This window comes from Pseudomonas prosekii, from assembly GCF_900105155.1.
Taxonomy (GTDB): Bacteria; Pseudomonadota; Gammaproteobacteria; order Pseudomonadales; family Pseudomonadaceae; genus Aquipseudomonas; species Aquipseudomonas prosekii.
This window is the reverse complement of sequence record NZ_LT629762.1, coordinates 1,428,502-1,484,396: the sequence shown is the minus strand read 5'-3', so window position 1 is coordinate 1,484,396 and position 55,895 is coordinate 1,428,502. Positions and strand designations below refer to the sequence as shown.

Here is a 55,895-nt window from a genome sequence, read left to right as displayed (position 1 = left end):
TCAAGCGCAACAGCAAGCCTGTTCGTGATTGGGCTGCTCAGCCTCTGCCTGACGGCCTGCGCGGGAAAGCCGGCAGTGGTAACAAAGACCCAGGCCGTAAGAATTGAAGCGCCCGAGCTGATCCCCTGTGAGCGGGTAGACCCCGACGAGACTGACCTTCGCCTGAATGGCGATGTGTGGGAGCTCAAGGATCAGGCCATCAAGCTGCTCGACACGTGTGCTGACCAGGTGGATGCACAGATCAAGCGCAGTCAGAGCAAGTAGAGGGCTGGCCATGGCATGCGGTGGATGCGCCGCCCGGCGCGAATGGATCAACAAGTGGAGCAAGGTGGCATATGAACGATCCATTGATCTTATTGCTGGAAAGAATGGTGAGCGCTCAAGAGAGCACGGCCCAGTCGATGAGCCAGGTAGCCGAGAGGCTGGATCTACTGATCCAAGCGATGGGCGAGGATGAGCCAGAAGATCCTGATGCCCAGCCTCGCAGGTACATGGACGGCTCGCCATGCCGCTGAGGCCGCAGAAGCCATGCAACGCACAGGGCTGCAACACGCTCACGCGTAACCCACGCTACTGTGATGAGCACGCTCACCTACTGAAGAGCATGGCGCGGGCCAAGCCTCGGGAGAGCAGCACGAAGCGTAACTACAACTACAAGTGGCAGCAGGCCCGCGCTGGCTTCCTCGCCAAGTACCCGCTTTGCCGGCATTGCTCAGCGCGTGGGCTGGTGGTTGTGGCAACCGACGTCGACCACATCATCCCGCACAAGAACGATATGGCCCTGTTCTGGGACAAGACCAACTGGCAAAGCCTTTGCGGTCCGTGCCACTCGGCCAAGACGGCCGCCGAAGACGGTGGATTCGGCAATGCGCGGCGCTGAAAGCAGAAAAGTCTCGAAAAAACAGCGAAAACCGGTCAAATGAGAGCGATTCGCGATCAGGGGGTAGGGGAGGGTCGAAAGTTCAGGCCCTTTGGCTTCTAGACCGCGCCCTCAAGGCTTCTTACACACCCGCGAAATTAAAAATTCAGGAGTTGCGCGATGGGAGGCACCGCCACGGTCGCCGGCCGTGGTCGCAAACCCAAGCCAACGGCCAAGAAAGCATTGGCTGGAAACCCTGGCAAGCGTGCGCTGAACACTGCCGAGCCCCAGTTTTCCAAGATCACCCAGATAGACCCGCCGGAGTGGTTCAGCCCTCGGGCCGCCACCATGTGGAAAATGATTGTTCCCGAGCTGCTGCGCGAAAACGTAGTCGCGATCACCGATCTGCATAACGTCGAAGCATTCTGCTCCGCCTATGACAACTGGCGAATGGCTCAGGAGTCGATCAAGGAGCACGGCATCGTCGTGTCCGGTGCCACTGGCGGCCCGATGAAAAATCCTGCGTTGACCGCTGCCAACGAGACGATGCGCCAGATGGTGACATTCGGCTCGATGCTGGGTTTGGACCCGGCCAGCCGCACGCGCCTGATTGGTGGCAATAAGGAGAAAGAAACCAACGAATTCGCCAAACTACTGAGTAGCTGATGACCAAATCTGCCCACCCCAACGTCGACAAAGCGACGGCCTGGGGTCGGTCATTGCTTCGCGGGAAGGTTCCGGCGTGCCGCTACATCCACCAGGCAGTACAGCGTCACTTCGACGACCTGGCCGCCAGCCGCAAACGCGGCTTCCGTTTCAAGTTTGACCCGATCAAGGCGGAGAAGAAGCTGAAGCTGATGCAGCTCCTGCCGCATACAAAGGGCGAGTGGGCATTCAAGCGTCAGCTGATCAGCCTTGAGCCTTGGCAATTGTTCGGCCTGGCCGTCACGTTTGGCTGGGTCAAAAAGAAAGGCGGCCACCGCCGGTTCCGTGAAAGCTATTGGGAAGTGCCTCGGAAGAACGGCAAATCCGTTGTCGCGGGCGGCGTGGGCATCAGCATGTTCGTTGCCGACGGCGAGTTCGGCGCCGAAGTGTATGCCGGGGCGACCACGGAGAAACAGGCGTGGGAAGTTTTCCGCCCGGCCAAGCTGATGGTGAGCAAGTCGCCCATGCTGATCCAGGCCGCGGGCATCGAGGTCAACGCTTCGAACATGAACATCCCGTCCGACTTCAGTCGCTTCGAACCACTGATTGGCAACCCTGGCGACGGCGCATCACCCAGCTGCGCGATCGTCGACGAATACCACGAACACCCAACGTCGGCCCAGTACGACACCATGCTCACCGGTATGGGTGCCCGCCGGCAGCCGCTGATGTTCATCATCACCACCGCCGGCGCCGATATCGAAGGGCCTTGCTACGACAAACGGCGCCAGGTCGTGGAGATGCTGGCCGGCACCGTGCCTGACGAAGAGTTGTTCGGCTGGATCTGGACCCTCGATGAGGGTGATGACTGGACCGATCCAAAGATGCTGGCGAAGGCCAACCCGAATCATGGTGTTTCAGTATTCCAAGAGTACCTAGAGAGCCAGCAGGCCAGGGCAATACGCTCGGCTCGCTTCGCGAATACGTTCAAAACGAAGCACCTGAACCTCTGGGTTAGCGCTAAATCCGGCTTCTTCAACATGGAGGACTGGAGATCGTGCGAAGACACCACGCTCACACTCGAGCAGTTCGAGGGGCAGGAGTGGATCGCAGGCTTCGACTTGGCTCGCAAGCTGGACATGAACTCACGGGCGCGTCTGTTCTGGCGTGTCGTAGATGGTAAGACCCACTACTACAGCGTGGCTCCGAAGTTCTGGGTTCCATATGACACCGCGTACGACAGCGACAACAAACGCATGTCCGAACGGTTCCAAGCCTGGATCAATTCAAAGCACCTAGACATAACCGACGGCGCCGAGATTGATTACCGCGAAATCTTCGAAGACACCAAAGAAGCAAATCATCAAGCCCCCGTCCGGGAGTGCCCAATTGACCCACACGGCGCAACCGGTCTCAGTCACGATCTTGACGACGAAGGTTTCAGCCCGATAACGATCACGCAGAACTACACCAACATGTCCGACCCCATGAAGGAGCTCGAGGCGGCTATCACAGCCGGCAGGTTCCATCACGATGGGCATCCAATCATGACGTGGTGTATCGCCAACGTGATCGGCAAGAACATGCCTGGAAACGACGATGTCGTGCGGCCCATAAAGCAGGGTGACGACAACAAGATCGACGGTGCCGTCGCGCTGATCATGGCTATCGGAAGGGCGCTAATTCTGGCCAACGACAACAGCGGCAACATCAGCGACTTCTTTTCAAAACCAATCATTGTTGGATAACTCACCCATGGATACAGGCCTGATCATCTTCATCGTGGCGGCCGTGGCCGCTCTGTGCCTGTTTGTCGCCGGCGTATTTCTCCTAGCCGGTCTCGGTTGGGCCTTAATTGGCGCCGCCGTATCGTTCCTGGCCGCCGCTGGATTCATTCGCAAGGGGCTGATCGGTGAATAAACCTCTCAAGTCAGTATTGCGGCAGGCGCTGTTCAAATCGGCAGAGCCTGGGTTGGTCAAATCTTCTTTGGCGGGTTGGGTTGGACGGCGTATTGGTCTCGGTGATGCAGCCTTTTGGAACGGCTACTACGGCACCGATTCGGCATCCGGCAAAACGGTGAGCCAGCAGACAGCGCTTCAGCTGTCGACGGTGTGGGCCTGCGTTCGGCTCATTGCCGAAACGTTGGCCACTCTCCCGATCGCGCTTTACGAAGATAAAAACGGCGTGCCCGAGGTCGCCACTTCTCACCCGGTACACCGTGTCATCAGCCAGCAGCCGAACGCCGACCAAACCCCTGTGGAGTTCTGGGAATGCGTGGTGGCCAGCTTGCTGCTCAGCGGCAACAGTTTCAATGAGCCCCATTTGGTCGGACGCGATCTTTCTTCGCTGGAGTTCATTCTCCCGCAGTCGGTTTCTCCGCCTCGGCGCACGAGCAGCGGCGCTATCGAATATCGGTTCATCGACAGCGAGGGCAAGCCTCACACGCTGTTTGATGAGCAAATGATGCACACGCGGGGGTTCGGTACGGACCCCATGTTCGGGTTGAGCCCGGTTGCTATGGGTCGCAATGTATTCGGCGCTGCGATGGCTGCCGATGAGTCGGCCAGCAAGATGTTCGCCAATGGGATGAAGCTCGGCGGCGTTCTATCGACCGATCAGATTCTCAACAAAGCACAGCGAGAAGACATCCGTGAGGACATGGCGGCCAAGTTCGCCGGTGCCGTGAACACCGGAAAGACGATGGTTCTGGAAGCGGGGATGAAATATCAGCAGGTGTCGATGAGCCCTGAAGATGCCCAAATGCTGCAAACCCGGGCCTTCAACGTCGAAGAAATCTGCCGGTGGTTTCGTGTTCCGCCTTGGATGGTCGGCCACACATCGAACAGCACCAGCTGGGGCACGGGCATGGAGCAGCAAATGCTCGGGTTCCTGAGCTTCACGCTGTTGCCTTGGATGAAGCGCATCGAGCAGAGCATTAATCGGCGTCTGCTGCGCCCCGAAGAGCGCCGCCGGTTCTACGCCAAGTTCAACCCAGAAGGCTTACTTCGTGCCGATAGCGCTGCTCGCGCCGCCTTCTACAGCTCGATGACCCAGAACGGCATCTACACCCGCGACGAGTGCCGGATTAAAGAGAACCTCGCGCCCAAAGGCGGCAACGCCGAACAGCTCACAGTTCAATCAAACATGCTGCCGATCGACAAGCTCGGCGGCGATGCCGGCGATGCCCAGCAGGCGCGTTCAGCGTTGATTGATTGGCTCAACGACAAGCCAAAAGGTAATTCTGAATGAACCGAAAAGACCAATCGGTGGCGGTGAAGTACCGCTCATTCGACTACGACGTAAAGGCTGTCAGCGATGACGGCCTTTTTTCTGGGTACGGTTCCGTGTTTGGCGTGATCGACAGCTACAACGAAGTCGTTGCCCCGGGTGCGTTTCTGGAATCCATCGCCGATTTGAAGGCGAAGTCTCGATCGCTACCGGTTCTGTGGCAGCACCGTACTGCCGAGCCCATCGGTTCGTGGTCGATGGACACCTTGAAGGAGGACACCAAAGGCCTGTTTGGCGATGGCGAACTCTGGCTGGCTGACGCGCCGTATGCGCGCATCGCCATGCGAGGCATGAAGTCTCGATCTATCACCGGTCTCTCCATCGGCTACTACGTCCGTGAATCCAGCTTCGACGAGAAGACCCGGATCCGGACCCTGACCAAACTCGACTTGGTCGAGATTTCTATCGTGACTGTGCCGGCCAACGACGAGGCCCGAACCGACACCATCAAGTCGAAGCTGGCCCACGGCGGCCTGCCTTCACTTCCTGAATTTGAGCTGCTCCTGCGCGAGGCAGGCTTCTCGAAAACTCAGTCCGCGGTGATTGCCAATCGCGGACTGCAGCATCTGCTCCGGAGCGAGTCCGCGGGCGACCTGGCAGCAATTGAAGTGGTCGAGGCGCTCAAGTCGCGCCCAGCACTGTCCCTCCCTTCGTTTTGAGGATTCACCATGCATAACGCCATGAGCAACCAGGCTCGCGCCGAAGACCGTCAGATGCACCGCAAGGAGCATGCGGACGACAAGATCCAGCTGAAAGCAGTGAATGATCTGCTTGATCAGCGCGACCAGGAAATCAAGGCTTTCGCCGAGAAAGCCAACAAGGAAATCAAAGAGCACGGCACCATCCTGACTGAGACCAAAACCATTCTGGATGGCCTGGTGAAGGACGGCCTCGACCTGCAGGATCGCTTCCAAGACATCGAGCAAAAGCTGGCTCGCCGCTTCGCCGCGAACGATCCGAGTGAACAAAAGTCCGTCGGTGAACAGTTGTCGGATTCGGACGACTATCAGGCACTGACCACGAAAGGCCGCGGTATTGCGCGCCTGAACCTGAAGGCTGTCACCAACATTACCAGCGCTACCACTGGCACTGGGGGCGTCGGTGTGGGCATTCAGCCAACCCGCGTGGCCGGGATCATCACCGACCCTGAGCGTCAGTTCACGATCCGTGATCTGATCATGCCTGGCCGAACCGCTTCCAACGCGGTTGAGTTCGTGCAAGAGACCGGCTTCCAGAACATGGCAGCACCTCAGGCAGGCGAGGGCGCGCTGAAGGCCCAGTCCGATCTGTCGTTTGGCATGGTCACTACCACTGTTAAAACCATCGCTCACTGGTTCAAAGCATCGAAGCAGGTCCTGTCGGACATCCCGTTGCTGCAAAGCTACATCAACGGCCGCGCAATCTACGGCCTGAAGTACAAAGAAGAAGAGCAGATCCTCGCTGGTGACGGCACCGGTCAGAACCTGTTGGGCCTGATCCCGCAAGCCACCACTTTCAACGAAGCACTGCGCAAGGCCGGTGACACCAAGATCGACACCCTGCGCCGCGCGATCCTGCAAGTGCGGGTCGCTGAATACCGCGCTTCGGCCATCGCGCTGAACCCGGTCGACTGGGCAGATATCGAGCTGACCAAGGACAGCACCGGCTCCTACATCTGGGTCAACGTCCAAGAAGGCGGCGTCCAGCGTCTCTGGAAGTTGCCAGTTGTGGACAGCAACGCGGTACCCGAAGGCGAGTTCCTGGTGGGCGCAATGAACATCGCTGCCCAGGTGTTCGACCGCGAAGACGCTGCTGTCGAGGTTTCGACCGAAGACGGCGACAACTTCCGCACCAACATGGTCACCATCCGTGCCGAAGAGCGCCTGGCGCTGGCGGTGTACCGTCCTGAATCGTTCGTGCACGGCGAGTTCGAAGACCCAACGCCTTAATTCCTCAATCATCCAAGGAGCGCGCCCGGGTGACCGGGCGTGTGTGCTGATGCCAGATATCGAAGTGACAACCAAAAAGGGCTTTCTTAACGGTCATGAGTACGTGAAGAAAGGCCGAGCCATTGCCGTCGATGAATTCCGCGCCAAGGAGCTTCACCGGAACGGTTTGATTGAGGATTACGACGTGAAGCAGGCGGCCGAACCCGAAAACAAACAGGCCAAGGAAGCGGACAACAAAGCCGCGCCAGAGGCCAACCAAAAGCCGAAAACCGAGCTGAAAAACAAGGCTAAATAATCATGAGCGTGATCAGCATCGAATTGGCGATGAAGCACCTTTTGGCCGAACCGGAGGATCAGGATCTCGTCCAGTCGCAACTGGATGGGGCCGAAGATGCAGCGATGGCCTATCTCCAGCGCTCGTTTTTTGTTGATCAGGCTTCCCTTGATGCTGCTCGCTTGCAAGTGCCCGCAGCACGGAACGCTGCTCGAATCAAATATGACGCTGCCTTGGCCGCTGCCGCTGTGACCGAGGATCAGCTCCTGCGGTGCGAAGCGCTAGCCGACGCTAAGTTTTCTTTTTCGGAGGCCCTGGACGCCGCAACGCGAGCCGCCCGGGGAATCGTGATCAACCCCAGCATTCAGTCCGCCTGCCTCTTGAAGCTCGGCCATCTATTCGCCAACCGTGAAGAGGTAGTCACCGGCACAATTGCCACCGAACTGCCCCAGGCTTCCAAAGCTCTGTTGACGCCGTATCGCGTCGGGATGGGTGTCTGATGCAAGCCGGCCGATTGCGACAACGCATCACCTTCCAATCGCCTGGCCTGACCCAAGATCCAGTCACCGGCGAAGAGATCGAGGGATGGACGACGGTGTGGGATAAGGTTCCTGCTTCGGTCGAACCACTCAGCGCTCGCGATCTGATCGCGGCACAGGCCGGCCAATCCGAGGCTTCAGGCAGGATGGTTATTCGCTACCGAATCGGCGTGCTGCCGACGATGCGCATCCTGCACCGAGGCGACGTCTACAACATCCAAGGCCCGCCGATGCCCGATCCTGTGTCAGGCCTGGAATACCTCACCATTCTGGTGTCGAAGGGGTTGAATGATGGCTGACAATGTTTCCTTCAAGATGGACGGACTTAACTCGCTGCTCGGAAAATTGAAGGCGGTGAACTACGACGTGAAGCAGAAAGGGGGTCGGTCTGCTTTGAGGAAGGCGGCCGCGGTCATCAGAGATAAAGTTAAAGAAGGCGCCGTGAGAGTTAACGACGCAGCGACTTCAGAGGAAATTGAAAAAAACGTCACCATTCGCTGGAGCAGCAAGCGCTTTAAGACAACCGGTGACCTTGGTTTTCGTGTCGGCATCATGGGCGGAGCGAAAGAATACAACAACATGCACACCCGCAAGGGTGGTCGCCGGGGTACTTATGCCGTTGGCGGCAGCTCTGAAAATCCAGGCGGCGACACATTCTATTGGCGGTTCGTGGAATTTGGAACGTCGCGCGTTGCAGCGAGACCCTTTATGCGCCCAGCGTTGGCGGAAAGTATTGAGCAGGCCACAGCAGTGTTCGTCACCGAATACGAAAAAGCCGTTATGCGCGCGATCAATGCAGCAGGGAGCAGGTGATGCAGACAGCACCGATTTTCGCTGTTTGCGTTGCGGACTCTGGAGTGACCGCTCTCCTTGGAACCAGCCCGACGCGCTTGTATCCCTTTGCCGATGCTCCAGAAGGGGTCGCCAAGCCATACGCGGTATGGCAAGTGATCATGGGGTCTCCCGAAAACTACCTATCGGGCCGGCCCGATCTGGACGGCTACACGCTGCAAGTCGACGTTTACGCGAGCACGGGCTCAGCCGCCCGCGCCGTGGCGTCGGCGATAAGTCATGCGATTGAGCTTTCCGCCAACGTAACGCGTTGGGGCGGTGAGACCCGTGACGCAGAAACAAAACTCTACCGGTCCAGCTTCGACATCGACTGGCTTGTACCCAGATAACTGAAATCCAGCCCACCCCCAAGCCCGCCATGTGCGGGTTTTTTTATGTCCGACATTTGGAGAATGCCATGTCGATCCTTTCCCAAGGAACCCAGGTATACGCGCTGGTCCCGCCACTTTCCGGCACCGGGCCAATGACCATCATGGAAGTCGAGTGCGCCACCAGCTTTGATCCGGGCGGTTCGCCGGCTGAGCAGATTGAGGACACTTGCCTGAGTGCTCAGGAGCGCACCTACAAGAAGGGCTTGCGCACGCCTGGACAAGCTTCTCTCGGCTTGAACGCCGACCCCAACAACGCCAGCCACATTCGCTTGCATCAGTTATCCGAACAAAACGGCGACACCACGGTGAAGTGGGTGGTTGGCTGGTCTGACGGTACCGATATCGCTCCAACCATCGCTGCGTCCGGGGCACTGAGCACCGCCACTGTAACGGCGGGTGGCACCGGCTACACCAGCGCTCCGTCAGTGGCAATTACCGGCGGTGGCGGTACCGGCGCAACAGCGACAGCAGTATTGACCGGCGGATCGGTCACAGGCATCACCATCACCAATAAGGGGTCGGGCTATACCTCGGTGCCAACGCTCGCGCTTACTGGTGGTGCTGGCTCTGGCGCGACGGCCACCGCCAACCTTGCGTCGGGTGAAGATTTCGATCTTCCACCAACCCGCACCTGGTTCGCCTTTCAGGGGTATGTTGCCGACTTCCCATTCACCTTCGCGCAGAATGCCGTAGTTGCTTCGACAGTGTCGATTCAGCGCTCGGGCGGTTCTGCCTGGATTCGTAAGGTTTCCGCGTAATGGAACTGAATATTGCAAACCTGAAAAAGTCCAAGGCCTTCACGGCCAGGCCGGTGGAGAAACAAATCGAATGGAACGGTGCGAAATTCACCTGTTTCGTGCGGCCACTTTCCTACCAGACTGCAGTGGGTGACATTGCTGCTCACCGTGGAGCCGACCCACTCGCGTCTCGCATTGCTTCGAGCATTTGCGATGCAGAGGGGCGGGCGGTTTTCACTGTTGCGGATATCACTGGCGAAGCCGCGTCCGCCGAAGAAGGTGCCGCCGCCAAAGGTGCACTTGATCCGGATCTGACCAACCTTCTATTGATCGCGATCGGCGAGGTTCAAAACCCGGGAAAGAAAACGCGCTAGAGCCAATAGACGAAATATGGTGTGAGCTCGTCATGAATGGAATAGGCGGGCGCACCATCGCCGAAGCGCAAGAAAACTTAACTTACCCTGAGTTTTTAGTCTGGATGAAATTTCGCCAGAAGCGTGGGTCGCTTCATCCCGGCATGCGCGTCGAAACAGCTCTCGCTCGATTCCAGGCCTTCTACGCGAATGTGAAGTTGCCCAAGGACGCACTAAGGCTTCATCAGGAAGATTTTGCGCCGCACATGGATCCGCGGGTTGAGTCATTGGACGAAGCAGTAGCTCGCTGGGCATAGACCTCTGGAATTTTTTTCGACAGCTAATGATAAAGTCATGAAACTCAAAAGGAGCGGGATTTCATGACCACGACAAAATGTAGAAAATGCAGTGCTTTTTATCCAGAGAAAGACCCCGTTTGCCCTAGCTGTTCATCGCCAAACCGGAAAGATGCCGAAGGAACTTTTGCCGGCTTTAAAAGTGCCGCACCTGTAATTCAACTTGCCTTGTTTTTCTTTGTGGTCGCCGCGATTGGGTTTTGGTTTTTTGGTGGGCATGATAAGGGTTCGCGTTCAAATAATAGTGAACTGACTGAAGCTGCGCTTGAGTCTAGTGCGTTTAATTTGGTTTCCGAAAAACTAAAGGATCCGGATAGCGCAAAGTTTGGTCCGACAGTTCGTCATGTTGTGACAGGAAATGAGCACGCAGTTTGCGGAACAGTTAATTCGAAGAATGGTTTTGGCGGTTATGTTGGCATGAAGCGGTTTGCATACATACATGAAAGGGCAACGGTTTTCTTTGATGATGGAACCGATGATTTTGTTCGAGTATGGGACAGCTTCTGTACTTAGCATTTATGTAAAACCCGCCCGGAGCGGGTTTTTTTACGACTGGAGATAAGCATGGCGGGTTCACTTGGCACTCTGACGCTTGACCTGATTGCCAAGATAGGCGGATTCACAGGCCCGCTTGAAAAAGCGGAACGCGCTGCTTCAAAGGCCGCAGGAGGAATAGGGGCCGCTGCAGATGCCGCCGCCGGCGGATTGGGATCGTTAAGCGGAGCCGCGTCAGCCGTAGCTGCCGCCATCTCAGGAATTTCAATCGGCGCAATCTTCACGACCTTTATCAACAATACAATTGACGCCGAGAATGAGCAGGTTCAATTGGCCGCAGTGCTCAAGTCTACTGGGATGGCTGCGGGTTACACGCGCGATCAACTCAACAGCATGGCGGATTCTTTTGCTGATGCTACGAGCTTTTCCGGCGGTGACATTTCTCAGGCGCAAACTGCATTGCTTGCCTTCACGGGTATCGTTGGCCAGGAGTTTCCTCGTGCATTGCAGGCTGCCGCAGATATGGCGTCACGCACGGGAACCACAGTTAAACAGGCGGCTGAACTTATTGGACGTTCGCTTGATGTTCCGAGCGCCGGACTTGCGTCCTTGAGTAAGCAAGGGTTTAGATTTTCTGACGAACAGAAAAAGCTGGTCGATTCTTTAGAGTCCGTGGGAGACGTTGCCGCGGCACAGGGCATCGTTCTTCAAGCTTTGGAAAGTACATATGGAGGGGCGGCCACTGCAGCTCGGGACACTCTGGGCGGTGCGCTTCAAAGCTTAGGGAATACGATAAATGATTTACTTACCGATAGCGGCGGATTGAACGCGGCCAAGTTGGCCGTTCAAGCTCTAACAGAAACTCTAGATTCACCTAGAGCAAAAGATGCTCTGATTTTGACGGCGAAAGCTGCAGCTGCTCTCGCCGGTGTTTTGGTAGCTAGGCTTGCAAGTGCTGCCCTCGGAGTGGCCGCAGCCTTTGTTGCAACGCAGATTGGCGCTTTCAAAGTCCAGCTGGCTCTTGCCGCGATGTCTGGGATCTCCACTACTGCTGCTACTGGCCTGCTGGCAGTCTCGGCAGCCTCTCGCGTAGCCGCTGCATCTATGGCCTTTCTCGGCGGGCCTGTAGGGATTTTAATCACCGCCGCTGCAGCTCTGACCTACTTCATCACAAGCAGCGATAGCGCAAAGGAAAGCGCGGGAGCACTCGCGGAACAAGTCGACTGGCTGAACAAGTCGTTTGAGGGGTTTACAAAAAACCAGTCCAAGGCAGCTCTGACCGATTTAACCAAAGAGTACCGACTCCAGGCGTACGCGATAGATGCCGCAAAAAACCAGGTCAAACAGTATCAAATGAACCTGGAGGCCTTTCCTAAAAATGACAAGGTAAAGGAATGGAGTGCTGGCCTCATCGAACAATCCGCTGTACTCGACACGGCGCGGCAAAAATTCGAGGCCCTCGGCACTCAGATATCTCTGCTCAATAGCCGACTGGCTGCACCTGATGCAGCTCTGGGTTCTAAAGTTTATGAGGAGATGTCGAAGAAGATTCAGGAGCGCCTTCTTTTAGCTGGCAAGACAACGGATGCTGAAAAACTTGAAGCACGAGTCAAGGCCGGTCTGGTCGAGGGGCTTAAGGCTGGCGAAGGTGAATTGCTCGTTGCTGCCCAGAAGCGTGCCGATGTGGCAGAAGCTGCTGCGGATGCCACAAAAAAAGCGGATGAGGCGGCAAAATCAGCAGCGAAATCTGCTGCCGAGGCTTTGGAGAGGCGAGGCGCTGACGCGGAGGAAAGCTATCAGCGCCAGATCGCGCTCATCGATCAAACTACCGGCAAGCAGAACAAGGCCAGCGAGGTTGCAAAACTGTCGTTTGAGCTTGAATCCGGAAAGTTGAAGGGCATTAGCGCCGAGCGTCGTAAGGGGTTGATGGATCAGGCAGCGGAGCTCGACGGGAGAATCAAACTCAAGAAGCAAAACGAGGAAGACCTGAAGCTGGCCGTGCTAGCGTCCAACCTGAAGGACAGCAACACCACTGTTCGACAAGGCTTTGAGATGGAACTGGCTGGCGCTGGATCCGGCGAGAAACTCAGGGCTCGCCTTAAGGAAGACCTGGCAATACAACAGGATTACGAAAAGCAGCGAGCTGAGATGTACAAGGAGTACAAGCAGGCCGAGTTGTTGGGCGACCCAAGCGCGAAGGCCAACTACGATGCGGAAACTGCGCTGCTCGAGGAGGCATTGGCCGAACGCATCATCATCCAACAGGACCACTATAGGCAGCAGGACGAAGCCCAATCTAACTGGATGACGGGTGTTAGTGATGCGTGGCAGAACTATGTAGATGCGGCCCAGAATTACACCGCCCAAGCGGCTGAGGCGACCACTTCAGTGCTGGATAGCGCCCAGAGCGGGCTCAGTAATTTTATCTCTGATGTTGCGAGTGGGGCCGCGACTGCCGGCGACGCTCTGGGCGATCTAGTCGCAAACTTCGCCAAGTCAACATTGCAGGCGCTTTCGGACATGGCCGCGCAATGGCTGATCTACCAAGCAGTGCAGTTGCTGGTAGGTAAGACAACACAGGCGAGCGCAGTTCCTACGTTGGTGGCTAACGCGCAGGCAACTGCCTTTCAGGCGAGTCTTGCTGCGTTCGCCTCGACTGCTGCGATTCCTATCGTGGGGCCAGCGGCGGCACCTGCCGCCGCTGCGGCAGCGGCCGCGGCGACTGCTCCTATGGTGGCTGGCGTTGCGAGTGCAGCGCTGGCCGGCATGGCGCACGACGGTATCGACGCCGTCCCTGAGACCGGCACCTGGTTATTGCAAAAAGGCGAGCGCGTTACCACGGCAGGCACCAGCGCAAAACTCGACGCGACCCTTGATCAACTCCGCGCATCGAGCGCTAATTCTGGCGGCGCAGGAGGAATTACTGTCAACGCACCTGTCACTGTGCAGGCTCAACCCGGCACAAGTGATGCAGACGCGCGCCGGCAGGGCGAAATGGCCGGTGAGGGTTTGACGGCCACTATCCGCCGCGTTCTTCAGGGCGAGATGGGGCAGGGCGGTTTGCTTTGGAGGCGAGTTTGATGGTGGAAACATTCAGCTACTGCGCCCAGCTCGGCACTGACGGCGACGTTACTCAAAACGTTTGGGAAAACGATTTCGGGGATGGATACACCCAAGCCGGCGGCATCGGGATCAACACCAAGCGGCAGACATGGAACATGACTCACACCGGCGCGCTGGCGCCGGGTTCTGAGTTGAAAGGTGTCTGGGATTTTCTCGATCGGCACGAGGGGTACAAGTCGTTCCTCTGGACGCCGCCCGGTGGGCAGCAAGGCCGGTACCGGTGTACCGGATATAAGCCGCGGCCCCTCGGCGGTGACATGTACACGCTGACCTTCATTTTCAAACAGGTCTACAACCCCTGATCCATCAATCAATCGAGCCCCGCCAAGTGCGGGGTTTTCTGTTTCTGGAGGCCCATGAATTACACAGCTGACATTCAGAAGCTCGAGCCGGGCAACCAGATCCGGCTGTTCGAGCTCGACGCTACGCGCTTGGGCGCGAATCTCTGGCGATTCCATGGCCACGCAGAAGAGGGCGACATCATCTGGCAGGGGCAGGTCTATTCACCGCTTCAGATCACTGCGAAGGGTTTCGACATTCGGGGCGATGGGCGCCCGGCAACGCCGACAATGCAGGTCGCCAACGAGTTGGGCGGCGTGCCGGGCGCCATCACGGCGCTGTGCTTGCAGTTCCGTGACCTGGCCGGCGCCAAGGTTCGTGTCATCGAAACGTTCCGGCATTTCCTGGATGCAGCGAACTTCCCGGAGGGCAATCCCAATGCCAGCGACCAGAGCAAGGTCAACCTCTGGTACATCGAGCAGAAGACCGAAGAGAGTCGCGCCGCCGTAGTGTTTGCGCTTTCCAGCCCAACGGACATGGAAGGCCAGCAACTCCCATCACAGCAAATCACCAAGCTCTGCCGGTGGGCGTGCCGTGGCGGCTATCGCGGGGAAGCCTGCGCGTACACCGGCACGGCGATGTTCGACAAGAAGAACCAACCCACCGACAACCCTGCGCTCGATCGCTGCGGCGGCTGGTGGAGCAGCTGCAAGCTGCGCGGCAACACCCGTCGGTTCGGCGGCTCAATGGGCGCCAGCCTGATCACCAGTTCGAGGTAATTCATGCGCATCAACAAACAGTTGCAGGACGCAATTCGCGCCCACGCGGCGCAGGCGTACCCGGCAGAAGCGTGCGGTCTGCTGATCAGCACCGCCGCCGGCCGCGAATATGTCCCGTGCGCCAATTTGGCAAAGACCGATCGCGAAAACTTCCAGATCAGTGAGCGTGACCAGGCTGCCGCCGAGGACCGCGGCGAAGTGCTGGCGATCATCCACAGTCACCCCGACAAAGCGCCGGCGCCGAGCATGGCCGACCGGGTCAGCTGCGAGTTGCACGAACTGCCCTGGGGAATTGTCGGCTGGCCGGGCGGTGAGTTCGAGTGGTTCAAGCCCTCAGGCTTCCGGGCGCCGCTGCTGGGCCGTGACTTCTCCCACGGCTTGCTGGACTGCTGGGCTGCGTGCCGCGATTGGTACGCGCGCGAGGCCGGGCTGCAACTGCCGAACTTCGAGCGCCATGATCTGTGGTGGGAAGACGCCGCCGGCCCAAGCCTCTACGAGGACAACTTCAAGGCGACCAGTTTCTACCAAGTGGACACGGCGCAGCGTGGCGACATGCTGGTGCTGCAGATCCCGACACCAGGTCGTGACTGCTTCCATCCCAACCACGCGGTGATTTACCTGGGCGATGAGCCCGCGTTGGTCAGCGAGCCCGCCGCGACACTGGGCGGCGCCGGCCCGTTCATCTACCACCACATGCCTGGCCGCCTCGCGTGCCGTGAAGTTTACGGCTGGTCGATGGCGAACCGGGTGCGACTGATTCTTCGACACAAGGATTATCGGCCATGAAGCGCACCATCAAACTCGGCGGTGTTCTGGGTAAACGGTTCGGCCGGCAGTACGAGCTCGACGTTCAAGGTGTGCGCGATGCGATGAGCGCGCTCTGCAACATGAAGCCGGGCTTCGAGCAGTTCCTGCGCCAGGCTGACGAGCGCGGTCTGGTCTTTGCCGTGTTCGTCGATGACCGAAATATCGCGGAGGCCGAGCTCGATCTGAAGGACTCCAGCGCTGGCGCTATCCGGATCATGCCGATCATTCAGGGAAGCAAGCAGGCGGGCATGTTCCAGACCTTGCTCGGCGTGGCTCTGATCGTGGCGGGGATGTTTAGTGGTGGTTCGACAACAGGTCTCGGCGTTGCACTGCTCGCCGGCGGCGTGGCTGTCGGCTTGGGTGGTGTGGTGCAGATGCTGTCGCCGACCACGAAAGCGAACACCAACGACAAGAATGAAGACGGCAACAACCCCAGCTACGGCTTCGGCGGCGCGGTCACGACCATCGCCCAGGGCAACCCCTACCCGCTGCTTTACGGCGAGCGGGAGATCGGCGGGGCGGTGGAGTCTGGAGGGATCTACACCCAGGACAACATTTAATGGGCGTGGACGCATTCACGGTTAGATATCGTTTTTTTTATGACCGTTTGACACGGATTCATTGTGGTTTTGCAAGTCTACTATGTTGTTCTTCTCGCTAGGTTTTTTGGTCGGTGACCGAACATAGTCTGGTAGTTTCGTTTGTCGAATTTTTGAAACAGTCCACTCTAATTTGGTAAGTGCGTTTTTTGCAAAGAGGGATGTAGCGTCTGCGCTTACATCTCCTTTTTCATAAAATGCATGAGCAAGCTCTGTGCACCTTCGGTAAGCTGGGATTGTTGTTTTCTTTATGTAGGCAAGGATGGCTAAAGCTTGTATTGGGTCAGTGCATTTAAAGTGAACATAGTCGCCCTCTAATACATACCAAATTTGATTTGGCGCATCTTTTTGTGGCTTACCAGATGCAGTATCTATCGGGGCTACAGAAAAAACACTCATGACGAACTCCTTTTCTTCGGGCTGAATTTATAGCAGATCGACCCAGCACAGCAAAGCCATGCAATGGATCTTCCCATTTACATTGATTTTTCACTCAACCCGCTGCGGCGGGTTTTTGCATTCTGGAGGGCGCATGAGCGCAGCAGAAAAAAAGGCGCCTCGGACCCAGCCTAGAAAGCGCCGATCCATTGCAGGCAGCAAGGGTGGCGAAGCAAAGCAAAAGCAGCCGAGTATCGCCTCGAACGGCGTGCCTTCTATTGCCACCGCGCGGATTGTGTACCTCTGGAGCTGGGGGCCGATTGTTGGCCCAGTGAATGGTCTTCGTTCCATCAAGCTCGACGGTACGCCGGTACAGGCTGAGGACGGAACGCTCAACTTCCCTGGCGTGAAATGGCAGTTCCGTTCCGGCGAGCTGAACCAGACTCGCCTCGAAGGCATAACGGAAGCGAGCAACGAAATCTCCGTCAACCAGGAGTTGCTCAGCACCACACCCTGGTTGCACACGATCAACAACTCTTTGATCGATGCTGTCCGCATTCGGCTGGCGTGGCCTCGGCTGCAAAGTCAGGATGCGAAGGGCAACATCAACGGCGTCAGGATCGAATATTCGGTAGAGATTTCGACCGACAGCGGCCCGTATTTGCCGGTCCTGAACTCTTTCGTTGATCGGAAAAACATCACGAAATACGAGCGCTCACATCGGCTTGAGTTACCCGCCGGCAGCCGCTGGACAATCCGCTTGCGCCGCCTCACGCCAGAGGCGAACAGCTCTGTCGTAGAAGATGGAATGCTGATCGAGGCCATCGCCGAAGTGGTCGACAGCGATCAGGAATATCCGCTCACGGCGGTCGGCTGCCTTGAGTATGACGCTCAGCAATTCGGCGGCGATATCGCCAAAGTCGCGGCACTGATGCGCGGGCGCATTATTCGCGTGCCGGCCAACTATGACGCGGCGACCAGGACCTACCGCACCAGCGGCACCGGCACAAGTAACGGCATCTGGGACGGCAGTTTTCAAGAGGCTTACACGAACAACCCTGCCTGGATCTTTTACGACCTGGTGCTGCATCCGTATTACGGCCTCGGGGAGCGTATCGACGCGACCATGGTTGATCGGTGGTCGCTGTATCGGATTGGTCAGTATTGCGACCAGATGGTGCCCGACGGTAAGGGCGGCCAGCATCCACGCTTCACCTGCAGCATCTATTTCCAGAAGCAGGCAGATGCCTACGCTGTTCTGCAGGACCTCGCGACAAACTTCCACGGAATGGCCTACTGGGACGGCAGCCAGATCGTCGTCAATGCCGACATGCCCGGCGACCCGGTCTACACCTACAGCCCGTCGCAGATTCTCAACAACGGCGAAATAAAATATGAGGGCACCCGAGCGCGGGACCGCCACACCTTGGCCATGGTGGCCTGGGACAACCCAGATCAGGGGTTTGAAACCGACAAGGAGCCCGTGTTCGATGAGGACGCAATGGCAGAACTGGGCATGGTGCGCGAGCTCGCCGTTGATGCCTTCGGCTGTACATCACTAGGTCAAGCCCAGCGCGCCGGCCAGTGGGCTCTTATGACGGAGCAGTTGCAGACTCGCGGCGCAGTCATGCGCGTGGGGCTGGATGGGCAAATTCCCAAGCCAGGGCAAGTGATTGCGATCGCCGATCCGGCGCTGGCCGTGCGTGCCAACGGCGGGCGCATTTCTGCGGTGGCCGGTCGAGTTATTACGCTGGACCGCGACACCGTTGTTCCGGCGGGCGCTCGACTCTTCGTCAACTTGCCCAGCGGTAAATCAGAGGCGCGCGTGGTGAAGTCGGCGGCGGGGCGAGCGCTGACGGTCATGGCCGATTACAGCGAAGTGCCCGAGGCCGAATGCGGCTGGGCGCTGGACTACGACGACCTGAAGTTGATGCAGTTCTACGTTCGCAACGTAACGCGCCCAGAGTGGCACCAATACCAGTTCGAGATGATTCAGCACGAGCCGAGCAAGTTCAATGCGATCGATTTCGGCGCCGTGGTGGATGTCCGCCCGATTACGGGCATCCCGATCGGCACCCAGGCAGCGCCGGCCCGAGTTCTGCTCAGCCAGCACGTGGTCGTCGAGCAAGGCATTGCAGTCACCAGCATGACGATCGCCTGGGATGCGGCGCCCGGCGCAGTAGGTTACGACGTCGAATGGCGTTGGGGCGCCCGTGAGTGGACCAAGGTGCCGCGAACCGGGGAATTGATGGCTGAGGTACGCGGGATTTACTCCGGTCAGTACCTGGCGCGAGTGCGAGCCATCAGCGCACTGAATGTTGCATCCATTCCGACCAATTCGGTCCTGACTGATTTGCTCGGCAAAACGGGCGCGCCGCCAGCGGTCTCGTTCCTCACAGCATCAACACTGTTGTTCGGCATTGGCTTGAAGTGGGGTTTCCCCGCCGGCGCCGAGGATACGCAGCGCACCGAGATCTGGTACAGCCCGACGACCAGCCTTGAGCAAGCAACAAAGCTTTCTGATCTGGCTTACCCACAAAAGGACTACACCTTGCAGGGGTTGGCCGCTGGCGTGACGTTCTTCTTCTGGGCGCGACTGGTGGATCGGATCGGCAACATCGGTCCGTGGTACCCGGCAGGTCTGGGCGTCATGGGTCAGTCCAGCTCGGACGCGGCTGACATTCTCGAAATGATTGCCGGACAGATTTCAGAGTCGGAGCTAGGCCAGCATCTTCTGGACCGAATCGACCTGATTGATGGAAGCGGGCCCGGCTCGGTCAATGAGCGCTTGCAAGAACTGCAAGATGAGATCGGCGACCTGGTGGATGCTCTCGTTTATGTGCCGACTGATGCCTACGTGCGAGACAACACCGTTCGGGTTGGTGACAACCTTTGGACCGCTATCGTTAATGTCCCGGCCGCCGCTGATGGATCGAACGCCCCGCCAAATCCGACTTACTGGGTTAACAGCGGTCAATCAATACGCACTGCGAACGGTATCGCGGCACAGGTGACCAAGAACACGACCGACATCTCAACGGTCGACGGCAAGACAACTGCCACTGCAAGCCAGCTCCAGGCGGTGCAGGCGTCTTTGCGTAACGATGATGGGAGCGGTGATTTACTGGATGCACTGAACGGCTGGCAGGCCACCGCTAGCTATGCGCAAGAAGTCCGCGTGCGTACTGAGCAGGACTTCGCCCAAACGCAGCGCACCACGCTTCTAGATTCGCGTGTAGGCACGAGCGAATCGAAGATCAGCATTGTTGAAACGACGATGGTGACCAATCAGGTCGCCATGGCTCAGCAGGTCGAGACTCTAAAAGCGTCGGTGGGAAACAACCAGGCGGCTATCCAGGCGGAGTCCACAGCCCGATCTGATGCAGTGGGATCGCTTGCCACAAGGGTTGATACTGCGCAAGCCAAAGCCGACGGGGCAAGCGCTGCCGTTCAGGAGACAAGCAGCGCTCTTGCTACAACTAACGGAAAGCTGTCTGCCATTTGGTCAGTGAAAATGGAGCTCACGGCAAACGGTCAACCGTACGCCGCGGGGTTCGGCTTGGGCTTAGAAGGCGGCGCCTCAGGCACGACATCGAGCTTTGTTGTACGGGCCGATACCTTCGCAGTGATGAACACCAGTACTCAGAATCCGGAGGCGTTCTTCGCGATAACTGGTGGGCAGACATTTATGCGATCGTCCTTCATTGAAGACGGCACGATCACCAATGCCAAGATCGGCAGCTACATCAGCTCTACAAACTACATCGCCGGCCAGCAGGGTTGGATCCTGAACAAGGATGGCACGCTGGAAATCAACGGTGTTGTGCCCGGACAGGGCCGCCTGGTCATCAACTCGCTGAACGTCTCCGTCTATGACGCGAACAACGTGCTGCGTGTCCGTCTCGGCTACTTGGGGTAAACCATGGCTCATGGAATGCGGATCTGGGGCGCCGATGGCGCGCTCCAGGTCGACGAAAATTCATTCACGATGCGCATCGTCCTTTCAACACTTGTCACCTTCGCAAACAACACCAAAACGAGTCAGGATTTTGCAGCGCCTGGAAGTGATGCATCCAACTCGGTTGCTATTGTAATTCCCAATGGGCCATACGATGAGAACAGCGCTCGTCAGTTCGAAACAGAAATGCTGTCGGGGGGCGCGCGCGTGTACAACCACACGCGAACTTTCGCGGCCAGTCTTTCAACAAGCGGAACCATGCGGTTGATGGTCATAAGGTTTGCCTGATGGGATACGGACTTTCATTCATCAATAACAGCAATCAGGTTGTCATCGACTCCGAATACGCGCGACTCAACGTTATTTGCAACGGACGTTACGCACCTACGCAGGAGAGCGGCCTTGGTTCGACAACATCCTTTCCGCGCGTCATAACGAGCCAAGAGCCACCATTGGTTTTCTGCCGACCTGACACCGGGGGCATCGCCGGATTAACTGCAATGCGGGTGCTTGGATCTGCCGGCAATTGGACAGGGTTTTATGTGCGTGCCTACGACGTGAACACCAACCAACCGAATGGGCGGTACTTTGCTGCGACGTTCGGCGCGCAGCCGGTGGCGAGCTACGGGATGCGATTATGGGATGGGGCGTCAAAGTTGCTGTTTGACTCTGGAACTCCGACTGCGCTGTTCACAAGGTCTTTTCAAAACTGGACTTACGTCAGATCTGAAACCACAGCAACATCCAGTACGCGAAGTTTCTACACTGTACCGTTTAACTTTCCGGAGAATGAGTATCTGCTCATTAATACGTTTGGCATGAATATGCTGACCGGTTCAGCAGGTGGTCGCCTTGTCAAAACGCTCTGGAGCTTCAGCACGGGCACCCTATATGCGGTGACTGACGGATTCTCTAATCCGTTTGCCTTCTTCATGCCGGCTGTGTTCGCAAAACTCGCCGTATAACTTATCTAAATAGGAAGTCGCCATGCCTTGGTACAAAACGGGGACGGTCGCTGTCACCCTAAATTCAACAACGGTTATTGGATCGGGCACCGCGTTTATCGCCAATGGCCGCGTGGGCGATGCCTTTCGCGGGCCTGATGGCCGCTGGTACGAAGTAGTCAACATCGCCAGCGATACCGCCCTATCGATTTCTCCCGCCTATCTGTCGTCAACCGGCGCTGGAGCCGGGTACGCCCTGGCGCCCATGCAGGGCTACGTCAAAGATTCTGCCGACGCCTTGCGTTCGCTCGTTAATACATACGGCGCGAAGCTGGCCGCGCTCGGATCGACAGCAAATTTCGAAGTGCTGCCCATTATCTACGGCGGCACCGGCGGTAACACCCAGGCGGATGCGCAAAGCGCCCTGAACCTGGTGCGTCAAACCGGCTTCTCGGATAAGACTCTCAACAGCTTGTTGGTCGTGGGCGCTTTCGGTCGGATGGGCAATGGTGGCTTGCAACAAGGCAACACTGTAGATGCGAACAATTTGCCGGTGCAGGGCCGCTACACCTTTGCCTCTGGCGGGCTCAACCTGCCAGAGTCCACCTGCAGCATCGAGCACGACCCTCATGCCGCCGCCGGCTATGCCTCTCAGTTTGCTCAAGGCCTGACCACCAACAACCTGTACCACCGTACGCAAGTGGCGGGGACATGGGGTGCATGGGAGACTTTGGTAAAAGGTGGGGCCAACAGCAACATCACGTCGCTCTCTGGACTGACCACTGCGCTCAGCATTGCCCAGGGCGGGACGGGAAACAGTACCGGTACAGCTGCCAAACTGACGCCGTCGGCAATTGTGGGGACGGTTGCTCAGTCGGGTGGGACTCCCACTGGTGCCATTATTGAAACGCTCACCAACGCCAATGGAACTTACACGAAGCTCGCCGACGGCACTCTGATCTGCCAAGGGCCAATGCCGGACTTTGCCGTGGCCGCTGGCTCAGTCGCTACGGTTTCATCGCCTGCTACCTTTCCCGCGTTGTTCATCAATACGAATTACTACTTTGAGTGCAATGGCTCGCCGAACGCGAGCAACGACATGTATGGTTTCACACGGGTGAACAGCAAAGCCGTGCACAGTGCCACGGCAATTTTCAGAAACGGTTCGGTGGCGCAGACGGTTGCTAACTGTCGGTATGTCGCAATTGGGAGGTGGTTCTGATGCGCATTAATCTTTCCCCGCAGAGTCGGGATTTCGGAATTGAAGTCGTTCGCTCAGGCGAAACACTTACAATCAATGGCGAGGCCTTCGATTTTTCACCGATGGCTGACGGCGACACGCTGCCGGCTGCCGCCATTGACTCAATATGGTTCGCCGGGCCGGTCGAGAAACGCGACGGAGAACTTGAACTGACATTGTTCCTGCCTCTTCCGGCGAACTTCAGCCCGGAGCAGGCTTTTCCACAGCCGCTGTTGAGCGTGCCGGACGGCATCGTCATTTTCCCTGCACCGCTACCGCCAGAAGTCGAAGAAACCGTAAGCAAGGAGGGCGTATGAATATCGACTGGAGCCAGCTGATTACGAAAGCAATGAAGGACGCTGCTGCCCAGGCTGAACAACTTGCCACGGCGAAGACAGAGCTTTCAGCCCGGAATGCCAGTGCCGTTACTCAGATTGGGCGAATTCAGGACCGTGTGGACACTATCGGTTTTGGCATCGATATCGGCGAAGCGACCGAGGAAGATGAGGCAGAGCAAGCCGCACTACTGATCAATCTCAAAGCCTGGAAGACCTACAAGTTCGCGCTCGGCAAGGTCACAACTCAGGCGACCTGGTACGCCGCGCCCGTGTGGCCCGTTGAGCCAATTGTGCCCGTAATCATTGCTGCGCCAGAGGCTCGTTCCATCGACCTGATGTGACGCGTTACAGCACCCCAAAGCACCCGCCATCGAGCGGGATTTTTTTTGCCCGGAGAAAAGTATGACCGTCACCGAAAAGGATCGAGACATCCTCGCGCGCACCCTGTGGGGCGAGGCGCGCGGCGAAGACTTCATCGGCCAGATAGCCGTGGCCTGGACGATCCGCAACCGGGTGTTCGACGGCAAGACCAAGTCATGGTGGGGCGAGGGCTACGCTGGTGTGTGCCTGAAGCCGTGGCAGTTCAGCTGCTGGAACAAGAACGATCCGAACTTCGCCTACCTGTCCGGCGCGAAGACGATCCCGTTCCGCGAGCTGGCTCAAGCGCGCATCGCCGCTGACCAGGTCATCGATGGCAAGGTGCCGGATCCCACCGGCGGCGCCACGCATTATTACGCGATCGCCATGAAGAAGGCGCCGGGCTGGGCGGCGAAGGCCACGCAGACATTGAAGCTCGGCGGGCACGTCTTCTTCAAGAACGTGCCGTAAGCGCGATCCAGCGCGAGCTCAGATGATTGTCTTGGGTCGCGTGGTGAGGCCGTCCAATATCCCGCGCAGTCGCTCAACCTCGCGCTGACTTCCGCTGGCCGAGATCTTCAAGTCGTACAGCTCTTTGCGAACCTCGGCCAACTGAGCGGAGCGCTCGCGAAGATTTCTCATTGCCTCGTCGCGCTCCTTTGAAACCTCGGCGTGCATCTGCACCAAGCCGAAGATGTCCTGCCGGGCTTTGCGCAGTTGCAAGGTCAGCTCCTGGACTTCGTTCTCGGTCATGCGCAGGAACTGGCGGCAGGTTTCCAGCTCAGTCGGTGAGCCCAGCCAGTCGCTGGTGTCTTCGATTTCGTACGGTTCCACGGGGCGATGCCTTTTCGAATACTGTTTGGATGTACAGTAATCGAGTGGAGCGGGTTCGGGCGAGGGTGAGGCGACGAGCAGTAGATTTTTGGGTTGTTGTTCGATCGGCAGGACGCCGCAGGTGGGATTTTTCCTATGGATATCTTCCCCAAAACGCAACCGTTTGGACCAATGTTTATTGGGTTTAGAAGAGTCGAAAAGGATGGTGCTTTTAGGGGCTTGTTTGAGGCTTAAGGCCTTGATTCAAAAGGCCTTTAGCGTTTGTTATGCGGCATCACAGGCTTTGATGCCGAAAAGGTGCAACGTTTTACTTGAAACGGTCAAGGAATTGCCCCCTTTACAGGTGCTGGAAAAAAATGGTGACGGATTATGCCATGACCGGGCGGTTTCCACGCAAAACCCGAAAAAGCTGCCATTTGGGCAATTCGCATGAAACGCAAAACCTGTGGGAGCCGAGCTTGCTCGCGATAGCGGTGGATCAATCAACCTCGAGCGTGACTGTCACACCGCCATCGCCAGCCAGCTCAGCTCCCACAACCGCAAGTCTAAGCGGCTAATATGGCACTTCAATGCTGTCGAATACCTGGGAAAACGCTTTATGCAAACTGCCTACACCGTCCTGATCCTGTTAATGCTGGTCGGCGTTTCGCGCCTGATCGGACGGGTGATTCCTCTGCCGCTGCCGCTGGTGCAAATTGCTGCCGGCGCCTTGTTGGCCTGGCCGACGCTGGGGTTGCACGTAGCGCTGGACCCCGAGCTGTTCCTGTTTCTTTTCCTGCCACCGCTGCTGTTTTCCGACGGCTGGCGCATGCCCAAACGGGAGCTGTGGCGCCTGCGCGGGCCGATCCTGACCCTCGCTGTAGGGTTGGTCCTGTTCACCGTGGTCGGCGCCGGGTATTTCATTCATTGGCTGATTCCGACGATTCCTCTGCCGGTGGCTTTTGCCTTGGCGGCCGTACTGTCGCCGACCGACGCCGTGGCAGTCTCGGCGATTTCCCAGAACCGCCTGCCGACGCCGCTGATGCACATGTTGCAAGGCGAGGCGCTGATGAACGACGCCTCGGGCCTGGTGACCTTCAAATTTGCTTTGGCCGCCGCCGTCACCGGCGTGTTCTCGCTGGCCAATGCGAGCCTGACATTTGTCCTGGTCGCGGTGGGTGGCCTGGCCATCGGCGTGGCGCTGAGCTGGCTGGTCGGGCGTTTGCGCTCGTGGATGGTCGCCCGAGGCTGGGACGATCCGGCGACCCATGTGGTGTTCATGTTGCTGCTGCCGTTCGCCGCCTATGTGCTGGCCGAACGCCTTGGTGCTTCGGGGATTCTGTCGGCGGTCGCCGCCGGGATGATGCAAAGCTGGCTCGATCTGCTGCCGCGCCAGACCAGCACCCGGTTGCTCAATCGCAGTGTCTGGTCGTTGCTGGAATTCGCCTTCAACGGCCTGATCTTCCTGCTGCTGGGCTTGCAACTGCCGGACATCATCAAAGCCGTGGCCAGCCACGAAACCTCGTTGTGGCCGACCTTGTTCTACCGCTGCCTCGACGTGGTGGCGATTTTCATGGTGTTGCTGGTGTTGCGGTTCATCTGGGTGCAAAGCATCTGGCGTCTGTCCGGGATGCTGCGACGTTGGCGTGGTAAAGGCGAGCTGACGCCGGTGCCGACGGCGCGCTCCTGCTGGTTGTTGACGGTCGGCGGCGTGCGCGGGGCGGTGACGTTGGCCGGTGTGCTGTCGGTGCCGTTGCTGATGGGCGGCGACGCGTTTCCCGAGCGCGACTTGCTGATTTTCATCGCTGCTGGGGTGATCCTGCTGTCGTTGGTCGCGGCGTGCATTGCTTTGCCGATGTTGCTGCGCGGCATCGAGAAAAGTCCTGACGACAAACGCCGCAATGAAGTGCGCGACGCGTGGCGCAAAACCGCGGAAGCGGCAATTCATGCGCTGGAAGTCGAGGAGGCCAAGCCTGCCGACGCGGCGCAAGCGGCGCTGGCGGCGGAACTCAAGGCGCGGCTCATGTCCGAATATCGCCATCAACTTGAGGTGTTCAACGATTCCGCCGAAGCGCAGGCGCTCGCGTTCGAAATGGATCTGCTGGAGCGGCGCTTGCGTTTGAAGGCGCTGCGCGCGCAACGCCTGGAGTTGTACAAGTTGAGTCGTCATCACCAGATCGGTGATGACGTGCTGCGCGAAGTCTTGGGCGAGTTGGACATGAGTGAGGCGAACCTCGGCCAGGTCAAATAAACAATTTATTCATCTGGCGCGGCAGGGTAGGGATACGCTGCCGCCATGAAGGCCTTGTCCTTGTCGCTGAGTACAAGGTTAAGGTCAATCTTGAAGTCGCCCTCGGTCCAGTCCTCGCGGATCGCGTAGTGCATGATCGATTTCGGGTCATAAGCCGAGTAACGCACTTCATTGGCATCTAATCGAGTGAGATAACGTTCGTCCACGACGGTGCGCGCGTAGTGGTCTTCATCGGCGAACTGATCAGCGCCATGCGCCTCGTAAAGTGCGCGCAAGTCCCATGGAATATTTACTTCAGGATGTTGGTGCTCATGCAGGGCGCCTAATACATGGCCGAACTCATGCATCACGTTGGCAGCAAAGAAAGCCGGCATGCGCATGTCCGGGGACAAACCCATGGTTGCGCCTTCTGTGCGTAACAGCGCGTCGGTGCCGACCATAGACCAATAGGTGCCGGGCGTTTGGGTAATGCGGATATCGCCCTGATCACCCTCGATGAAAAGAAACTCAAGGTTAATGTGCGGCAGCCAATTATTGGCGGCGTGCATGGTTGCCTGAATGAAGTCTTCTTCACCATCGAGGAAGGCAATATGCAGTGTGCGGCCGGGTGCCCAGAATCTGCTGTGTTTGGCCACGGCACGTTTACCACGACCGCCCGGAGAGGTAACTCGATTGGCCGGGTTTTCGTTAATGGCAACCTCGTAAGAGGCGCTCAGGTCATCGGCGTTTATAATTTCGCAGGGTGTTGAATCAAGCATGTTTGAACTTCCATGTTTAGCGGGTTTAAGTCAGGGGGTGGTGTTGGGCTTAGGGTAGGCTTTGCGCATATTGCGCCTGTCGAGTTTGCTGATGCGCGTATTGCGAGGAACTTCCCAATCACCGAAGGTCAGTTCGTTAGGGACGACGTAGTGCATGATTGACTCTTTGTCATAAGGGCCTTGCATGAAGTCAGCTGTCGGAAATAACGTGAACAAATTGTAATAGACTTGTTCTTCGGTCCATTGATAGTTGGTTTTGTAGTAGTCATAGACTTTGGGTCTGTCCCACGGGATATTCGCCTTGGGGTGCAGGTGTTCGTGCTGCAGGCCCAGCGCGTGGCCAAACTCATGCAGTATGGTCCATTCAAAATCGACGTTCTGCGGGTCGACGAGCAGGCTTAGTGTCGGCTCGTCCGCTGGAGCCAGTGTCGCATCGGTGCCGACATAAGACTCATTGGTTTGTGCGCCAGTCTTTATACGGATATCACCGTTTAATTTTTGGTCAAATGTAAACGTCAGGTTGGTAGACGGCTCCCACTGCCTGATGATGCCTTCGATTTGTTTTCTTAGTGCCTCAGGCTCGGCATTGACAAACGTAATATTCAGGGTGCGTCCATTACCCCAGAATTTACTCCATTGGCCCACCGAACGTTTATGCCGTTCACCAGACGTTGCTGCCAGTTCATTGGCGGAGTTTTCTTTTATAGCCGCTTCAAAGGATGCCAGAAGATTATCAGGGCTTATAATTTTGCAAGGGTGCGTGTTCATTGTCGACTTCCATGTGTGCAAATTAAATTATGCGGGCAACGGAAGGCTAAGCGAGTTGATGGGGCTTGTTAAGTTGTAATTTGCTTGACGCTGTTACTTGATGTTTTAACACCGCACGGCATTGCGCCGTGCGGAGTATTAAAGGCATGTTATTTGTTGGTAATAAATGCGCGAATTCGCTCCGCCGCTTCAACACATTCCGCCAGCGGTGCAACTAGCGCCATGCGAATGCGTCCGGCGCCAGGATTTAAGCCGTCGACATCGCGGGACAAGTAAGAGCCCGGCACCACAGTTACATGTTCTTTGACGAACAAGTCGCGGCAGAATGCTTCGTCATCGCCATCGATGTTCGGCCACAAGTAAAAACCGCCGTCCGGGCGCTGCACGTCCATGACCGGGCTGAGGATTTCCAGGACCGCGTCGTACTTCTCGCGATACAGCGCACGGTTGGCGCGCACGTGCACTTCGTCGTTCCACGCGGCAACGCTGGCCAGTTGCGTTTGCACCGGCATCGCGCAGCCGTGGTAGGTGCGATAGAGCAGGAAGCCTTTGAGAATGTCGGCGTCACCGGCGACAAAACCCGAGCGCAGGCCCGGCAGGTTGGAGCGTTTGGACAGACTGTGAAACACCACGCAGCGCTTGAAGTCGTTGCGGCCCAGTTCCACGCAAGCGCTGAGCAGGCCCGGCGGCGGCGTTTGTTCGTCGAAGTAGAGTTCGCTGTAGCACTCGTCGGCGGCGATCACAAAATCGTATTCGTCGGCCAGGGCGATCAATTTTTTCAGGGTGTCGACCGGGATCAGCGCGCCGGTCGGGTTGCCCGGCGAGCACAGGAACAGGATCTGGCAGCGTTTCCAGATATCCGGGGAGACCGCGTCGAAATCCGGGTTGAAGCCGTTTTCATCCAGGCACGGCAGGTAATGCGGCTTGGCGCCGGCGAGGAACGCCGCGCCTTCGTAGATCTGATAGAACGGATTGGGGCTGACCACCAGCGCGTCGTCGCCACGGTTGACCACGGTTTGGGTGAAGGCAAACAGCGCTTCGCGGGTGCCATTGACCGGCAACACGTTGCGCGCCGGATCGAGCCAGCCGGTCGGCACGCTGAAGCGCCGTTCGCACCACGCGGCGATGGTTTCACGCAGCGCCGGGATGCCGAGGGTGGTCGGGTACACGGCCATCTGATCCAGATTGCTCGCCAGCGCTTCGGCGACAAAACTCGGCGAACGGTGCTTCGGCTCGCCAATCGACAGCGCAATCGGGCGCTTGTCGGGGTTTGGCGTGACGCTGCCGAGCAGGGCACGGAGCTTCTCGAAAGGGTACGGCTGCAACTGGTTCAGAGCGTTGTTCATCGGTGCGGGGTCTCTTTGAATGTGGGAGTAACAGGCGGTTCCACGGCTTTTGTGGCGAGGGGGCTCGCCCCCGTTGGGCTGCGAAGCGGCCGCTGAACCTGAGAGCGCCGTCTAACAGGCCTACCGCGTGCAATGGTTTACGACTGCTTCGCAACCGAACGGGGGCGAGCCCCCTCGCCACAATAAGCGCGCCTCGCCAAGTCCGTTCCCACAGGAAAAGTGGTTTGGTTCAAATACTGATACGCGACAAGTTGATCTCGGGTTCCTGGCTCACTGTCAGCTGTTCGACGATTGCATCCTGCAAACGGCTGCACAGCAACGGGTCGGACAACGGTTGATTGTTGGCGTCGGTGATGAAGAACACGTCTTCCACGCGTTCGCCAAGGGTCGCAATCTTCGCGTTCTGCAACGACAAGTCGAATTCGAGGAAAATATTGCCGATCCGCGCCAACAGCCCTGGCCGATCCGGCGCGCTGAGTTCCAGCACGGTCACCGGGCGCTGCGCGTCGTTGTGAATCGTCACTTGCGGGGCAAAGGTGAAATGCTTCAACTGGCGCGGCACCCGGCGCTGAATGATCGTCGGGTAATCGTCAGGGTTGCGCAGGGCTTCGGTCAGGCCTTCGCGGATCTTTTTAACCCGCGCCGGGTTATCCCCGATCGATTCGCCTTCGGTGTCGAGCACGATGTAGGTGTCGAGGGTGAACTGGCTGCTGGAGGTGATAACCCGCGCGTCGTGAATGTTCAGGTTGAGCTGGTCCATCGCCGCCACAGTCACCGCGAAGAAATCATGCTGGTCCGGCGCATAAATGAAGATCTGCGTGCCGCCCTCGAACTCGCGTTGTGTGGTTTCCTTGATCAACACCAGCGGCCCGCCATCGGCCGGCTGCTGCAGGATCGCGTCACTGTGCCAAGCGACATCGCCGGCGGTGTGGCGCAGGAAATAGTCATCGCCCAGTTGCGCCCACAATTGCTCGACATCGTCCGGATCGGTGCCGCCGCGCACCAGAATATCCAGCGCCGCGCTTTGGGTCTGGCGGATCTGTTCTTCGCGATCGACCGGGTTTTCCAGGCCGCGACGCAACGCACGCTTGGTCTCGGTGTAGAGCTGGCGCAACAGGCTGGCGCGCCAGGAATTCCACAAGGTCGGGTTGGTCGCGTTGATGTCGGCGACGGTCAGCACGTAGAGGTAATCAAGGTGCGTTTCATCGCCGACGATCTGCGCGAAATCGTGGATCACTTGCGGGTCGGACAAGTCCTTGCGCTGGGCGGTGGTCGACATCACCAAGTGGTTTTGCACCAGCCAGACAATCAGGCGGCTGTCCCACGTCGGCAACTGATGACGCTGGCAGAACGCCTCGGCATCCACCGCGCCGATGTCCGAATGGTCGCCATGCCGGCCCTTGCCGATGTCGTGGTAAAGCCCCGCGAGATAGATCAATTCCGGTTTCGGCAGCTTGGCCATGAGCTTGCTGGCCAGCGGGAATTTTTCCGACACCTGCGTGTACTGCAACTTACGCAGATGCTTGATCAGGTTCAGCGTGTGCGCGTCGACGGTATAGATGTGAAACAGGTCATGTTGCATCTGCCCGACGATAAAACCGAACTCCGGCAGATAGCGCCCGAGGATGCCGTAACGGTTCATCCGCCGCAGGTTGCGGTGAATGCCGATCTTGCATTTGAACAGTTCGATAAACAGGCTGGTGTTGCGAATGTCGTTGCGGAAATCGTCGTCAATCAGATGCCGGTTTTCTCGCAGCAGACGAATGGTATCGGCGCGCACGCCTTTGATTTCCGGCTGCTGAGCCATCAGCACGAAGATTTCGAGCATGGCGAACGGTGTGCGGCGGAACACATTGTCGTTGCGCGCTTCGATGTAGCCGTCGTGCAACTGGAACCGCGAATTGATCGGCTGCGGCGGCGCTTCGTCTTCCGGCGCGAGGATGACTTCTTCGAAGTGCTGGATGATCAAGTCGCTGAGCTGGGCGATGCTCATGACCACGCGGTAATACTGTTGCATGAAGTTTTCGATGGTGTGCTTGGTGTCATCACCTTCGAAACCGAGCAGCGCGGCGATCGAGCGCTGGTGGTCGAACAGCAAGCGGTCTTCGGAACGTCCGGCCAGCATGTGCAGGGCGTAACGGACCTTCCACAAAAACTCCTGGGAGGAGGCGAGCAGGGCGTTTTCGCTCTCGACCAGAAAGCCTTCGCCGGCGAGCGCGCGCAGGTTCAGCGTGCCGTACTGACGACGGGCCACCCACAGAATCGTCTGGATATCGCGCAGACCACCGGGCGAACCTTTGACGTTGGGTTCGAGGTTGTATTCGGTGTCGTTGTACTTGTGGTGGCGGGCTTTTTGCTCGGCGCGCTTGGCCAGGAAAAACTCCTTGCTCGGCCACATGTGTGCGGTGCTGGTGACGTCGAGCATGCGCTGGCGCAGGCGCTCGGGGCCGCAGATGGTGCGGCTTTCCATCAGGTTGGTGACCACCGTCAGGTCGGCGCGCGCCTCGACCGCGCATTCGTCCACCGAGCGGACGCTCTGACCGACTTCCAGGCCGATGTCCCACAGCAGCGTCAGAAAACGCTCGATGGAATCGCGGAAAATCTCGTGGTCGGCGCTGTCCAGCAGGATCAGCAGATCGATGTCGGAATACGGATGCAACTCGCCGCGACCGTAGCCGCCGACCGCGATCAGCGCGATGTCGGCGTCTTCGCTCCAGTTGAACTGCTCCCAGGCCTTTTGCAGGATGTTATCGACGAACCAGGCGCGATCCTCGATCAGCCGGCGAATGTCGCGGCCGCTGCGAAAACGCCCGTCGAGCACCTCGCGGGCCTGGCGAATCGCCTTCTTGAAAGCCGCGATGGGGCTGGCTTTCAGGGCCAGTTCAGCCTGGAACTGGCCACGGTCGAAGAGTTCGGGATCCACCTGCGGCATCGATTGGCTTTCCTTTCTATAAGGCTAGGGGCAGAACGGGTCGATCAGGCCGAAACGCGCGGGATGGTGTCATCGGCGCGCAGGGTGAAGATCTCGTAACCGGTGTCGGTGACCAGCAGCGTGTGTTCCCACTGGGCGGAGAGCTTGCGGTCCTTGGTAATGGCGGTCCAGCCGTCGCCCAGCACTTTGGTGTCAGCCTTGCCCTGGTTGATCATCGGCTCGATGGTGAAGGTCATGCCGGCTTGCAGTTCCATGCCGGTGCCCGCGCGGCCGTAGTGGAGGATTTGCGGCTCCTCGTGAAACACTTTGCCGATGCCGTGGCCGCAGAACTCGCGAACGACCGAAAAGCCGTTTTTTTCCGCGTGCTTCTGGATCACTTCACCGATGTCGCCGAGGCGGCAACCGGGTTTGACGATTTCAATCGCCTTGTACATGCATTCCTGGGTGACCTGCGACAGGCGCTCGGCCCAGACCGGCACGGTGCCGACGTGGAACATGCGGCTGGTGTCGCCGTGGTAGCCGTCCTTGATCACAGTGACGTCGATGTTCACGGTGTCGCCATTCTTCAGCGGCTTCTCGTTCGGGATGCCGTGGCAGACCACGTGGTTGATCGACGTGCAGATCGACTTCGGGAAGCCTTTGTAGTTGAGCGGGGCGGGAATGGCCTTCTGCTCGTTGACGATGTAGTCGTGGCAGAGGCGATCGAGCTCTTCGGTGGTGACACCCGGTTTGACATGTTCGGCAATCATTTCCAGCACATCGGCGGCCAGTTTGCCGGCGATACGCATTTTGGCGATGTCCTCGGGAGTCTTGAGGGTGACGGTCATACAGGCTCTCTCTGCGCTCGATGGCGCTTTCTGAATACAAAGGGGGCTTTTTCGCGATCAGTGGTCGCGGCCCTGAAAAACGCGATTCTAACAGACGATCACGGCAAATCTGAGCTTCTGTGTCTATGGATGTGCGTCGCTTCCCTCTATAGATAGGTGCATGGGCGGGCGATTCCAAGGGCGTGGATAAAGGGGCGCGCGAGGAATCGAGAATCCTGGTTCCGTTTTTTTCTGCCTTGTGATATAAAATGCGCCGCTTTCCGGGGATACCCCGAAAGGCTTAAATCCACACACGTGTCGACACGATGACCTGGGTGCCTTCAGCTGATGCTGCTGGTTGGTCATTGGGATACGTGGAGGCCAAACCCGACTTATTAAGGAACTATCATGTCCCAAGTCAACATGCGCGATATGCTGAAGGCCGGTGTGCACTTCGGTCACCAAACCCGTTACTGGAACCCGAAAATGGGTAAATACATTTTCGGCGCGCGTAACAAGATTCACATTATCAACCTTGAAAAAACCCTGCCAATGTTCAACGAAGCTCTGACTTTCGTAGAGCGCTTGGCCCAGGGCAAAAACAAGATTCTGTTCGTCGGCACCAAGCGTTCCGCTGGCAAGATCGTTGCTGAAGAAGCAGCACGTTGCGGTTCGCCGTACGTCGATCACCGCTGGTTGGGCGGCATGCTGACCAACTTCAAAACCATCCGTGCTTCCATCAAGCGTCTGCGTGACCTTGAAGTGCAAGCCGAAGACGGTACTTTCGCCAAGCTGACCAAGAAAGAAGCGCTGATGCGCACTCGCGATCTTGAGAAGCTCGATCGTTCCCTGGGTGGTATCAAGGACATGGGCGGTCTGCCAGACGCACTGTTCGTTATCGACGTTGATCACGAGCGCATCGCGATCACCGAAGCCAACAAGCTGGGCATCCCGGTTATCGGCGTAGTCGATACCAACAGCAGCCCGGAAGGCGTTGACTACATCATCCCAGGCAACGATGACGCAATCCGCGCTATCCAGCTGTACATGGGTTCGATGGCTGACGCAGTAATTCGCGGTCGCAACCACGTTGCTGGCGGCACCGAGCAGTTCGTTGAAGAAGCTCCGGTAGCAGCAGCTGAGTAATTGACGCCTTGGCGTTGACTCAGTAAGCAAAAAGGGGGCTTGGCCCCCTTTTTGCCACCTCGAAAACCATTTGTCGGTAGCGCAGCTACAGCTTCTGTAACGTGCAGCGACCTGCAAGGGTGTTTCGGGAAGAATTGAACGCCCGTTCGATCGGGTGGAATGGTTGAAAACCTATCCAAGAGGATTTTGAAATGGCAGAGATTACTGCAGCGTTGGTCAAAGAACTGCGCGAGCGTACTGGCGAAGGCATGATGGACTGCAAGAAAGCCTTGACCAAGGCTGGCGGCGACATCGAAAAAGCCATTGATGACATGCGCGCTTCGGGCGCCATCAAGGCTGCCAAGAAAGCGGGCAACGTTGCCGCTGAAGGCGCTATCGCTCTGAAAGAAGACGGCAAGTCCGCCGTTCTGCTGGAAGTGAACTCGCAGACCGACTTCCTGGCTCTGCAGGACGACTTCAAGGCATTTGTTGCTGCAAGCGTTGAAAAAGCGTTCGCCGACAAACTGACTGACGTCGCTCCGCTGATCGAAGCTCAAGAAGCTGCTCGCCTGGTACTGGTCGGCAAGGTTGGCGAAAACGTCAACATCCGTCGTCTGGCACGCGTTGAAGGTGACGTTGTTGGCGGTTACCTGCACGGTAACAAGATCGGCGTTGCAGTTGTCCTGAAAGGCGGCACTGTTGAGCTGGCCAAGGACATCGCCATGCACGTTGCGGCGACCAACCCTGAATTCCTGCTGCCGTCGGAAGTTTCCGATGAAGCGGTAGAGCGTGAGAAGGGTGTATTCCTGACTCTGAACGCTGACAAGATCGCCGGCAAGCCGGAGAACATTGTTGAAAACATGGTCAAAGGCCGTATCAGCAAGTTCCTGGCTGAAGCGAGCCTGGTTGAGCAGGCGTTCGTCAAGAACCCTGAAATCAAGGTTGGCGAACTGGCCAAGAAGGCTGGCGCTGAAATCGTTTCCTTCACCTACTTCAAAGTAGGCGATGGCATCGAGAAGCCGGTCGACAACTTCGCTGAAGAAGTTGCTGCCCAGCTGGCTGCCGCCAAGCAATAAGACGGTTTTCATAACTGTCGCCCTGAAGAGGCTGCCCGCTAACGCGCGCAGCCTCTTTTCAGATGGGCTGCCAATTTTTGATTGGTTTCCCGTTGGAACTGGCTTACAAAGCCATGTTCCGATGGCGCTGAAGCAGCGCCAAGCTAGAGTGAACGCCAGCTGTAAACAGCTCGCAAAGAATTTTTAAAATACGCCGCAGGAGAGATTCGCAATGGCTCAGCAGGGCAGTGGTTATCAGGCTCGCTATAAACGCATTCTACTCAAGCTTAGCGGCGAGGCCCTGATGGGCTCGGAAGAGTTCGGGATCGACCCGAAAGTTCTGGATCGCATGGCGCTGGAAGTGGGCCAATTGGTCGGCATCGGTGTGCAAGTCGGTCTGGTGATCGGCGGCGGCAACCTGTTCCGCGGGGCAGCGCTCAGCGCGGCCGGCATGGATCGGGTAACCGGCGACCACATGGGCATGCTGGCCACTGTGATGAACGCCCTGGCCATGCGCGATGCGCTGGAACGTGCCAATATCTCGGCTATCGTGATGTCGGCCATTTCCATGGTTGGCGTGACCGATCACTACGATCGCCGCAAAGCCATGCGCCACCTGAACGCCAAGGAAGTGGTTATTTTCGCGGCCGGTACAGGTAATCCGTTCTTCACCACGGATTCGGCAGCCTGCCTGCGTGCAATCGAAATCGATGCCGATGTCGTGCTCAAGGCGACCAAGGTCGATGGCGTCTACACCGCTGACCCATTCAAAGACCCGCATGCCGAGAAGTTCGATCATCTGACTTACGATGAAGTACTGGATCGCAAGCTGGGCGTGATGGACCTGACCGCTATTTGCCTGTGCCGCGACCACAAGATGCCGTTGCGCGTATTTAACATGAACAAGCCCGGCGCCCTGCTGAACATCGTGCACGGCGGCGCTGAAGGGACCCTGATCGAGGAAGGCCAACAATGATCAACGAAATCAAGAAAGACGCTCAAGAGCGCATGCAGAAATCTCTGGACTCTCTGAACCATGCATTTGGGCAGATCCGTACCGGCAAGGCTCACCCAAGCATTCTGGGTAGCGTGATGGTGCCTTACTACGGCACAGACACTTCCATCACTCAAGTGGCCAACATCACCGTAAAAGACTCCCGTACCCTGCAAGTCGTGGCATTCGAGCGCAACATGCTCGCCGCCGTCGACAAAGCGATCCAGAGCGCCGGTTTGAACCTCAACCCGACTAACCTGGGCGAGTTGCTGCTGATCTCCATGCCAGCCCTGACCGAAGAAACCCGCAAGGGCTTCACCAAGCAGGCTCGCAGCGCAGCGGAAGACGCGCGTGTTGCCGTGCGCAACATCCGTCGCGATGCGTTGGGCGAGCTGAAGAAACTGGTCAAGGACAAGGAAATCAGCGAAGACGAAGAACGTCGTGCCGCTTCCGATATCCAGAAGCTCACCGACAAGGCTGAGGCCGACATCGACGCGGCGACCAAGCAAAAAGAAGCGGACCTGATGGCCGTATAAGGGTCGCGTTTTCATGGATAAGACCAAGCAGACTGCGCCGTCCGCGGTGCCGCGCCATGTCGCGATCATCATGGATGGTAACAATCGCTGGGCGAAAAAACGCTTTATGCCGGGTGTCGCCGGGCATAAAGCGGGTGTGGATGCGGTACGGGCGGTCATCGAGGTGTGCGCCGAGGCCAAGGTCGAAGTGCTGACCCTGTTCGCCTTCTCCAGTGAAAACTGGCAGCGCCCGGCCGATGAGGTCAGCGCCTTGATGGACCTGTTCTTCAAGGCGTTGCGTCGTGAGGCCAAGCGCCTCAACGACAACAACATCTGCCTGCGGATCATTGGCGACCGTTCGCGTTTCCATCCCGAGCTGCAAGCTGCCATGCGCGAAGCCGAGGCCATTACTGCCGGCTCCAATCGCTTTATCCTGCAGATCGCCGCCAACTACGGCGGTCAGTGGGATATCGCGCAAGCCGCGCAGCGTCTGGCGCGGGAAGTCCAGGCCGGGCATCTGCGCCCGGAAGACATTACCCCGGAACTGCTGCAAACCTGTCTGGCGACTGGCGACCTGCCATTGCCGGACTTGTGCATTCGTACCGGCGGTGAGCACCGCATCAGCAACTTCCTGCTATGGCAACTGGCTTACGCCGAGTTGTACTTCTCCGACCTGTTCTGGCCGGACTTCAAACACGACGCCATGCGCACTGCGCTGGCCGATTTCGCTTCTCGTCAGCGTCGCTTCGGTAAAACGAGCGAGCAGGTCGAGTCTGGAGCCCGGGTTTAATGCTTAAACAACGAATCATCACTGCGCTGATCCTGCTGCCGATTGCCCTGTGCGGGTTTTTCCTGCTCGAAGGTTCCGGTTTTGCCCTGTTCATCGGGCTGGTCGTGACCCTTGGTGCCTGGGAATGGGCGCGTCTTGCAGGTTTCGCGGAACAGTCGGTTCGCGTCGGTTATGCGGCAGTCGTCGCGCTGATGCTGCTGATCATGCATCTTGTGCCCGGCCTCGCGCCTTGGGTGCTGGGCGCCGCGGTGCTGTGGTGGGCGGTGGCAACCTATCTGGTGCTGACTTACCCGCGCACCACCGGGCATTGGTCCAGCGCCGCGTGCAAACTGGTCATCGGCCTGTTGATCCTGTTGCCGGCCTGGCAAGGTCTGGTCCAGATCAAACAGTACCCGTTGGGCAACTCGCTGATCATGGCGGTCATGGTGCTGGTCTGGGGCGCTGACATTGGTGCTTACTTTTCCGGGCGCAAGTTCGGTAAACGCAAACTGGCGCCGCAAGTCAGCCCGGGCAAAAGCTGGGAAGGCGTCTATGGCGGCCTCGCGCTGAGCCTGGTGATTACGCTGGTGGTCGGCCTGGTGCGCGACTGGACCGTGGCGGAACTGCTTAAAGGCTTGCTTGGCGCGGCGTTGATCGTGTTCATTTCGGTAGTGGGCGACCTCACCGAAAGCATGTTCAAGCGTCAATCCGGGATCAAGGACAGCAGTAATCTGCTGCCGGGTCACGGCGGCGTGCTCGACCGTATCGACAGCCTGACTGCGGCCGTTCCAGTGTTCGCGGTGCTGTTGTGGATGGCGGCACCGTGAGCCGTCCGCAGCAGATTACCGTCCTCGGCGCGACCGGCTCGATTGGCCTGAGCACTCTGGACGTGATTGCGCGTCATCCCGAGCGTTATCAGGTTTTTGCCTTGAGCGGCTTCTCGCGCATTAGTGAGTTGCTGGCCCTGTGCGTGCGGCACACGCCGCGTTTTGCCGTGGTCCCGCAGCTGGCGGCCGCGCGTGGTTTGCAAGACGACTTGCGCGCGGCCGGGTTGCCGACGCGTGTGCTGGTGGGGGAGGAGGGCCTGTGTCAGGTCGCCGCCGACCCCGAAGTCGACGCGGTAATGGCGGCCATTGTCGGTGCGGCGGGCTTGCGTCCGACCCTGGCGGCGGTCGAGGCAGGCAAGAAGATTCTGCTGGCCAACAAGGAAGCGCTGGTGATGTCCGGCGCCTTGTTCATGCAGGCTGTGCGCAAAAGCGGCTCGGTGCTGTTGCCGATCGACAGCGAGCACAACGCGATTTTCCAGTGCATGCCGAATGATTTCGCCCGCGGTCTGGGTGCGGTCGGGGTGCGTCGGATTTTACTCACAGCCTCTGGCGGACCGTTCCGACAGACGCCGATGGAAGAGTTGGAGCATGTTTCCCCTGATCAGGCGTGCGCGCATCCGAACTGGTCGATGGGGCGCAAGATTTCGGTCGATTCGGCCAGCATGATGAACAAAGGCCTCGAGTTGATCGAAGCCTGCTGGTTGTTCGATGCCAAGCCGTCCCAGGTCGAAGTGGTGATTCACCCACAAAGCGTGATTCATTCGCTGGTCGATTATGTCGATGGCTCGGTGCTGGCGCAGTTGGGTAATCCGGACATGCGTACACCGATTGCCAACGCCCTGGCGTGGCCGGAAAGGATTGATTCAGGCGTCGCACCGCTGGATCTGTTTGCCATCGCCCGCCTGGATTTCCAGGCCCCCGACGAAGAGCGCTTCCCGTGCCTGCGTCTGGCGCGACTGGCGGCGGAGTCGGGCGATAGCGCGCCGGCGATGCTGAATGCGGCGAATGAAGTGGCGGTCGCGGCGTTTCTCGACGGACGGGTTCGTTACCCGGAAATCGCGAGTATCATCGAGGAAGTCTTGAATCTGGAGCCTGTGGTTGCGGTGAATGATCTCGAGGCGGTGTTCACCGCAGACGCCAAGGCGCGTGTGCTGGCCGAGCAGTGGTTGAGTCGTCACGGGCGATAAGTGTTGCAGTACGTTGACCCAATGCAGCACTGGATAGGATTGCGGAGAAAGTAGATGAGCGCGCTCTATATGATTGTCGGCACCCTGGTAGCCCTGGGCGTGCTGGTCACCTTCCACGAATTCGGCCACTTTTGGGTCGCGCGTCGCTGTGGGGTCAAAGTGCTGCGCTTCTCCGTCGGCTTCGGCATGCCGTTGCTGCGCTGGCACGACAGGCAGGGCACCGAATTTGTCCTCGCCGCCATCCCGCTGGGTGGCTACGTGAAGATGCTCGACGAGCGTGAAGGCGAAGTACCGCTCGATCAGATCGATCAATCGTTCAACCGCAAATCCGTGCGTCAGCGTATCGCCATCGTTTCTGCGGGGCCGATCGCCAACTTTCTCCTGGCAATGGTGTTCTTCTGGTTGCTGGCCATGCTCGGCAGCGAGCAGATCCGGCCGGTCATCGGCGCGGTCGAGTCGGGCAGCATCGCCGCCAAGGCCGGCCTCGGCCCGAACCAGGAAATCGTCGCCATCGACGGCGAGCCGACCTCTGGTTGGGGCGCGGTCAATCTGCAACTGGTGCGTCGCCTCGGCGAGAGCGGCACTTTGCAGTTGCTGGTGCGCGAGCAGGGTTCTACCGCTGATACGCCACGTGAACTGGTGCTGGAGCAGTGGCTGAAAGGCGCGGATGAGCCTGATCCGATTCGGTCGCTGGGCATTCGTCCATGGCGCCCGGCGATTCCACCGATCCTGGCCGAACTCGATTCGAAAGGCCCGGCGCAAGCCGCAGGTCTGAAAACCGGCGACCGTCTGCTGGCGCTCGATGGCAAACCGCTGGACGACTGGCAACAAGTGGTCGACACGGTACGTATTCATCCTGATACCAAAATCATGCTGCGCGTCGAGCGCGATGGTGCTCAAATCGACGTCCCTGTGACGCTCGCGGCACGCGGCAGCAGCAAGGCAGCCACGGGTTATCTGGGCGCCGGGGTCAAAGCAGTCGATTGGCCACCAGAGATGATTCGCGAGGTCAGCTACGGTCCCGTGGCAGCAATTGGCGAGGGTGCTCGACGCACTTGGACCATGAGCGTACTGACCCTCGATTCGCTGAAGAAAATGTTGTTCGGCGAGCTCTCGGTAAAAAACTTGAGTGGACCGATAACCATTGCTAAAGTGGCGGGCGCTTCTGCCCAGTCGGGTGTCGCTGATTTCCTGAATTTCCTTGCTTATCTGAGTATTAGCCTGGGGGTTCTGAATTTGTTGCCCATTCCTGTACTGGATGGGGGACATTTGTTGTTTTATCTGATCGAGTGGGTGCGTGGTCGCCCCCTGTCGGATCGGGTGCAGGGTTGGGGGATACAGATCGGTATCAGTTTGGTGGTCGGGGTGATGTTGCTTGCTCTGGTCAATGATCTGGGTCGACTGTAACGCTTCGCTGAATTGCGAATCTGCCGCATTTTGCGGCAGTTTGTTTATTGCCAGTTGGAATAAGAAAGGACTTCATGAAACGTCTGCTGCTAACTGCGGTTCTCACCGTATTGATGATCGCCGAAGTTCACGCCGAGTCCTTCACTATCTCTGATATTCGCGTCAATGGCCTCCAGCGGGTCTCCGCGGGTAGTGTCTTTGGTGCCTTGCCGTTGAACGTCGGTGAGCAGGCGGACGATCGTCGCCTGGTGGAATCCACTCGTGCGTTGTTCAAAACCGGGTTCTTTCAAGATATCCAGCTGGGTCGCGAAGGCAATGTCCTCGTTATCACGGTAGTCGAGCGTCCGTCGGTCGCCAGTATCGAGATCGAGGGTAACAAGGCCATCTCCACTGAAGACCTGATGAAGGGCCTGAAACAATCCGGCCTCTCCGAAGGCGAGATCTTCCAGCGTGCCACCCTCGAAGGTGTGCGTAACGAACTGCAACGTCAGTACGTTGCCCAGGGTCGTTACTCGGCCACCGTCGACGCCGAAGTGGTGGCGCAGCCGCGTAACCGCGTCGCGTTGAAGGTCAATATCAACGAAGGCACCGTTGCCGCCATCCAGCACATCAACGTGGTGGGTAACACGGTATTTGCCGACGACGACCTGATCGACCTGTTCGAACTCAAGACCACCAACTGGCTGTCGTTCTTCAAGAACGATGACAAGTACGCTCGTGAAAAACTCTCCGGTGACCTGGAGCGTCTGCGCTCCTACTACCTGGACCGCGGCTATATCAACATGGATATCGCTTCGACCCAGGTGTCCATCACCCCGGACAAGAAACACGTCTACATCACCGTTAACGTCAGCGAAGGCGAGAAGTACACCGTTCGCGACGTGAAACTCAGCGGTGACCTGAAAGTGCCTGAAGATCAGGTCAAGTCCCTGCTGCTGGTACAGAAAGGCCAGGTGTTCTCGCGCAAGCTGATGACCACCACTTCCGAACTGATCACCCGTCGTCTCGGTAACGAGGGTTACACCTTCGCCAACGTCAACGGCGTGCCTCAGCCGCACGAAGAAGACAACACCGTAGACATCACCTTCGCCGTTGATCCAGGCAAGCGTGCCTACGTGAACCGCATCAACTTCCGTGGCAACACCAAGTCGGAAGACGAAGTGCTGCGTCGTGAAATGCGTCAGATGGAAGGCGGCTGGGCTTCGACCTACCTGATCGACCAATCGAAGACACGTCTTGAACGTCTGGGCTTCTTCAAAGAAGTCAACGTCGAAACCCCGGCCGTACCGGGCGTGGACGACCAGGTTGACGTGAACTACAGCGTTGAAGAGCAGGCTTCCGGTTCGATTACCGCCAGTGTCGGTTTCGCCCAGAGTGCCGGTCTGATCCTCGGTGGTTCGATCACCCAGAACAACTTCCTCGGTTCGGGTAACAAGGTCAGCGTCGGTTTGACCCGCAGCGAATACCAGAGCCGTTACAACTTCAGCTATGTCGATCCGTACTGGACTGCTGATGGTGTGAGCCTGGGTTACAACGCTTTCTATCGCACCACTGACTACAAAGACCTCGACGTCGATGTTGCAAGCTATGCGGTAGACAGCCTGGGTGCTGGCGTCAGCGTCGGCTACCCGATCAGCGAAACGTCGCGCCTGACCTTCGGCTTGAGTGCGCAGCAGGACAAGATCAAGACTGGTCAATACACCGTTGACGAGATTTTCGACTTCGTGAACCAGGAAGGCGACAACTACCTCAACTTCAAGGCGTCTGCCGGCTGGTCCGAATCGACGTTGAACAAAGGTGTGCTGGCAACTCGTGGCCGCTCGCAGAGCCTGACTCTGGAAACCACTACGCCGGGCAGCGACCTGTCGTTCTTCAAACTCGACTACCGTGGCCAGTTGTTCCAGCCATTGTCTGAAAACTACACCATGCGCCTGCACACTGAATTGGGCTATGGCGATGGTTACGGTTCCACCGACGGCTTGCCGTTCTATGAAAACTACTATGCTGGTGGTTTCAACTCGGTTCGTGGCTTCAAGGACAGCACGCTCGGTCCTCGCAGTACGCCGAGTCGCGGCACCAACCCGGGTACTTTGGCTGACCCTGACCAGGATCCGCTGCCGTTTGGTGGCAACGTCCTGATCCAGGGCGGTGTTGAATTGCTGTTCCCGTTACCATTCGTCAAGGATCAGCGTTCCCTGCGGACTTCGGTATTCTGGGACGTGGGCAACGTTTTCGACTCAACGTGTAAAGACAGCACCAACGCCAACGGCTCTTCGTCCAATACGAAGTGCAACGACATCAGCTTGAGCAATATGGCGAGCTCCGTCGGTGTCGGCGTGACCTGGGTCACCGCACTGGGTCCTCTGAGCTTCGCGTTGGCCATGCCGATCAAGAAACCGGATGACGCTGAAACTCAAGTGTTCCAATTCTCCCTCGGCCAGACGTTCTAAGCGTCTGACCCAAGATAACGACAATGGATTTTGTAGGAGTGCATCGTGCGTAAGTTGACTCAATTGGTTCTCCTGGCGACCGTACTGGTTGCAGGCCCGGCTTTTGCCGACATGAAAATCGCCGTTCTGAATTATCAGATGGCTCTGCTCGAATCCGACGCGGCGAAAAAATACGCCGTCGACGCCGAGAAGAAGTTCGGCCCACAGCTGAGCAAACTGAAAACCCTGGAAAGCAGTGCCAAAGGTATTCAGGACCGTCTGGTTGCCGGTGGCGACAAGATGCAGCAAGGCGAGCGTGAGCGTCTGGAGCTTGAATTCAAGCAAAAGGCCCGCGACTTCCAGTTCCAGTCCAAGGAACTGAACGAAGCCAAAGCCGTGGCTGACCGTGAAATGCTGAAGCAGCTGAAGCCGAAACTGGACAGCGCTGTGGAAGAAGTCATCAAGAAAGGTGCTTTTGACCTGGTCTTCGAGCGTGGCGCAGTGATTGATGTCAAACCTCAGTACGACATCACTCGCCAGGTTATCGAGCGCATGAATCAGCTGAAGTAATCCATGACAGCGACTATAAAGCTCGGCCAATTGGCCGAGTTCCTCGGCGCCACCCTGAGTGGCGACGCGGAGAAGGAAATTACTGGGCTAGCCACTTTGCAAGAGGCTGGCCCAGCTCAGTTGAGCTTTCTGGCAAATCCTCAATACCGTAAATACCTCGCGGACAGCAAGGCTGCAGCACTGTTGCTGAAGGCTGCTGATGCCGAAGGTTTTGCCGGTAACGTGCTGATCGTGCCTGACCCGTATCTGGCGTACGCGCGCATCTCCCATCTGTTCGACCCCAAACCCAAAGCGGCTGCCGGTGTTCATCCGACGGCAGTGATTGCGGCGGACGCGGTGGTTGACCCGGCGGCGAGCATCGGTGCGTTTGCGGTGATTGAAAGCGGCGCGCGGATTGCGGCGGGTGTCACCGTTGGCGCGCATTGCTTCATCGGTGCTCGCTGCGAGATTGGCGAGGGCGGTTGGCTGGCTCCGCGGGTCACGCTGTACCACGACGTGCGCATTGGCAAACGCGTGGTGATTCAGTCGGGCGCCGTGCTCGGTGGCGAAGGTTTTGGTTTCGCCAACGAGAAAGGCGTCTGGCAGAAGATCGCGCAGATTGGCGGCGTGCTGGTTGGTGACGACGTCGAGATTGGCGTCAACACCGCTATCGATCGCGGGGCGCTGGCCGATACCGTGCTGGGCAATGGTGTGAAGCTCGACAACCAGATCCAGATTGCTCACAACGTCCAGATCGGTGATCACACCGCCATGGCGGCGTGCGTGGGCATCTCCGGCAGCACCAAGATCGGCAAGCATTGCATGCTCGCCGGCGGTGTCGGGCTGGTGGGGCATATCGAGATTTGCGACAACGTTTTCCTGACCGGGATGACCATGGTGACCCACTCGATTACCGAGCCGGGTTCCTATTCTTCCGGGACAGCCATGCAACCGGCTGCCGAGTGGCGCAAAAGCGCGGCACGCATCCGTCAGCTCGATGACATCGCGAGGCGTCTGCGACAGCTGGAAAAGCGTGTAGGGGAAGTGACCCCTGGCAATAATGCTTCATCAGATGGCTGATACCATTTCCATATCAAGTGTGCACAGCCGCTAGACTGCCTCCTTGATTTGCTAGAGGGGTGCGCGTCAGTCGCGCGCTCCCAATCTTTACATAGGCTTCCCCCCGAAATGATGGACATCAACGAGATTCGCGAATACCTGCCTCACCGTTACCCGTTCCTGCTGGTGGACCGGGTCGTGGAACTGGATGTGGAAGGCAAGCGCATTCGCGCCTACAAGAATGTCAGCATCAACGAACCGTTCTTCAATGGTCACTTCCCTGCGCATCCAATCATGCCGGGCGTACTGATCATCGAAGCAATGGCTCAGGCTGCCGGTATCCTTGGCTTCAAAATGCTCGACGTGAAGCCCGCTGACGGCACGCTTTACTACTTCGTCGGCTCCGACAAGCTGCGTTTTCGCCAGCCTGTCACCCCCGGCGATCAGTTGATCCTCGAAGCCCGTTTCATCAGCTGCAAGCGCCAGATCTGGAAGTTCGAATGCCAGGCTTCGGTCGACGGCAAACCAGTCTGCTCCGCTGAAATCATCTGCGCGGAACGCAAACTATGAGTTTGATTGACCCTCGCGCAATCATCGATCCGACAGCCGTACTGGCTGAGGGTGTCGAGGTCGGCCCATGGTCGATCGTCGGCGCAGGTGTGGAAATCGGCGAGGGGACAGTGATCGGGCCGCATGTAATTCTCAAAGGCCCGACCCGCATCGGCAAGCACAACCGCATTTACCAGTTTTCCTCGGTAGGTGAGGACACGCCCGATCTGAAATACAAGGGTGAAGAAACCCGCCTGGTCATCGGTGACCACAATGTCATCCGCGAAGGCGTGACGATTCACCGTGGCACCGTGCAGGACCGCGCCGAAACCACGCTGGGTGATCACAACCTGGTGATGGCCTACGCGCACATTGGTCACGACAGCGTGATCGGCAACCACTGCATCCTGGTCAACAACACCGCGTTGGCCGGCCATGTGCACGTTGACGACTGGGCGATCCTCTCCGGTTTCACCCTGGTTCACCAGTATTGCCACATCGGCGCCCACAGCTTTTCCGGTATGGGCACCGCCATCGGCAAAGACGTTCCCGCGTATGTCACGGTGTTCGGCAACCCTGCCGAAGCCCGCAGCATGAACTTCGAAGGCATGCGCCGTCGCGGTTTCAGCGAGGACGCCATCCACGCCTTGCGTCGCGCCTACAAGGTGGTTTACCGCCAGGGCCTGACGGTTGACCAGGCGCTCGCCGAACTGTCCGAACCTTCGGCACAGTTCCCGGAAGTCGCGGTATTCCGTGATTCCATCCAGTCTTCGACTCGCGGCATCACTCGTTAATCATGGCTAATTTGCGTATTGCGCTGGTAGCGGGTGAGGCTTCCGGTGACATTCTGGGCGCCGGTTTGATGCGTGCTCTCAAGGCACAGCACCCGGCGGTGGAGTTCATTGGCGTCGGTGGCCCGTTGATGCAGGCCGAAGGCCTGACCTCGTACTTCCCGATGGAACGGCTGTCGGTCATGGGCCTGGTGGAAGTGCTGGGCCGATTGCGCGAGTTGCTCGCGCGGCGCAAGAAACTGGTCGCCGACCTGATCGCCGAGAAACCGGACGTGTTCATCGGCATCGATGCGCCGGACTTCAACCTCAATATCGAACTGAAGCTGCGTCAGGCCGGGATCAAAACCGTGCATTACGTCAGCCCGTCGGTCTGGGCGTGGCGGCAAAAGCGCGTGCTGAAGATTCGCGAAGGCTGCGACTTGATGCTGACGCTGTTCCCGTTCGAAGCCAAATTCTACGAAGAGAAGGGCGTGCCAGTGCGCTTCGTCGGGCACTCGCTGGCCGATGCGATTCCGCTGCAAGCCGATCGCGCCGCCGCGCGCGCCGAACTCGGTTTACCGGACGGGCCGCTAGTGGCGCTGATGCCGGGCAGTCGCGGCGGTGAAGTCGGGCGTCTCGGTGCGCTGTTCCTCGATACCGCCCAGCGTCTGCGCGCGTTGCGTCCCGGCGTGCGTTTCGTGGTGCCGTGCGCCAACCCCGAGCGCCGCGCGCAGCTCGAAGAACTGCTGGCCGGGCGAGATCTGCCGCTGACGTTGCTCGACGGCAAATCCCATCTGGCGCTGGCGGCCTGCGACGCAGTGTTGATCGCTTCCGGCACGGCGACGCTTGAAGCGTTGCTGTACAAACGACCGATGGTCGTTGCGTATCGCTTGGCGCCGCTGACGTTCTGGATTCTCAAGCGCATGGTCAAAAGTCCTTACGTCTCGCTGCCCAACTTGCTCGCCCAGCGCCTGTTGGTCCCGGAGTTGTTACAGGACGATGCAACGGTCGAAGCGCTGGCCCAGACCTTGTCGCCATTGATCGAGGGCGGCGAAGAGCAGACTCGCGGTTTCGACGAGATCCACCGCACCCTTCGTCTGGACGCCTCCAACCAGGCGGCGGACGCCGTGCTGAAACTGATCGGCGAAATACAATGAGTAAGACAAGCATGCAAATGGGGCTGGATTTCACTTTGGTCGCAGAAGCCGTGGATTTGGTTGCCGGTGTCGACGAAGTCGGTCGCGGCCCGCTGTGCGGCGCCGTGGTCACCGCTGCGGTGATCCTTGATCCGATGCGACCGATCCTCGGCCTCAATGATTCGAAGAAGCTCACCGAAGCGCGCCGCGAAAAGCTCTACGACGAAATCTGCGAGAAAGCGCTGAGTTGGTGCATCGCCCGCGCTGAAGTCGAAGAAATCGACGAACTGAACATCCTCCACGCCACCATGCTGGCGATGCAGCGCGCCATCGAAGGCCTGCACATTCAGCCGAAACTGGCGATGATCGACGGCAACCGCTGCCCTAAATTGTCGATGCGCGCCGAAGCGGTGGTGCAGGGCGACGGCAAGGTCCCGGCAATTGCTGCGGCATCGATTCTCGCCAAAGTCAGCCGCGACCGCGAGATGGCCGCGTTCGAATTGATCTACCCGGGTTACGGAATGGGCGGCCACAAAGGCTACCCGACGCCCGTTCATCTGGAAGCGCTGGCCCGTCTCGGACCGACGCCGATTCACCGACGCTCGTTCGCCCCGGTGCGCATGGCGTACGAGGCGCGCGAAAACCTGATTGTGATTTAGTCGCAAGGCTGATGTTTTTTCCAAGGCCCGGTACAATCCGGGCCTTGCTGTTTTCATGACATAACGCAGGATCACCATGCCGGCTTCATTCGTTCACCTACGCCTGCACACTGAATATTCCCTGGTCGACGGTCTGGTGCGGATCAAACCGCTGGTCAAGACCCTGGTCGGCATGAACATGCCTGCCGTTGCGGTCACCGACCAGAACAACATGTGTTCGCTGGTCAAATTCTATAAAGCGGCCATGGGCGCAGGCATCAAGCCGATCTGCGGCGCCGACCTGTGGCTGTCGAACAAGGATCCGGACAACGCGCTGAGCCGGATCAGCCTGCTGGCGATGAATGGCGTCGGTTATCGCAACCTCACTGAACTGATCTCGCGCGGTTTTATCGACGGTCAGCGCAATGGCTCGATCATCATCGAGCGCGAGTGGGTGGCCGAAGCGAGCGAAGGCTTGATCATGCTGTCGGCGGCGAAGGAGGGCGAGATCGGCCTGGCCATGCTCGGCGGCAACCCGGCCGAAGCGGAAAAACTCGCGCGGGAATGGATGGCGGTGTTCCCGGACCGTTTTTACCTGGAAATCCAGCGCACCAGTCGCCCCAATGACGAAGAACAATTGCACGGCGCCGTGGCCCTGGCCGAGAAAATCGGCGCGCCGCTGGTGGCGACCAACGATGTGCGCTTTATCAAGCAGGAAGATTTCGAGGCGCACGAAACCCGCGTCTGCATCGGTGAGGGCCGCGCCCTCGACGATCCGCGGCGTTCGAAGAATTACAGCGATCAGCAATACCTCAAAAGTGCCGAGGAAATGGCTGAGCTGTTCAGCGACATTCCCGAGGCGCTGGCCAACACGGTCGAGATCGCCAAGCGCTGCAACATCGAAGTGAAGCTCGGCAAGCACTTCCTGCCCAACTTCCCGATCCCCGATGGCATGACCATCGATGAGTATTTCCGCAAGGTGTCCTTCGATGGCCTGGAAGATCGCCTCAGCGTGCTGCTGCCCAAGGACACCACCGAAGACTACGAAACCAAACGTCAGGTCTACGTTGATCGGCTGAATTTCGAGCTGGATATCATCATCCAGATGGGCTTCCCCGGTTACTTCCTGATCGTTATGGACTTTATCCAGTGGGCCAAAAGCAACGGCGTGCCGGTGGGGCCGGGGCGTGGATCGGGTGCCGGGTCGCTGGTGGCCTATGTGCAGAAGATTACCGACCTCGATCCGCTGGAATATGACCTGCTGTTCGAACGTTTCCTGAACCCGGAACGGGTCTCGATGCCCGACTTCGACGTCGACTTCTGCATGGATGGCCGGGACCGCGTAATCGAATACGTGGCCGAAAAATACGGTCGCAACGCGGTCAGCCAGATCATCACCTTCGGTTCGATGGCGGCCAAGGCTGTGGTCCGCGACGTGGCGCGGGTGCAGGGCAAGTCCTACGGCCTGGCGGATCGCCTGTCGAAGATGATTCCGTTCGAAGTCGGCATGACCCTGGAAAAAGCCTACGAGCAGGAAGAAATCCTCCGCGACTTCATCAAGGTCGATGAAGAAGCCGCGGAAATCTGGGACATGGCGCGCAAGCTCGAAGGCGTTGTGCGTAACGTCGGTAAACACGCCGGTGGTGTGGTTATCGCGCCGACCAAACTGACTGACTTCTCACCGATTTATTGCGACGAGGCCGGCGACGGTCTGGTAACCCAGTTCGACAAGGATGACGTCGAGGCGGCCGGCCTGGTGAAGTTCGACTTCCTCGGTCTGCGAACGCTGACGGTCATCGACTGGGCGCTGAAAACCATCAACCGCGACCGCGCCAAAGTCGATCAGCCGCCGCTGGACATTGCGTTCATTCCGCTGGATGACAAACCGACTTACCAGTTGCTGCAAAAGGCTGAAACAACCGCGGTGTTCCAGCTTGAGTCGCGCGGCATGAAAGAGCTGATCAAAAAGCTCAAGCCCGACTGCCTGGAAGACTTGATCGCACTGGTCGCCCTGTTCCGTCCGGGCCCGCTGCAATCGGGCATGGTTGACGACTTTATCAACCGTAAGCACGGTCGCGCCGAGCTGGCGTATCCGCACTCGGATTATCAATACGAAGGCCTCAAGCCAGTATTGGCGCCGACTTACGGCATCATCCTGTATCAAGAACAGGTGATGCAGATCGCGCAGGTCATGGCCGGTTACACCCTCGGCGGTGCAGACATGCTGCGTCGCGCCATGGGTAAGAAAAAACCCGAAGAAATGGCCAAGCAGCGCGGCGGTTTTATTGAAGGTTGCAAGACCAACAATATCGAAGCCGACCTTGCCGGTAACATTTTCGACCTGGTGGAAAAATTCGCCGGTTACGGTTTCAACAAGTCTCACTCCGCCGCTTATGGTCTGGTGTCGTACCAGACGGCTTGGCTGAAAACCCATTACCCGGCGCCGTTCATGGCTGCTGTACTGTCGGCGGACATGCACAACACCGACAAGGTCGTGACCTTGATCGAAGAAATTCGCACCATGAAGCTGCGTCTCGACGCGCCGGATGTGAATACTTCGGAATTCAAGTTCACGGTGAACGACGAGGGCCGGATCATCTATGGCCTCGGCGCGATCAAGGGTGTCGGCGAAGGTCCGGTGGAAGCGATCACCGAGGCGCGTCAGGACGGGCCGTTCAAGGACTTGTTCGACTTCTGCGCGCGGGTCGACCTCAAACGCATCAACAAACGTACCCTCGACGGTCTGATCCGCAGCGGTGCGCTGGATCGTCTGGGGCCGTACTTCCATGACGAAACCAAAGCCTATCAGGCCAACATCGACCGCAATCGCGCGGTGTTGCTGAACGCAATGGAAGGCGCGATCAAAGCCGCCGAGCAGACCGCGCGCACCCACGACAGCGGCCACGCCGACCTGTTTGGCGGGTTGTTCGTCGAGGCAGACGCCGACGTTTATGCCAACCACCGCAAGGCCAAGGAGCTGACGCTCAAGGAGCGCCTGAAAGGTGAGAAAGACACCTTGGGCCTGTACCTGACCGGTCACCCGATTGACGAATACGAAGGCGAGATTCGCCGTTTTGCTCGGCAGCGCATCATCGACCTGAAACCGGCGCGCGACACCCAGACCGTCGCCGGCATGATCATCGCCCTGCGGGTGATGAAGAACAAAAAGGGCGACAAGATGGGTTTCATCACCCTCGACGACCGCTCCGGCCGAATCGAAGCGTCGCTGTTTGCCGAAGCCTTCCATTCCGCGCAGTCGCTGTTGCAGACCGACGCGATGGTGGTGGTCGAAGGCGAAGTCAGCAACGATGACTTCTCCGGCGGTTTGCGCTTGCGGGTCAAACGCGTGATGAGCATGGAAGATGCGCGGACCAACCTCGCTGAAAGCCTGCGCCTGAAGCTGCACACCAAGGATTTGAAAGGCGATCAGCTACGCTGGTTGGGTGAATTGTTCAAGCGTCACCGCGGCGCGTGCCCGATCACCATGGAATACACCAGCCCCGATGCGAAGGCCTTGCTGCAGTTCGGCGAGACCTGGCGGATCGACCCGGCGGATGCGTTGATTCAAGCCTTGCGTGACCAGTTCGGGCGAGACAACGTCTTCCTCCAATACCGTTGACGGTCAGGCGCGCTGAAGGCTGCCTGATCTCGACCTGAATTTTTAATCTCGACCTGAACGCGCCTCTCCCTTAAGGTAGGGCGCGAATAGACAACCGGCCGGCCCAAGCTCTCTTGGAAGTCGACCCAAGACGGACGCCTATGAACCCGAATTTTCTAGATTTCGAACAGCCGATCGCCGACCTGCAAGCCAAGATCGAAGAGTTGCGCTTGGTCGGTAATGACAATTCGCTGAATATCGGCGATGAGATCTCCCGCCTGCAGGACAAGAGCAGCACCTTGACCGAAGACATCTTCGGCAAGCTGACCAGCTGGCAGATCGCGCGCCTGGCGCGTCACCCGAAACGTCCGTACACCCTGGACTACATCGAGCACATCTTCACTGAGTTCGATGAGTTGCACGGCGACCGTCACTTCTCCGACGACGCTGCCATTGTGGGCGGTATCGCGCGTCTGAACGATGAGCCGGTGATGATCATCGGTCACCAGAAGGGCCGCGAAGTGCGCGAGAAAGTTCGCCGCAACTTTGGCATGCCACGTCCGGAAGGCTATCGCAAAGCGTGCCGCCTGATGGAAATGGCCGAACGTTTCAAAATGCCGATCCTGACCTTCATCGATACCCCGGGCGCCTACCCTGGCATCGACGCCGAAGAGCGCAACCAGAGCGAAGCGATTGCCTGGAACCTGCGTGTCATGGCGCGTTTGAAGACGCCGATCATCGCCACCGTCATCGGTGAAGGTGGTTCTGGCGGTGCTTTGGCGATTGGTGTTTGCGATCAACTGAACATGCTGCAGTACTCGACCTACGCGGTGATTTCGCCGGAAGGTTGCGCATCGATTCTGTGGAAAACCGCAGAGAAGGCACCGGATGCTGCTGAAGCGATGGGCATCACTGCCGAGCGCCTGAAAGGCCTGGGCATCGTTGATAAGGTCATCGGCGAACCACTGGGCGGCGCGCATCGCGATCCAGCGGCTGCTGCGGCTTCGATCCGTGCCGAGCTGAGCTCGCAATTGGCGATGTTGAAGGGCTTCGACACCGAAGCGCTGCTGACCCGCCGTTATGAGCGCTTGATGAGCTACGGCCTCTAAGCCGAGCACTCGCTCTTGTAGGAGCAAGGCTTGCCCGCGAAGGGGGCGCTTCGGTTTAATGACCGACCGCGTTATCGTTCATCGCGAGCAAGCTCGGCTCCTACAGGTTTTGGTGTACTCATGACACTTGGCGCAGTACTTCTAGGGCAGCTCGCCCCATGGCGCAACACCGCACACTGGCGCATCGCGTTCTCCGGCGGACTCGATTCCACCGTCCTGCTGCACCTTCTCGCCAATCTCGCAAAATCCCACTCCCTGCCGGCGCTCAGCGCCCTGCATGTCCACCACGGTTTGCAACCGGCGGCTGATGCGTGGCCGGCGCATTGTCAGGCTGTCTGCGATGGCTTGGGGGTGCCGCTGAAAATCGTGCGCGTGCAGGTTCAGCCCGGTGCCAGCCTGGAACGTGCCGCGCGGGAGGCGCGTTATGGCGCTTTCATTGAGGCGACGCATTGCAACGACGTGTTGCTGACCGCCCAGCACCGTGACGATCAGGCTGAAACCTTGCTGTTTCGTCTGTTGCGTGGCGCCGGTGTGAGAGGGCTGTCGGCTATGCCGAGCCAGCGAGCGCTGGGTCACGGGCAGCTGCTTCGGCCGCTGCTCAACGTCAGCCGCGCCGAACTCGAAACCTATGCCCGCGCGCATCAATTGCGCTGGATCGAGGACCCGTCGAATCAGGATCGCCAGTTCTCGCGCAATTACTTGCGCCACCAAGTGTTGCCGAGCCTGACCGAGCGCTGGCCGCAAGCCCAGGCGACCATGGCCCGCAGCGCTGGCCATCTGCGCGAGGCGCAGGAACTGCTTGATGAGTTGGCGCAGATTGATCTCGCCGCAGCCGCTGGCAGCAATGAGTTTGCGTGGCTGGGATTGCCGTCGCTGGAACTGGCGTCGCTGCAAAAGCTTTCCGCCGCCCGTCAACGCAATGCTTTGAGCTGTTGGTTGAACCAGCGCACGCGCATGCCCGACAGCGACCATTGGTCGGGATGGGAGGATCTTCGCGACGCTACCGGCGATGCGCGTCCGATCTGGCGATTGGCCGACGGTGAATTGCATCGCAGCGCTGGGCGCATCTGGTGGTTATCCGGCCCGTGGCTGCGCGCGCCGTCGATGGTTGCGAGCTGGTCAAATCCCGAATCATCTTTGATGTTGCCGGATAACGGCCTGCTGACTTTGAGCGGGCAGATCCCTGGCGGACCGCTGCACATTCGCTATCGTCAGGGCGGCGAAGTCATGCATCTGCCCGAGCGCGGCCATCGCGACCTGAAGCGTTTGCTTAATGAACGGGGCGTACCGTCATTCGTGCGTGGCAGATTGCCGCTGCTCTATCGCGCCGACCAACTGCTTGCAGTGGCGGGGTTGCGGGGGTTGAACGGGGAGGCGGGCGAGGGCTGGAATTTACATTGGCAGCCGCCGAGCGAAGATCAAGGTTTGAGCTGATAGGGGCTTTCCGGTAGACTACGCTCCCTTCTTGATACAACTTCTGTGGATTCGCCTGAATTGCAGGAGTTGCCGATTACCAAGCAGTCTTTGCTGGGCGATTCCAAAAAATGTGTAGCGAGCAACGCACCGGAGTTTCATCTCCCGGTCTGTCACAACGCGGCGGTTTTTTTGAAAGGTGCACTGTGATTAATGCAGGTGATCGGGGGCTTCGGCCTTCCTTCGCTTTCCCCGGCGGCTCGGACCGCTTTAACGCAGACTTCTAGGGTTTTTCATGACGCGCTACATATTCGTCACGGGCGGTGTTGTTTCTTCATTGGGGAAAGGCATTGCCTCGGCTTCATTGGCGGCCATCCTGGAGGCGCGGGGACTTAAGGTCACCATGCTGAAGCTGGACCCGTACATCAACGTTGACCCGGGCACCATGAGCCCGTTCCAGCACGGTGAAGTGTTCGTCACCCACGACGGCGCCGAGACTGACCTGGACCTGGGCCACTACGAGCGGTTCATCCGCACGACCATGACCCAGAACAACAACTTCACCACTGGCCGTGTCTACGAACACGTGCTGCGCAAAGAGCGCCGTGGTGATTACCTGGGCGCGACCATTCAGGTGATCCCGCACATCACCGACGAAATCAAGCGCCGCATCATCAAGGGCGCCGGCGACGCTGACGTGGCGATGGTCGAGATCGGTGGCACCGTCGGTGACATCGAGTCGCAACCGTTCCTCGAAGCCATTCGTCAATTGCGTTTCGAAGTCGGCGCCAAGCGCGCGATGCTGATGCACCTGACGCTGGTGCCGTACATCGCCACTGCCGGCGAAACCAAAACCAAGCCAACCCAGCACTCGGTCAAGGAACTGCGTTCCATCGGCCTGCAGCCTGACGTGCTGGTGTGCCGCTCCGATCACCCGATCGACATCTCGTCGCGTCGCAAGATCGCCCAGTTCACCAACGTTGAAGAACGTGCGGTGATTGCGCTGGAAGACGCCGACACCATCTACAAGATCCCGGGCATCCTGCACTCGCAAGGCCTGGACGATTTTGTTGTCGAGCGTTTCGGCCTGCAATGTGGCGGCGCCGATCTGTCCGAGTGGGAAGCCGTGGTCGACGCCAAGCTCAACCCTGAGCACGAAGTCACCATCGCCATGGTCGGCAAGTACATGGAGCTGCTGGACGCCTACAAGTCGCTGATCGAAGCGATGAGTCACGCCGGCATCAGCAACCGCACCAAGGTCAACCTGCGCTACATCGATTCCGAAGACATCGAAAACCAGGGTACCGCCCTGCTCGAAGGTGTCGACGCGATCCTAGTACCGGGCGGCTTCGGTCTGCGCGGCGTGGAAGGCAAGATCACCGCCGTGCAATACGCTCGCGAAAACAAGGTTCCGTACCTCGGCATCTGCCTCGGCATGCAAGTGGCGGTCATCGAGTTCGCACGTAACGTGCTGGGCTGGAAAGACGCCAACTCCACCGAGTTCGATCGCGCCAGCGGTCACCCGGTCGTGGGCCTGATCACCGAGTGGGAAGATGCCACCGGCGCGGTCGAAACCCGTACCGAAGCGTCCG

Annotated in this window: 58 protein-coding genes and 2 pseudogenes (2 of these 60 only partly in view); 53 read left to right on the top strand and 7 right to left on the bottom strand. The window is 58.4% G+C overall.

Translation table 11 applies throughout. The features are described from left to right. The 25 genes and pseudogenes from BLU01_RS06945 to BLU01_RS06835 all read left to right on the top strand — a co-directional run. Nucleotides 1-107, top strand: partial view of a hypothetical protein gene (locus tag BLU01_RS06945; protein ID WP_092272545.1) — the end only. The gene continues 271 nt to the left of window position 1, outside the view; only the last 107 of its 378 coding nucleotides appear in the window; its start codon lies off the left edge, out of view; the stop codon is at nucleotides 105-107. After that, nucleotides 76-264, top strand: coding sequence for a hypothetical protein (locus BLU01_RS27970; RefSeq protein WP_231987134.1), 189 nt, complete (start codon nucleotides 76-78; stop codon nucleotides 262-264). The genes BLU01_RS06945 and BLU01_RS27970 overlap by 32 nt, the downstream gene beginning before the upstream one ends. 71 nt (nucleotides 265-335) lie before the next feature. Continuing rightward, entirely contained in the window at nucleotides 336-515 is a 180-nt protein-coding gene (locus BLU01_RS27530) for a hypothetical protein (protein WP_157720148.1), read from the top strand. Then, entirely contained in the window at nucleotides 506-880 is a 375-nt protein-coding gene (locus tag BLU01_RS06930; protein WP_092272538.1) for an HNH endonuclease, read from the top strand. The genes BLU01_RS27530 and BLU01_RS06930 overlap by 10 nt, the downstream gene beginning before the upstream one ends. Nucleotides 881-1,039: 159 nt before the next feature. Further along, complete coding sequence (locus tag BLU01_RS06925; protein ID WP_092272534.1) at nucleotides 1,040-1,525, top strand: phage terminase small subunit P27 family; 486 nt, start codon at nucleotides 1,040-1,042, stop codon at nucleotides 1,523-1,525. Continuing rightward, the gene (locus BLU01_RS06920; protein ID WP_092272531.1) at nucleotides 1,525-3,252 is read left to right on the top strand and encodes a terminase large subunit; all 1,728 of its coding nucleotides are present in this window, start codon (nucleotides 1,525-1,527) and stop codon (nucleotides 3,250-3,252) included. The genes BLU01_RS06925 and BLU01_RS06920 overlap by 1 nt, the downstream gene beginning before the upstream one ends. Before the next feature lie 7 nt (nucleotides 3,253-3,259). After that, nucleotides 3,260-3,424: a hypothetical protein gene (locus BLU01_RS27755; protein ID WP_092272528.1), complete on the top strand. Its 165-nt coding sequence runs from the start codon at nucleotides 3,260-3,262 to the stop codon at nucleotides 3,422-3,424. After that, nucleotides 3,417-4,754: a phage portal protein gene (locus BLU01_RS06910; protein ID WP_197675582.1), complete on the top strand. Its 1,338-nt coding sequence runs from the start codon at nucleotides 3,417-3,419 to the stop codon at nucleotides 4,752-4,754. The genes BLU01_RS27755 and BLU01_RS06910 overlap by 8 nt, the downstream gene beginning before the upstream one ends. Next, nucleotides 4,751-5,452 carry an HK97 family phage prohead protease gene (locus BLU01_RS06905; RefSeq protein ID WP_092272525.1) on the top strand — a complete coding sequence of 234 codons (702 nt, stop codon included), beginning with the start codon at nucleotides 4,751-4,753 and terminating at the stop codon, nucleotides 5,450-5,452. Before BLU01_RS06910 ends, BLU01_RS06905 begins: the two co-directional genes overlap by 4 nt. Nucleotides 5,453-5,461: 9 nt before the next feature. Beyond that, entirely contained in the window at nucleotides 5,462-6,721 is a 1,260-nt protein-coding gene (locus tag BLU01_RS06900) for a phage major capsid protein (RefSeq protein ID WP_092272522.1), read from the top strand. 49 nt (nucleotides 6,722-6,770) lie between these two features. Next, complete coding sequence (locus tag BLU01_RS06895) at nucleotides 6,771-7,016, top strand: hypothetical protein (protein WP_092272519.1); 246 nt, start codon at nucleotides 6,771-6,773, stop codon at nucleotides 7,014-7,016. Nucleotides 7,017-7,018: 2 nt separating this feature from the next. Further along, nucleotides 7,019-7,495, top strand: a complete 477-nt coding sequence (locus BLU01_RS06890) for a head-tail connector protein (RefSeq protein WP_092272516.1) — start codon at nucleotides 7,019-7,021, stop codon at nucleotides 7,493-7,495. Then, nucleotides 7,495-7,833 carry a phage head closure protein gene (locus tag BLU01_RS06885; protein ID WP_092272513.1) on the top strand — a complete coding sequence of 113 codons (339 nt, stop codon included), beginning with the start codon at nucleotides 7,495-7,497 and terminating at the stop codon, nucleotides 7,831-7,833. Before BLU01_RS06890 ends, BLU01_RS06885 begins: the two co-directional genes overlap by 1 nt. Continuing rightward, nucleotides 7,826-8,347: an HK97-gp10 family putative phage morphogenesis protein gene (locus BLU01_RS06880; RefSeq protein WP_092281497.1), complete on the top strand. Its 522-nt coding sequence runs from the start codon at nucleotides 7,826-7,828 to the stop codon at nucleotides 8,345-8,347. Before BLU01_RS06885 ends, BLU01_RS06880 begins: the two co-directional genes overlap by 8 nt. Next, a complete protein-coding gene (locus BLU01_RS06875; RefSeq protein ID WP_092272510.1) occupies nucleotides 8,347-8,715 on the top strand; it encodes a DUF3168 domain-containing protein in 369 nt (122 codons plus the stop codon). The genes BLU01_RS06880 and BLU01_RS06875 overlap by 1 nt, the downstream gene beginning before the upstream one ends. A gap of 68 nt (nucleotides 8,716-8,783) precedes the next feature. After that, nucleotides 8,784-9,245, top strand: a pseudogene (locus BLU01_RS27965) (phage tail tube protein); the annotation flags it as partial. 105 nt (nucleotides 9,246-9,350) lie between these two features. Then, nucleotides 9,351-9,515: pseudogene (locus BLU01_RS27960) on the top strand (phage tail tube protein); the annotation flags it as partial. Continuing rightward, complete coding sequence (locus tag BLU01_RS06865; protein WP_092272504.1) at nucleotides 9,515-9,868, top strand: phage tail assembly chaperone family protein, TAC; 354 nt, start codon at nucleotides 9,515-9,517, stop codon at nucleotides 9,866-9,868. The pseudogene BLU01_RS27960 and the gene BLU01_RS06865, both read left to right, overlap by 1 nt. 32 nt (nucleotides 9,869-9,900) lie before the next feature. Beyond that, the gene (locus BLU01_RS06860; RefSeq protein WP_092272501.1) at nucleotides 9,901-10,164 is read left to right on the top strand and encodes a hypothetical protein; all 264 of its coding nucleotides are present in this window, start codon (nucleotides 9,901-9,903) and stop codon (nucleotides 10,162-10,164) included. 63 nt (nucleotides 10,165-10,227) lie between these two features. Beyond that, on the top strand, nucleotides 10,228-10,716 hold the full coding sequence (locus BLU01_RS27525; protein WP_157720147.1) for a hypothetical protein: 489 nt from the start codon (nucleotides 10,228-10,230) through the stop codon (nucleotides 10,714-10,716). A gap of 51 nt (nucleotides 10,717-10,767) precedes the next feature. Continuing rightward, complete coding sequence (locus tag BLU01_RS06855; RefSeq protein WP_157720146.1) at nucleotides 10,768-13,779, top strand: phage tail tape measure C-terminal domain-containing protein; 3,012 nt, start codon at nucleotides 10,768-10,770, stop codon at nucleotides 13,777-13,779. Continuing rightward, on the top strand, nucleotides 13,779-14,123 hold the full coding sequence (locus BLU01_RS06850; protein WP_092272498.1) for a phage tail protein: 345 nt from the start codon (nucleotides 13,779-13,781) through the stop codon (nucleotides 14,121-14,123). Before BLU01_RS06855 ends, BLU01_RS06850 begins: the two co-directional genes overlap by 1 nt. A 54-nt stretch (nucleotides 14,124-14,177) precedes the next feature. Continuing rightward, nucleotides 14,178-14,879 (top strand): phage minor tail protein L, encoded by a 702-nt coding sequence (locus BLU01_RS06845; RefSeq protein WP_092272495.1) that lies wholly within the window; start codon nucleotides 14,178-14,180, stop codon nucleotides 14,877-14,879. A gap of 3 nt (nucleotides 14,880-14,882) precedes the next feature. Further along, the gene (locus BLU01_RS06840) at nucleotides 14,883-15,665 is read left to right on the top strand and encodes a C40 family peptidase (RefSeq protein WP_092272492.1); all 783 of its coding nucleotides are present in this window, start codon (nucleotides 14,883-14,885) and stop codon (nucleotides 15,663-15,665) included. Next, nucleotides 15,662-16,246 (top strand): tail assembly protein, encoded by a 585-nt coding sequence (locus BLU01_RS06835; RefSeq protein ID WP_092272489.1) that lies wholly within the window; start codon nucleotides 15,662-15,664, stop codon nucleotides 16,244-16,246. Before BLU01_RS06840 ends, BLU01_RS06835 begins: the two co-directional genes overlap by 4 nt. A 21-nt stretch (nucleotides 16,247-16,267) precedes the next feature. On the opposite strand, the gene BLU01_RS27520 is transcribed toward BLU01_RS06835, so the two are convergent. Beyond that, a complete protein-coding gene (locus BLU01_RS27520; RefSeq protein ID WP_157720145.1) occupies nucleotides 16,268-16,684 on the bottom strand; it encodes a hypothetical protein in 417 nt (138 codons plus the stop codon). A gap of 133 nt (nucleotides 16,685-16,817) precedes the next feature. On the opposite strand from BLU01_RS27520, the gene BLU01_RS06830 reads away from it, so the two are divergent. The 7 genes from BLU01_RS06830 to BLU01_RS06805 all read left to right on the top strand — a co-directional run bounded on the left by BLU01_RS06830 (nucleotide 16,818) and on the right by BLU01_RS06805 (nucleotide 23,971). After that, a complete protein-coding gene (locus BLU01_RS06830; protein ID WP_092272487.1) occupies nucleotides 16,818-20,582 on the top strand; it encodes a phage tail protein in 3,765 nt (1,254 codons plus the stop codon). A 15-nt stretch (nucleotides 20,583-20,597) separates the two neighbouring features. Further along, on the top strand, nucleotides 20,598-20,909 hold the full coding sequence (locus BLU01_RS06825) for a hypothetical protein (protein ID WP_092272484.1): 312 nt from the start codon (nucleotides 20,598-20,600) through the stop codon (nucleotides 20,907-20,909). Next, nucleotides 20,909-21,586 (top strand): hypothetical protein, encoded by a 678-nt coding sequence (locus BLU01_RS06820; protein WP_092272481.1) that lies wholly within the window; start codon nucleotides 20,909-20,911, stop codon nucleotides 21,584-21,586. The genes BLU01_RS06825 and BLU01_RS06820 overlap by 1 nt, the downstream gene beginning before the upstream one ends. A 22-nt stretch (nucleotides 21,587-21,608) precedes the next feature. Continuing rightward, entirely contained in the window at nucleotides 21,609-22,787 is a 1,179-nt protein-coding gene (locus BLU01_RS27850; protein ID WP_197675581.1) for a pyocin knob domain-containing protein, read from the top strand. After that, nucleotides 22,787-23,122, top strand: a complete 336-nt coding sequence (locus tag BLU01_RS27750; protein WP_167370421.1) for a hypothetical protein — start codon at nucleotides 22,787-22,789, stop codon at nucleotides 23,120-23,122. Before BLU01_RS27850 ends, BLU01_RS27750 begins: the two co-directional genes overlap by 1 nt. Next, nucleotides 23,119-23,484: a tail fiber assembly protein gene (locus BLU01_RS27745; RefSeq protein WP_167370420.1), complete on the top strand. Its 366-nt coding sequence runs from the start codon at nucleotides 23,119-23,121 to the stop codon at nucleotides 23,482-23,484. Before BLU01_RS27750 ends, BLU01_RS27745 begins: the two co-directional genes overlap by 4 nt. A 61-nt stretch (nucleotides 23,485-23,545) precedes the next feature. Beyond that, a complete protein-coding gene (locus tag BLU01_RS06805; protein ID WP_092272478.1) occupies nucleotides 23,546-23,971 on the top strand; it encodes a cell wall hydrolase in 426 nt (141 codons plus the stop codon). 18 nt (nucleotides 23,972-23,989) lie between these two features. On the opposite strand, the gene BLU01_RS06800 is transcribed toward BLU01_RS06805, so the two are convergent. Next, on the bottom strand, nucleotides 23,990-24,334 hold the full coding sequence (locus tag BLU01_RS06800; RefSeq protein WP_092272475.1) for a hypothetical protein: 345 nt from the start codon (nucleotides 24,332-24,334) through the stop codon (nucleotides 23,990-23,992). 121 nt (nucleotides 24,335-24,455) lie between these two features. Here BLU01_RS06800 and BLU01_RS27515 point away from each other — a divergent pair, with 121 nt between their 5' ends. Further along, entirely contained in the window at nucleotides 24,456-24,767 is a 312-nt protein-coding gene (locus BLU01_RS27515) for a hypothetical protein (protein ID WP_157720144.1), read from the top strand. Between the two features lie 165 nt (nucleotides 24,768-24,932). After that, complete coding sequence (locus BLU01_RS06795) at nucleotides 24,933-26,564, top strand: Na+/H+ antiporter (protein ID WP_092272472.1); 1,632 nt, start codon at nucleotides 24,933-24,935, stop codon at nucleotides 26,562-26,564. A gap of 5 nt (nucleotides 26,565-26,569) precedes the next feature. On the opposite strand, the gene BLU01_RS06790 is transcribed toward BLU01_RS06795, so the two are convergent. The 5 genes from BLU01_RS06790 to map all read right to left on the bottom strand — a co-directional run bounded on the left by BLU01_RS06790 (nucleotide 26,570) and on the right by map (nucleotide 33,195). Then, a complete protein-coding gene (locus BLU01_RS06790; RefSeq protein WP_092272469.1) occupies nucleotides 26,570-27,322 on the bottom strand; it encodes a zinc metalloprotease in 753 nt (250 codons plus the stop codon). 30 nt (nucleotides 27,323-27,352) lie between these two features. Continuing rightward, complete coding sequence (locus BLU01_RS06785) at nucleotides 27,353-28,090, bottom strand: M12 family metallopeptidase (protein ID WP_092272466.1); 738 nt, start codon at nucleotides 28,088-28,090, stop codon at nucleotides 27,353-27,355. 149 nt (nucleotides 28,091-28,239) lie between these two features. Next, nucleotides 28,240-29,436 (bottom strand): succinyldiaminopimelate transaminase, encoded by a 1,197-nt coding sequence (dapC, locus tag BLU01_RS06780; protein ID WP_092272463.1) that lies wholly within the window; start codon nucleotides 29,434-29,436, stop codon nucleotides 28,240-28,242. Between the two features lie 229 nt (nucleotides 29,437-29,665). Beyond that, the gene (locus BLU01_RS06775) at nucleotides 29,666-32,368 is read right to left on the bottom strand and encodes a [protein-PII] uridylyltransferase (RefSeq protein ID WP_092272460.1); all 2,703 of its coding nucleotides are present in this window, start codon (nucleotides 32,366-32,368) and stop codon (nucleotides 29,666-29,668) included. A 44-nt stretch (nucleotides 32,369-32,412) separates the two neighbouring features. Continuing rightward, nucleotides 32,413-33,195 carry a type I methionyl aminopeptidase gene (gene map, locus BLU01_RS06770; RefSeq protein WP_092272457.1) on the bottom strand — a complete coding sequence of 261 codons (783 nt, stop codon included), beginning with the start codon at nucleotides 33,193-33,195 and terminating at the stop codon, nucleotides 32,413-32,415. A gap of 387 nt (nucleotides 33,196-33,582) precedes the next feature. On the opposite strand from map, the gene rpsB reads away from it, so the two are divergent. The 19 genes from rpsB to BLU01_RS06675 all read left to right on the top strand — a co-directional run. Next, on the top strand, nucleotides 33,583-34,320 hold the full coding sequence (gene rpsB / locus BLU01_RS06765) for a 30S ribosomal protein S2 (protein WP_003219330.1): 738 nt from the start codon (nucleotides 33,583-33,585) through the stop codon (nucleotides 34,318-34,320). A gap of 191 nt (nucleotides 34,321-34,511) precedes the next feature. Beyond that, nucleotides 34,512-35,375: a translation elongation factor Ts gene (gene tsf / locus BLU01_RS06760; RefSeq protein WP_092272454.1), complete on the top strand. Its 864-nt coding sequence runs from the start codon at nucleotides 34,512-34,514 to the stop codon at nucleotides 35,373-35,375. A gap of 211 nt (nucleotides 35,376-35,586) precedes the next feature. Further along, the gene (pyrH, locus tag BLU01_RS06755) at nucleotides 35,587-36,330 is read left to right on the top strand and encodes a UMP kinase (RefSeq protein WP_003172271.1); all 744 of its coding nucleotides are present in this window, start codon (nucleotides 35,587-35,589) and stop codon (nucleotides 36,328-36,330) included. After that, a complete protein-coding gene (gene frr, locus BLU01_RS06750) occupies nucleotides 36,327-36,884 on the top strand; it encodes a ribosome recycling factor (RefSeq protein WP_092272451.1) in 558 nt (185 codons plus the stop codon). Before pyrH ends, frr begins: the two co-directional genes overlap by 4 nt. 13 nt (nucleotides 36,885-36,897) lie before the next feature. After that, entirely contained in the window at nucleotides 36,898-37,653 is a 756-nt protein-coding gene (gene uppS, locus BLU01_RS06745) for a polyprenyl diphosphate synthase (protein WP_092272448.1), read from the top strand. Further along, nucleotides 37,653-38,459, top strand: coding sequence for a phosphatidate cytidylyltransferase (locus tag BLU01_RS06740; RefSeq protein WP_092272445.1), 807 nt, complete (start codon nucleotides 37,653-37,655; stop codon nucleotides 38,457-38,459). The genes uppS and BLU01_RS06740 overlap by 1 nt, the downstream gene beginning before the upstream one ends. Further along, the gene (gene ispC, locus BLU01_RS06735) at nucleotides 38,456-39,646 is read left to right on the top strand and encodes a 1-deoxy-D-xylulose-5-phosphate reductoisomerase (protein WP_092281493.1); all 1,191 of its coding nucleotides are present in this window, start codon (nucleotides 38,456-38,458) and stop codon (nucleotides 39,644-39,646) included. The genes BLU01_RS06740 and ispC overlap by 4 nt, the downstream gene beginning before the upstream one ends. A gap of 54 nt (nucleotides 39,647-39,700) precedes the next feature. Then, nucleotides 39,701-41,053, top strand: a complete 1,353-nt coding sequence (gene rseP / locus BLU01_RS06730) for a sigma E protease regulator RseP (RefSeq protein WP_092272442.1) — start codon at nucleotides 39,701-39,703, stop codon at nucleotides 41,051-41,053. A gap of 74 nt (nucleotides 41,054-41,127) precedes the next feature. Further along, on the top strand, nucleotides 41,128-43,503 hold the full coding sequence (gene bamA / locus BLU01_RS06725; protein ID WP_092272439.1) for an outer membrane protein assembly factor BamA: 2,376 nt from the start codon (nucleotides 41,128-41,130) through the stop codon (nucleotides 43,501-43,503). A gap of 45 nt (nucleotides 43,504-43,548) precedes the next feature. Continuing rightward, nucleotides 43,549-44,052: an OmpH family outer membrane protein gene (locus BLU01_RS06720; RefSeq protein ID WP_092272436.1), complete on the top strand. Its 504-nt coding sequence runs from the start codon at nucleotides 43,549-43,551 to the stop codon at nucleotides 44,050-44,052. 3 nt (nucleotides 44,053-44,055) lie between these two features. Then, nucleotides 44,056-45,111, top strand: coding sequence for a UDP-3-O-(3-hydroxymyristoyl)glucosamine N-acyltransferase (gene lpxD / locus BLU01_RS06715; protein WP_092272433.1), 1,056 nt, complete (start codon nucleotides 44,056-44,058; stop codon nucleotides 45,109-45,111). A gap of 108 nt (nucleotides 45,112-45,219) precedes the next feature. Continuing rightward, nucleotides 45,220-45,660, top strand: coding sequence for a 3-hydroxyacyl-ACP dehydratase FabZ (fabZ, locus tag BLU01_RS06710; protein ID WP_017336708.1), 441 nt, complete (start codon nucleotides 45,220-45,222; stop codon nucleotides 45,658-45,660). Beyond that, nucleotides 45,657-46,433, top strand: a complete 777-nt coding sequence (gene lpxA / locus BLU01_RS06705; protein ID WP_092272430.1) for an acyl-ACP--UDP-N-acetylglucosamine O-acyltransferase — start codon at nucleotides 45,657-45,659, stop codon at nucleotides 46,431-46,433. The genes fabZ and lpxA overlap by 4 nt, the downstream gene beginning before the upstream one ends. Nucleotides 46,434-46,435: 2 nt before the next feature. Continuing rightward, nucleotides 46,436-47,566, top strand: a complete 1,131-nt coding sequence (gene lpxB / locus BLU01_RS06700) for a lipid-A-disaccharide synthase (RefSeq protein ID WP_092272427.1) — start codon at nucleotides 46,436-46,438, stop codon at nucleotides 47,564-47,566. Nucleotides 47,567-47,577: 11 nt separating this feature from the next. Next, complete coding sequence (rnhB, locus tag BLU01_RS06695; protein ID WP_167370466.1) at nucleotides 47,578-48,204, top strand: ribonuclease HII; 627 nt, start codon at nucleotides 47,578-47,580, stop codon at nucleotides 48,202-48,204. Nucleotides 48,205-48,280: 76 nt separating this feature from the next. After that, nucleotides 48,281-51,802, top strand: coding sequence for a DNA polymerase III subunit alpha (gene dnaE, locus BLU01_RS06690; protein WP_092272422.1), 3,522 nt, complete (start codon nucleotides 48,281-48,283; stop codon nucleotides 51,800-51,802). A gap of 140 nt (nucleotides 51,803-51,942) precedes the next feature. After that, nucleotides 51,943-52,890, top strand: coding sequence for an acetyl-CoA carboxylase carboxyltransferase subunit alpha (locus tag BLU01_RS06685; RefSeq protein ID WP_092272419.1), 948 nt, complete (start codon nucleotides 51,943-51,945; stop codon nucleotides 52,888-52,890). Between the two features lie 120 nt (nucleotides 52,891-53,010). Next, complete coding sequence (tilS, locus tag BLU01_RS06680; protein ID WP_092272415.1) at nucleotides 53,011-54,324, top strand: tRNA lysidine(34) synthetase TilS; 1,314 nt, start codon at nucleotides 53,011-53,013, stop codon at nucleotides 54,322-54,324. A gap of 274 nt (nucleotides 54,325-54,598) precedes the next feature. Next, nucleotides 54,599-55,895: the 5' portion of a CTP synthase gene (locus BLU01_RS06675; protein WP_092272412.1), read on the top strand. Its footprint extends 335 nt past the window's final position; the window shows 1,297 of its 1,632 coding nt (coding positions 1-1,297); the start codon lies at nucleotides 54,599-54,601; its stop codon lies off the right edge, out of view.

What these genes read in the sequence shown, in the direction of transcription:
- BLU01_RS27755 (WP_092272528.1), top strand. Translation starts at nt 3,260, where the DNA reads ATGGATACAGGCCTGATCATCTTCATCGTGGCGGCCGTGGCCGCTCTG.
- BLU01_RS06905 (WP_092272525.1), top strand. Translation starts at nt 4,751, where the DNA reads ATGAACCGAAAAGACCAATCGGTGGCGGTGAAGTACCGCTCATTCGAC.
- BLU01_RS27525 (WP_157720147.1), top strand. Translation starts at nt 10,228, where the DNA reads ATGACCACGACAAAATGTAGAAAATGCAGTGCTTTTTATCCAGAGAAA.
- BLU01_RS06795 (WP_092272472.1), top strand. Translation starts at nt 24,933, where the DNA reads ATGCAAACTGCCTACACCGTCCTGATCCTGTTAATGCTGGTCGGCGTT.
- tsf (WP_092272454.1), top strand. Translation starts at nt 34,512, where the DNA reads ATGGCAGAGATTACTGCAGCGTTGGTCAAAGAACTGCGCGAGCGTACT.
- BLU01_RS06860 (WP_092272501.1), top strand. Translation starts at nt 9,901, where the DNA reads ATGAATGGAATAGGCGGGCGCACCATCGCCGAAGCGCAAGAAAACTTA.
- BLU01_RS06920 (WP_092272531.1), top strand. Translation starts at nt 1,525, where the DNA reads ATGACCAAATCTGCCCACCCCAACGTCGACAAAGCGACGGCCTGGGGT.
- rnhB (WP_167370466.1), top strand. Translation starts at nt 47,578, where the DNA reads ATGCAAATGGGGCTGGATTTCACTTTGGTCGCAGAAGCCGTGGATTTG.
- map (WP_092272457.1), bottom strand. Translation starts at nt 33,195, where the DNA reads ATGACCGTCACCCTCAAGACTCCCGAGGACATCGCCAAAATGCGTATC.
- BLU01_RS06845 (WP_092272495.1), top strand. Translation starts at nt 14,178, where the DNA reads ATGAATTACACAGCTGACATTCAGAAGCTCGAGCCGGGCAACCAGATC.
- BLU01_RS06740 (WP_092272445.1), top strand. Translation starts at nt 37,653, where the DNA reads ATGCTTAAACAACGAATCATCACTGCGCTGATCCTGCTGCCGATTGCC.
- lpxA (WP_092272430.1), top strand. Translation starts at nt 45,657, where the DNA reads ATGAGTTTGATTGACCCTCGCGCAATCATCGATCCGACAGCCGTACTG.
- rpsB (WP_003219330.1), top strand. Translation starts at nt 33,583, where the DNA reads ATGTCCCAAGTCAACATGCGCGATATGCTGAAGGCCGGTGTGCACTTC.
- BLU01_RS27850 (WP_197675581.1), top strand. Translation starts at nt 21,609, where the DNA reads ATGCCTTGGTACAAAACGGGGACGGTCGCTGTCACCCTAAATTCAACA.
- BLU01_RS06865 (WP_092272504.1), top strand. Translation starts at nt 9,515, where the DNA reads ATGGAACTGAATATTGCAAACCTGAAAAAGTCCAAGGCCTTCACGGCC.
- pyrH (WP_003172271.1), top strand. Translation starts at nt 35,587, where the DNA reads ATGGCTCAGCAGGGCAGTGGTTATCAGGCTCGCTATAAACGCATTCTA.
- BLU01_RS06805 (WP_092272478.1), top strand. Translation starts at nt 23,546, where the DNA reads ATGACCGTCACCGAAAAGGATCGAGACATCCTCGCGCGCACCCTGTGG.
- uppS (WP_092272448.1), top strand. Translation starts at nt 36,898, where the DNA reads ATGGATAAGACCAAGCAGACTGCGCCGTCCGCGGTGCCGCGCCATGTC.
- bamA (WP_092272439.1), top strand. Translation starts at nt 41,128, where the DNA reads ATGAAACGTCTGCTGCTAACTGCGGTTCTCACCGTATTGATGATCGCC.
- BLU01_RS06885 (WP_092272513.1), top strand. Translation starts at nt 7,495, where the DNA reads ATGCAAGCCGGCCGATTGCGACAACGCATCACCTTCCAATCGCCTGGC.
- dapC (WP_092272463.1), bottom strand. Translation starts at nt 29,436, where the DNA reads ATGAACAACGCTCTGAACCAGTTGCAGCCGTACCCTTTCGAGAAGCTC.
- BLU01_RS06890 (WP_092272516.1), top strand. Translation starts at nt 7,019, where the DNA reads ATGAGCGTGATCAGCATCGAATTGGCGATGAAGCACCTTTTGGCCGAA.
- BLU01_RS06830 (WP_092272487.1), top strand. Translation starts at nt 16,818, where the DNA reads ATGAGCGCAGCAGAAAAAAAGGCGCCTCGGACCCAGCCTAGAAAGCGC.
- tilS (WP_092272415.1), top strand. Translation starts at nt 53,011, where the DNA reads ATGACACTTGGCGCAGTACTTCTAGGGCAGCTCGCCCCATGGCGCAAC.
- rseP (WP_092272442.1), top strand. Translation starts at nt 39,701, where the DNA reads ATGAGCGCGCTCTATATGATTGTCGGCACCCTGGTAGCCCTGGGCGTG.
- BLU01_RS06820 (WP_092272481.1), top strand. Translation starts at nt 20,909, where the DNA reads ATGGGATACGGACTTTCATTCATCAATAACAGCAATCAGGTTGTCATC.
- BLU01_RS06785 (WP_092272466.1), bottom strand. Translation starts at nt 28,090, where the DNA reads ATGAACACGCACCCTTGCAAAATTATAAGCCCTGATAATCTTCTGGCA.
- BLU01_RS27750 (WP_167370421.1), top strand. Translation starts at nt 22,787, where the DNA reads ATGCGCATTAATCTTTCCCCGCAGAGTCGGGATTTCGGAATTGAAGTC.
- BLU01_RS06875 (WP_092272510.1), top strand. Translation starts at nt 8,347, where the DNA reads ATGCAGACAGCACCGATTTTCGCTGTTTGCGTTGCGGACTCTGGAGTG.
- BLU01_RS06880 (WP_092281497.1), top strand. Translation starts at nt 7,826, where the DNA reads ATGGCTGACAATGTTTCCTTCAAGATGGACGGACTTAACTCGCTGCTC.
- BLU01_RS27745 (WP_167370420.1), top strand. Translation starts at nt 23,119, where the DNA reads ATGAATATCGACTGGAGCCAGCTGATTACGAAAGCAATGAAGGACGCT.
- BLU01_RS27530 (WP_157720148.1), top strand. Translation starts at nt 336, where the DNA reads ATGAACGATCCATTGATCTTATTGCTGGAAAGAATGGTGAGCGCTCAA.
- BLU01_RS06925 (WP_092272534.1), top strand. Translation starts at nt 1,040, where the DNA reads ATGGGAGGCACCGCCACGGTCGCCGGCCGTGGTCGCAAACCCAAGCCA.
- BLU01_RS06685 (WP_092272419.1), top strand. Translation starts at nt 51,943, where the DNA reads ATGAACCCGAATTTTCTAGATTTCGAACAGCCGATCGCCGACCTGCAA.
- BLU01_RS06895 (WP_092272519.1), top strand. Translation starts at nt 6,771, where the DNA reads ATGCCAGATATCGAAGTGACAACCAAAAAGGGCTTTCTTAACGGTCAT.
- BLU01_RS06790 (WP_092272469.1), bottom strand. Translation starts at nt 27,322, where the DNA reads ATGCTTGATTCAACACCCTGCGAAATTATAAACGCCGATGACCTGAGC.
- BLU01_RS06850 (WP_092272498.1), top strand. Translation starts at nt 13,779, where the DNA reads ATGGTGGAAACATTCAGCTACTGCGCCCAGCTCGGCACTGACGGCGAC.
- dnaE (WP_092272422.1), top strand. Translation starts at nt 48,281, where the DNA reads ATGCCGGCTTCATTCGTTCACCTACGCCTGCACACTGAATATTCCCTG.
- lpxD (WP_092272433.1), top strand. Translation starts at nt 44,056, where the DNA reads ATGACAGCGACTATAAAGCTCGGCCAATTGGCCGAGTTCCTCGGCGCC.
- BLU01_RS06855 (WP_157720146.1), top strand. Translation starts at nt 10,768, where the DNA reads ATGGCGGGTTCACTTGGCACTCTGACGCTTGACCTGATTGCCAAGATA.
- BLU01_RS06775 (WP_092272460.1), bottom strand. Translation starts at nt 32,368, where the DNA reads ATGCCGCAGGTGGATCCCGAACTCTTCGACCGTGGCCAGTTCCAGGCT.
- BLU01_RS06840 (WP_092272492.1), top strand. Translation starts at nt 14,883, where the DNA reads ATGCGCATCAACAAACAGTTGCAGGACGCAATTCGCGCCCACGCGGCG.
- BLU01_RS06900 (WP_092272522.1), top strand. Translation starts at nt 5,462, where the DNA reads ATGCATAACGCCATGAGCAACCAGGCTCGCGCCGAAGACCGTCAGATG.
- lpxB (WP_092272427.1), top strand. Translation starts at nt 46,436, where the DNA reads ATGGCTAATTTGCGTATTGCGCTGGTAGCGGGTGAGGCTTCCGGTGAC.
- fabZ (WP_017336708.1), top strand. Translation starts at nt 45,220, where the DNA reads ATGATGGACATCAACGAGATTCGCGAATACCTGCCTCACCGTTACCCG.
- BLU01_RS06930 (WP_092272538.1), top strand. Translation starts at nt 506, where the DNA reads ATGCCGCTGAGGCCGCAGAAGCCATGCAACGCACAGGGCTGCAACACG.
- BLU01_RS06825 (WP_092272484.1), top strand. Translation starts at nt 20,598, where the DNA reads ATGCGGATCTGGGGCGCCGATGGCGCGCTCCAGGTCGACGAAAATTCA.
- frr (WP_092272451.1), top strand. Translation starts at nt 36,327, where the DNA reads ATGATCAACGAAATCAAGAAAGACGCTCAAGAGCGCATGCAGAAATCT.
- BLU01_RS06835 (WP_092272489.1), top strand. Translation starts at nt 15,662, where the DNA reads ATGAAGCGCACCATCAAACTCGGCGGTGTTCTGGGTAAACGGTTCGGC.
- BLU01_RS27520 (WP_157720145.1), bottom strand. Translation starts at nt 16,684, where the DNA reads ATGAGTGTTTTTTCTGTAGCCCCGATAGATACTGCATCTGGTAAGCCA.